This is a genomic window from Halocynthiibacter styelae (assembly GCF_016123485.1).
Lineage (GTDB): Bacteria > Pseudomonadota > Alphaproteobacteria > Rhodobacterales > Rhodobacteraceae > Halocynthiibacter > Halocynthiibacter styelae.
In genome coordinates, this window is record NZ_JADCKQ010000001.1 from 284969 (window position 1) to 342639 (window position 57671).

At 54.4% G+C, this 57671-nt stretch carries 55 protein-coding genes (2 of these 55 running past the window's edge); 21 read left to right on the forward strand and 34 right to left on the reverse strand.

What is annotated here, in order from left to right; translation table 11 throughout:
* Positions 1-388 carry the 3' end of a hypothetical protein gene (locus H1D41_RS01405; protein ID WP_228847227.1) on the forward strand. It extends 554 nt beyond the left edge of the window, so the window shows 388 of its 942 coding nt (coding positions 555-942); its start codon lies beyond the left edge, outside the window; it ends in the stop codon at positions 386-388.
* 102 nt (positions 389-490) lie between these two features.
* Positions 491-1138, forward strand: coding sequence for a YitT family protein (locus tag H1D41_RS01410; RefSeq protein WP_228847228.1), 648 nt, complete (start codon positions 491-493; stop codon positions 1136-1138).
* On the opposite strand, the gene H1D41_RS01415 is transcribed toward H1D41_RS01410, so the two are convergent.
* Both H1D41_RS01415 and H1D41_RS01420 read right to left on the reverse strand, forming a co-directional pair.
* A complete protein-coding gene (locus H1D41_RS01415) occupies positions 1139-1912 on the reverse strand; it encodes a class II glutamine amidotransferase (RefSeq protein WP_228847229.1) in 774 nt (257 codons plus the stop codon).
* Between the two features lie 99 nt (positions 1913-2011).
* Positions 2012-2218, reverse strand: a complete 207-nt coding sequence (locus H1D41_RS01420) for a DUF6356 family protein (RefSeq protein WP_228847230.1) — start codon at positions 2216-2218, stop codon at positions 2012-2014.
* Between the two features lie 122 nt (positions 2219-2340).
* Here H1D41_RS01420 and H1D41_RS01425 point away from each other — a divergent pair, with 122 nt between their 5' ends.
* From H1D41_RS01425 to typA, 4 genes are all read left to right on the forward strand, one after another.
* A complete protein-coding gene (locus tag H1D41_RS01425; protein ID WP_228847231.1) occupies positions 2341-2799 on the forward strand; it encodes an Lrp/AsnC family transcriptional regulator in 459 nt (152 codons plus the stop codon).
* A 30-nt stretch (positions 2800-2829) separates the two neighbouring features.
* Positions 2830-3165 (forward strand): DMT family transporter, encoded by a 336-nt coding sequence (locus H1D41_RS01430; RefSeq protein ID WP_324250248.1) that lies wholly within the window; start codon positions 2830-2832, stop codon positions 3163-3165.
* Positions 3166-3244: 79 nt separating this feature from the next.
* A complete protein-coding gene (locus tag H1D41_RS01435; protein ID WP_228847232.1) occupies positions 3245-4087 on the forward strand; it encodes a LytTR family DNA-binding domain-containing protein in 843 nt (280 codons plus the stop codon).
* Positions 4088-4197: 110 nt separating this feature from the next.
* Positions 4198-6021 (forward strand): translational GTPase TypA, encoded by a 1824-nt coding sequence (gene typA, locus H1D41_RS01440; protein WP_228847233.1) that lies wholly within the window; start codon positions 4198-4200, stop codon positions 6019-6021.
* Positions 6022-6077: 56 nt separating this feature from the next.
* On the opposite strand, the gene H1D41_RS01445 is transcribed toward typA, so the two are convergent.
* The 4 genes from H1D41_RS01445 to recA form a co-directional block, all read right to left on the reverse strand.
* A complete protein-coding gene (locus H1D41_RS01445; protein ID WP_228847377.1) occupies positions 6078-6527 on the reverse strand; it encodes an MOSC domain-containing protein in 450 nt (149 codons plus the stop codon).
* A gap of 22 nt (positions 6528-6549) precedes the next feature.
* Positions 6550-6837 carry a DUF1330 domain-containing protein gene (locus H1D41_RS01450; RefSeq protein WP_107496067.1) on the reverse strand — a complete coding sequence of 96 codons (288 nt, stop codon included), beginning with the start codon at positions 6835-6837 and terminating at the stop codon, positions 6550-6552.
* Between the two features lie 2 nt (positions 6838-6839).
* On the reverse strand, positions 6840-9497 hold the full coding sequence (gene alaS / locus H1D41_RS01455; protein ID WP_228847234.1) for an alanine--tRNA ligase: 2658 nt from the start codon (positions 9495-9497) through the stop codon (positions 6840-6842).
* 200 nt (positions 9498-9697) lie between these two features.
* Positions 9698-10774, reverse strand: a complete 1077-nt coding sequence (recA, locus tag H1D41_RS01460; RefSeq protein WP_324250249.1) for a recombinase RecA — start codon at positions 10772-10774, stop codon at positions 9698-9700.
* 200 nt (positions 10775-10974) lie between these two features.
* On the opposite strand from recA, the gene H1D41_RS01465 reads away from it, so the two are divergent.
* Positions 10975-11616, forward strand: a complete 642-nt coding sequence (locus tag H1D41_RS01465) for a gamma-glutamyl kinase (RefSeq protein ID WP_228847236.1) — start codon at positions 10975-10977, stop codon at positions 11614-11616.
* Here the strand turns inward: H1D41_RS01465 and H1D41_RS01470 are convergent.
* Both H1D41_RS01470 and H1D41_RS01475 read right to left on the reverse strand, forming a co-directional pair.
* Complete coding sequence (locus H1D41_RS01470) at positions 11594-13975, reverse strand: hybrid sensor histidine kinase/response regulator (RefSeq protein WP_228847237.1); 2382 nt, start codon at positions 13973-13975, stop codon at positions 11594-11596. The two genes, H1D41_RS01465 and H1D41_RS01470, sit on opposite strands and share 23 nt — an antisense overlap.
* A gap of 122 nt (positions 13976-14097) precedes the next feature.
* The gene (locus H1D41_RS01475) at positions 14098-15243 is read right to left on the reverse strand and encodes an RsmB/NOP family class I SAM-dependent RNA methyltransferase (RefSeq protein ID WP_228847238.1); all 1146 of its coding nucleotides are present in this window, start codon (positions 15241-15243) and stop codon (positions 14098-14100) included.
* A gap of 157 nt (positions 15244-15400) precedes the next feature.
* Here H1D41_RS01475 and H1D41_RS01480 point away from each other — a divergent pair, with 157 nt between their 5' ends.
* Complete coding sequence (locus H1D41_RS01480; protein WP_228847239.1) at positions 15401-15979, forward strand: YqaA family protein; 579 nt, start codon at positions 15401-15403, stop codon at positions 15977-15979.
* On the forward strand, positions 15976-16431 hold the full coding sequence (locus H1D41_RS01485; RefSeq protein WP_228847240.1) for a disulfide bond formation protein B: 456 nt from the start codon (positions 15976-15978) through the stop codon (positions 16429-16431). The genes H1D41_RS01480 and H1D41_RS01485 overlap by 4 nt, the downstream gene beginning before the upstream one ends.
* On the opposite strand, the gene H1D41_RS01490 is transcribed toward H1D41_RS01485, so the two are convergent.
* Positions 16428-16862: an Lrp/AsnC family transcriptional regulator gene (locus H1D41_RS01490; protein ID WP_107496215.1), complete on the reverse strand. Its 435-nt coding sequence runs from the start codon at positions 16860-16862 to the stop codon at positions 16428-16430. The genes H1D41_RS01485 and H1D41_RS01490 overlap by 4 nt on opposite strands.
* A 125-nt stretch (positions 16863-16987) precedes the next feature.
* Between H1D41_RS01490 and rocF the strand changes: the two genes are divergently transcribed.
* From rocF to gluQRS, 4 genes are all read left to right on the forward strand, one after another.
* Positions 16988-17914, forward strand: a complete 927-nt coding sequence (gene rocF, locus H1D41_RS01495) for an arginase (protein WP_228847241.1) — start codon at positions 16988-16990, stop codon at positions 17912-17914.
* Between the two features lie 129 nt (positions 17915-18043).
* Complete coding sequence (gene gyrA, locus H1D41_RS01500; RefSeq protein WP_228847242.1) at positions 18044-20800, forward strand: DNA gyrase subunit A; 2757 nt, start codon at positions 18044-18046, stop codon at positions 20798-20800.
* A 79-nt stretch (positions 20801-20879) separates the two neighbouring features.
* A complete protein-coding gene (gene trmFO, locus H1D41_RS01505; protein WP_228847243.1) occupies positions 20880-22220 on the forward strand; it encodes a methylenetetrahydrofolate--tRNA-(uracil(54)-C(5))-methyltransferase (FADH(2)-oxidizing) TrmFO in 1341 nt (446 codons plus the stop codon).
* A complete protein-coding gene (gluQRS, locus tag H1D41_RS01510; RefSeq protein ID WP_228847244.1) occupies positions 22220-23053 on the forward strand; it encodes a tRNA glutamyl-Q(34) synthetase GluQRS in 834 nt (277 codons plus the stop codon). The genes trmFO and gluQRS overlap by 1 nt, the downstream gene beginning before the upstream one ends.
* A 3-nt stretch (positions 23054-23056) precedes the next feature.
* On the opposite strand, the gene hisI is transcribed toward gluQRS, so the two are convergent.
* Positions 23057-23416 (reverse strand): phosphoribosyl-AMP cyclohydrolase, encoded by a 360-nt coding sequence (gene hisI, locus H1D41_RS01515; protein ID WP_228847245.1) that lies wholly within the window; start codon positions 23414-23416, stop codon positions 23057-23059.
* An 84-nt stretch (positions 23417-23500) separates the two neighbouring features.
* Between hisI and H1D41_RS01520 the strand changes: the two genes are divergently transcribed.
* Positions 23501-23938, forward strand: coding sequence for an iron-sulfur cluster assembly scaffold protein (locus H1D41_RS01520; RefSeq protein WP_228847246.1), 438 nt, complete (start codon positions 23501-23503; stop codon positions 23936-23938).
* A gap of 160 nt (positions 23939-24098) precedes the next feature.
* On the opposite strand, the gene H1D41_RS18265 is transcribed toward H1D41_RS01520, so the two are convergent.
* The 5 genes from H1D41_RS18265 to sciP all read right to left on the reverse strand — a co-directional run bounded on the left by H1D41_RS18265 (position 24099) and on the right by sciP (position 29932).
* The gene (locus H1D41_RS18265) at positions 24099-24221 is read right to left on the reverse strand and encodes a hypothetical protein (protein WP_267473560.1); all 123 of its coding nucleotides are present in this window, start codon (positions 24219-24221) and stop codon (positions 24099-24101) included.
* Positions 24222-24348: 127 nt separating this feature from the next.
* Positions 24349-26439, reverse strand: a complete 2091-nt coding sequence (recG, locus tag H1D41_RS01525; protein ID WP_228847247.1) for an ATP-dependent DNA helicase RecG — start codon at positions 26437-26439, stop codon at positions 24349-24351.
* Positions 26436-28679 (reverse strand): NAD-dependent DNA ligase LigA, encoded by a 2244-nt coding sequence (gene ligA / locus H1D41_RS01530; protein ID WP_394355373.1) that lies wholly within the window; start codon positions 28677-28679, stop codon positions 26436-26438. The genes recG and ligA overlap by 4 nt, the downstream gene beginning before the upstream one ends.
* 161 nt (positions 28680-28840) lie before the next feature.
* A complete protein-coding gene (gene ctrA, locus H1D41_RS01535) occupies positions 28841-29557 on the reverse strand; it encodes a response regulator transcription factor CtrA (protein ID WP_107496082.1) in 717 nt (238 codons plus the stop codon).
* Between the two features lie 96 nt (positions 29558-29653).
* Positions 29654-29932: a CtrA inhibitor SciP gene (gene sciP, locus H1D41_RS01540; RefSeq protein WP_107496083.1), complete on the reverse strand. Its 279-nt coding sequence runs from the start codon at positions 29930-29932 to the stop codon at positions 29654-29656.
* Between the two features lie 121 nt (positions 29933-30053).
* Here sciP and mnmA point away from each other — a divergent pair, with 121 nt between their 5' ends.
* Complete coding sequence (mnmA, locus tag H1D41_RS01545; RefSeq protein WP_228847248.1) at positions 30054-31190, forward strand: tRNA 2-thiouridine(34) synthase MnmA; 1137 nt, start codon at positions 30054-30056, stop codon at positions 31188-31190.
* 766 nt (positions 31191-31956) lie between these two features.
* Here mnmA and H1D41_RS01550 read toward each other — a convergent pair.
* From H1D41_RS01550 to pyrH, 14 genes are all read right to left on the reverse strand, one after another.
* Positions 31957-32505 (reverse strand): YaeQ family protein, encoded by a 549-nt coding sequence (locus H1D41_RS01550; RefSeq protein WP_228847249.1) that lies wholly within the window; start codon positions 32503-32505, stop codon positions 31957-31959.
* Positions 32506-32985: 480 nt separating this feature from the next.
* Entirely contained in the window at positions 32986-33531 is a 546-nt protein-coding gene (locus tag H1D41_RS01555) for a carboxymuconolactone decarboxylase family protein (RefSeq protein ID WP_228847250.1), read from the reverse strand.
* A 76-nt stretch (positions 33532-33607) separates the two neighbouring features.
* Positions 33608-34753 carry a lipid-A-disaccharide synthase gene (gene lpxB / locus H1D41_RS01560; RefSeq protein WP_228847251.1) on the reverse strand — a complete coding sequence of 382 codons (1146 nt, stop codon included), beginning with the start codon at positions 34751-34753 and terminating at the stop codon, positions 33608-33610.
* A complete protein-coding gene (locus H1D41_RS01565; protein WP_228847252.1) occupies positions 34750-35559 on the reverse strand; it encodes an LpxI family protein in 810 nt (269 codons plus the stop codon). Before H1D41_RS01565 ends, lpxB begins: the two co-directional genes overlap by 4 nt.
* 3 nt (positions 35560-35562) lie before the next feature.
* Entirely contained in the window at positions 35563-36360 is a 798-nt protein-coding gene (gene lpxA / locus H1D41_RS01570; RefSeq protein WP_228847253.1) for an acyl-ACP--UDP-N-acetylglucosamine O-acyltransferase, read from the reverse strand.
* The gene (fabZ, locus tag H1D41_RS01575) at positions 36357-36821 is read right to left on the reverse strand and encodes a 3-hydroxyacyl-ACP dehydratase FabZ (protein ID WP_107496092.1); all 465 of its coding nucleotides are present in this window, start codon (positions 36819-36821) and stop codon (positions 36357-36359) included. Before fabZ ends, lpxA begins: the two co-directional genes overlap by 4 nt.
* A gap of 104 nt (positions 36822-36925) precedes the next feature.
* A complete protein-coding gene (locus H1D41_RS01580; protein ID WP_228847254.1) occupies positions 36926-37594 on the reverse strand; it encodes an OmpH family outer membrane protein in 669 nt (222 codons plus the stop codon).
* Positions 37595-37598: 4 nt separating this feature from the next.
* The gene (gene bamA / locus H1D41_RS01585; RefSeq protein ID WP_228847255.1) at positions 37599-39935 is read right to left on the reverse strand and encodes an outer membrane protein assembly factor BamA; all 2337 of its coding nucleotides are present in this window, start codon (positions 39933-39935) and stop codon (positions 37599-37601) included.
* Between the two features lie 119 nt (positions 39936-40054).
* Complete coding sequence (gene rseP, locus H1D41_RS01590; RefSeq protein WP_228847379.1) at positions 40055-41389, reverse strand: RIP metalloprotease RseP; 1335 nt, start codon at positions 41387-41389, stop codon at positions 40055-40057.
* Between the two features lie 24 nt (positions 41390-41413).
* The gene (dxr, locus tag H1D41_RS01595) at positions 41414-42586 is read right to left on the reverse strand and encodes a 1-deoxy-D-xylulose-5-phosphate reductoisomerase (protein ID WP_228847256.1); all 1173 of its coding nucleotides are present in this window, start codon (positions 42584-42586) and stop codon (positions 41414-41416) included.
* Positions 42587-42591: 5 nt separating this feature from the next.
* Positions 42592-43239, reverse strand: coding sequence for a phosphatidate cytidylyltransferase (locus H1D41_RS01600; protein ID WP_228847257.1), 648 nt, complete (start codon positions 43237-43239; stop codon positions 42592-42594).
* On the reverse strand, positions 43236-43910 hold the full coding sequence (gene uppS / locus H1D41_RS01605) for a polyprenyl diphosphate synthase (RefSeq protein ID WP_107496217.1): 675 nt from the start codon (positions 43908-43910) through the stop codon (positions 43236-43238). The genes H1D41_RS01600 and uppS overlap by 4 nt, the downstream gene beginning before the upstream one ends.
* Before the next feature lie 173 nt (positions 43911-44083).
* Positions 44084-44647, reverse strand: a complete 564-nt coding sequence (gene frr / locus H1D41_RS01610; RefSeq protein ID WP_228847258.1) for a ribosome recycling factor — start codon at positions 44645-44647, stop codon at positions 44084-44086.
* Between the two features lie 72 nt (positions 44648-44719).
* Positions 44720-45466: a UMP kinase gene (pyrH, locus tag H1D41_RS01615; protein WP_228847259.1), complete on the reverse strand. Its 747-nt coding sequence runs from the start codon at positions 45464-45466 to the stop codon at positions 44720-44722.
* Between the two features lie 171 nt (positions 45467-45637).
* Here pyrH and miaA point away from each other — a divergent pair, with 171 nt between their 5' ends.
* The 5 genes from miaA to H1D41_RS01640 all read left to right on the forward strand — a co-directional run bounded on the left by miaA (position 45638) and on the right by H1D41_RS01640 (position 53156).
* Complete coding sequence (gene miaA / locus H1D41_RS01620) at positions 45638-46522, forward strand: tRNA (adenosine(37)-N6)-dimethylallyltransferase MiaA (RefSeq protein ID WP_228847260.1); 885 nt, start codon at positions 45638-45640, stop codon at positions 46520-46522.
* Between the two features lie 400 nt (positions 46523-46922).
* Positions 46923-48593: an ABC transporter substrate-binding protein gene (locus H1D41_RS01625; RefSeq protein WP_228847261.1), complete on the forward strand. Its 1671-nt coding sequence runs from the start codon at positions 46923-46925 to the stop codon at positions 48591-48593.
* A gap of 169 nt (positions 48594-48762) precedes the next feature.
* Positions 48763-49806, forward strand: a complete 1044-nt coding sequence (locus H1D41_RS01630; RefSeq protein WP_228847262.1) for an ABC transporter permease — start codon at positions 48763-48765, stop codon at positions 49804-49806.
* A gap of 13 nt (positions 49807-49819) precedes the next feature.
* The gene (locus H1D41_RS01635) at positions 49820-51010 is read left to right on the forward strand and encodes an ABC transporter permease (protein ID WP_107496102.1); all 1191 of its coding nucleotides are present in this window, start codon (positions 49820-49822) and stop codon (positions 51008-51010) included.
* 58 nt (positions 51011-51068) lie between these two features.
* Positions 51069-53156, forward strand: coding sequence for a dipeptide ABC transporter ATP-binding protein (locus H1D41_RS01640; RefSeq protein WP_228847263.1), 2088 nt, complete (start codon positions 51069-51071; stop codon positions 53154-53156).
* A 56-nt stretch (positions 53157-53212) separates the two neighbouring features.
* On the opposite strand, the gene H1D41_RS01645 is transcribed toward H1D41_RS01640, so the two are convergent.
* The 4 genes from H1D41_RS01645 to H1D41_RS01660 form a co-directional block, all read right to left on the reverse strand.
* On the reverse strand, positions 53213-53578 hold the full coding sequence (locus tag H1D41_RS01645; protein WP_228847264.1) for a hypothetical protein: 366 nt from the start codon (positions 53576-53578) through the stop codon (positions 53213-53215).
* 75 nt (positions 53579-53653) lie between these two features.
* Positions 53654-53983, reverse strand: a complete 330-nt coding sequence (locus H1D41_RS01650; protein ID WP_228847265.1) for a hypothetical protein — start codon at positions 53981-53983, stop codon at positions 53654-53656.
* Between the two features lie 57 nt (positions 53984-54040).
* Positions 54041-55210 (reverse strand): threonine/serine exporter family protein, encoded by a 1170-nt coding sequence (locus H1D41_RS01655; RefSeq protein WP_228847266.1) that lies wholly within the window; start codon positions 55208-55210, stop codon positions 54041-54043.
* A gap of 245 nt (positions 55211-55455) precedes the next feature.
* Complete coding sequence (locus tag H1D41_RS01660; protein WP_228847267.1) at positions 55456-56043, reverse strand: lytic transglycosylase domain-containing protein; 588 nt, start codon at positions 56041-56043, stop codon at positions 55456-55458.
* 240 nt (positions 56044-56283) lie between these two features.
* On the opposite strand from H1D41_RS01660, the gene ssb reads away from it, so the two are divergent.
* Positions 56284-56826, forward strand: coding sequence for a single-stranded DNA-binding protein (ssb, locus tag H1D41_RS01665; RefSeq protein WP_228847268.1), 543 nt, complete (start codon positions 56284-56286; stop codon positions 56824-56826).
* Between the two features lie 44 nt (positions 56827-56870).
* Here ssb and H1D41_RS01670 read toward each other — a convergent pair whose 3' ends face one another.
* Positions 56871-57671: the 3' portion of a hypothetical protein gene (locus tag H1D41_RS01670; RefSeq protein ID WP_228847269.1), read on the reverse strand. 417 nt of this gene lie beyond the right edge of the window; 801 of the gene's 1218 nt are visible here — the last part of the coding sequence; its start codon lies off the right edge, out of view — the gene reads right to left on this strand; the stop codon is at positions 56871-56873.

Consider the following 57671-nt stretch of genomic DNA (forward strand, 5'->3'; position numbering starts at 1 on the left):
CCATGCCGCAGACCGGTTCACGATCAGCGCCCATTATGTTCATGCAACTGATGCACAACGGATTTTCAATGCCCGGGTCGATATGCCCCTGAATGAAAAACTGGATCTGCAGGGCTATCTGTCCCATTACAGCCAGCCGGATGAAGATCTTTACACATCCATCGGTGCCGGACTGCGCTATCAATTTGCCGAACGCGCTGCTGTGTATGGTGCTGTGGAACACATTATGCCAGATGATGATATTGATAATTTTGCCTCCATTGGCATCGGTATTGATTTTGCTCTGAGAGATCGCCCTGCCCGCCGGATGAATTTTGCTGAACAGGTCGGCAAGCCTGTCTTCCTGAACGGTCAGCTGCCCGGGAACCGTCTGCGGGTGATCAACTGATATACGCCAACCACCCAGTGAGACGCCCGCAGTTGCGACACTGCGGGCGTTTGACATTTGTCATGCAGCGTGATCAGTGATTTAGAAAAAACGGTCCCTGTCATGAAAAACCACATAAAATCCCAGCCGCCCGAAGGCCACAAAGAACCCCATCGCCAGGCTGCGCATGCCTGGTATGAGGATGCGATTGCGATTGGCATCGGCACTTTGATGTGCAGCTTTTCCGTGGCTTTGCTGACAAAACTGGGCCTGATCACCGGGCAGACCGCAGGGCTTGGGGTTCTTTTGTCTTATGTTACGGACTGGGAATTCGGGACGATCTTTTTCATTCTGAACATCCCCTTCTATCTGCTGGCATGGTTTCGTCTGGGCCTGATCTTTACCCTGAAAACCTTTCTGGCCGTGGCTGTTGTCACCGCCCAGATGCATTTCATGCCGGCAATGGTACAGTTTGAAACGCTGAACCCCTGGTTTGGTGCCATTCTGTCCGGGTCGCTTGCGGGTGCGGGCCTGCTGATCCTGTTTCGCCATGGGACAAGCCTTGGTGGCATTGGTGTGCTGGGACTTTACATTCAGGAACGCACGGGGTTTCAGGCCGGGTGGTTCCAGCTGTCTGTTGATGCGGTGATCTTTACGATTGCCCTGTTTGTGCTGAATCTGCCCCTGGTGGCGTTTTCCCTGCTGGGTGCCCTGATCACCAATATGGCGATTGGCATGAACCACCGCAAAGACCGCTATATCGCGCGCTGATCAGCCCATGAAATCACAAAGGCGGACGTGATCCTTTGTGAAAACAGCCAGCTTGCCCGCAGGCAATTCGATCCAGTCGTCGCTGCTGGTTTCCAATGGTTCAGACACCACCATCCAGCCTTCAGACTGCGTGCAGCGTTTGTAATACACTGTGGGTGCAATATGGTCAGAACTGGCGCGGGCGGCATAGAGGTTTTCACCGTCTGACATGGCCACGGACAGACGCAGATGCGGGGTTTCGCCTTTCTCGCGCGACAGATTTTCCAGATCGCGGGCGGCTTTCACCAGGGCATTCACCGGATCCTGATCCAGCCCGTGATGAAGCGCACGCAGGAACAGAACCTCACTGTCGGTTGCGCCTTTGCGTTCGTGGTAAAGTTCGTCCGGGATCAGCATATCGGCACTGCGACGGAAATGTTCAAAGCCCCCGACCTGACCATTGTGCATGAAGCTCCAGCGGCCGGATGTGAACGGGTGACAGTTGTTGCGGCTAGTGGCCGATCCGGTAGAGGCACGCACATGGGCCAGAAACAGGCCGGATTTGATCTGCGCCGCGACAGAGGCAAGATTGGGATCAGACCAGGCGGGCAGCACGTCACGAAACAAGCCGGGTTCAGGCCGGTGCGCATACCAGGCAATCCCAAACCCATCGGCATTGATTGCGGTTTTCGCCTCTGAGGCGGCCTGACTTTGCACAAGCAGGGAATGGGCCGGTGCGGAAATCACCTGCTCAAGGAAAATCGGCTGGCCAATAAAGGCGGCCCATCGGCACATAGGGAATACTTTCGTTGTTTGGGGCTGCTTACAGCAAAACAAAAGCCCTGCCCACCGCTCTCTCCTTCGGTGGCAGGGCTTTGCGAAACGTCGGGCGACTTATTTCCCGCGGTTCTTTGTCTTATCGTACATCTGGGCGATCATCTTGCTGGCGGTCTTTTCAAACAGACAGGGGATCACCGCATGGATCAGCGCGGCAAAAGCGGCCAGAAACAGTTTGAACGAAAACTTTCCGGCAAATGCCGCATGTTCCAGATAGCTTTCCTCGACGGCGCGCGGATGCTCAAGAAATACTTTGCTGATCATTTTTCTGTCCTGTTCTGACCTGTTTGCGTTCACCCATATTATCTGGGGCCGCGCGTGAAGTGTTCCCAATCTCTGGTAGATTTCGCTTGATACGGTGACATTTTCACCTGTATTGATATCTTATGGTGACAATTGATGATACAGACCGCAAAATCCTGAAACACCTGCAACGGGATGCCTCCCTGAGTCTGGAAGCCCTGGGCGAGGCTGTGAACCTGTCGCGCAATGGCTGCTGGCGGCGGGTGCGCGCGATGGAAGAATCCGGCGTAATCCGTAAACGTGTTACCCTGCTTGATCCGGATAAGCTGGATCTTGGGTTGATTGTTTTCATCCAGATCCGCACGCGATCGCATGATGCGGACTGGCTGACAAAATTTGCCCGCGCCACCCGCGAGATGCCGGAAATTCTGGGTGCCTATCGTATGACTGGCGATCTGGATTATCTGATCCGCGCAAGAGTGCGCGATGTGAAGGATTATGACGATCTTTATCAGCGGCTCATTTCCAGGGTGGACATGTCGGATGTTTCCGCGTCTTTTGTCATGGAAGAACTGAAAGAAACCACCGAGCTGCCGCTTTAGGCGCGCAGGCCCCTTTCCCGGATTTGCCCCATGCCAATGCACTATATCTACCTGATCTGCGCCGTGATTGCGGAAACCATAGGCACGGCGTCTATGCAGGCCAGTCAACAGTTCACAAAACCCCTGCCCTCGCTTGTGGTTGTGGTCAGCTATGCTGTGTCCTTCTACCTGCTTAGTCTGACCCTGAAATTCATGCCCGTTGGCGTGGTCTATGCCCTTTGGTCCGGGCTTGGTATTGTTCTGATTGCCCTGATCGGCCTGGCGGTGTTCGGGCAGAAACTGGATCTGCCTGCGGTGATTGGCCTTGGTCTGATCATTGCCGGGGTTCTGGTGATTAACCTGTTTTCACACAGCGCAACCCACTGATACGAATTGCCGGGCAGGTTGCTGGTTGCAACAACACCCTATTCCCTTTGATGCCTTAGCGACAGCACACGGAGCAGACATGGCAGGTTATCAGGCATTTCAGCGCGGCTTTCGGCGGGCACTGAAAGGACAGGAACTTCCAGAGGAGTTCACGTGGCGGGATGCACTGCCCAATGTGTTGTTCTTTGGCGGTCTGGCCAGCCTGCTGATCACTCTGATGGAACCCGAAAGCTCTGAACAGCTGAATTTCCTTGAGTCGCTTATACATTGGTTTCTGCATTTTGCCCTGTCTGCGGTCCTGTGGCTTTCTGCTTTTATGTGGCTTGTGCGACGTCAGCTATCACCGCGGCTACTGCCCTTTGTGGGCGTGTTGATCACACCTCTGATTTTTGCTGCGATTTCTCTGACGGTGGATATTGGTTCAGGAACAGAAGAAAACCCGCAAGATAGCCTGGCGTTGCTGCCCTGGTGGTATTTCACGGAACTTACCGGGGTTGGCTGGAACGCCCTGATCCTGGGAACAGTTCTGACCCTTGTGATCTACGCTGTGGATGCTGCGGGTGATCCTGCCCCCGTACCTGCCGTTCCGGCACGTGAACCGCCTGCCCTCCACAGACTTTTTAGCGCAATTCCCCCACAACGGGATATCAGGCTGATCCGTGCGGAAGCGCAGGACCACTATGTTGCGTTTGTTACTGATCAGGGCACGCATCTGGTTCTGATGCCTTTCTCAGACGCAATTGAGAAACTGGCGGTTTATAATGGGCTGCAATGTCACCGGTCTCACTGGATTATCCGCGATCAGGTTCACAATCTGCGCAAGGCCGGTTCAGCCTGGGAATGTGAGATGGTAAACGGCGATATCGTCCCTGTCAGCCGTCGTCGTGCGCCAGAAGTACGCAAAGCCCTGAAACCGGCATAAATACCGCGCCACGGATGGATTTTTTGATTTAAGGCTGGCTTTTTCTGCGCCTGCACGATAGGGCCGCAGCAAACCCCTGAAACGCATGACATGGCAGGACGACCCAACCGATGGATCTTCGCAATATCGCTATCATCGCTCACGTTGACCACGGCAAAACGACCCTGGTAGATGAGCTTCTGAAACAATCCGGTGTATTCCGGGACAACCAGGCCGTTGCAGAACGCGCCATGGACAGCAACGATCTGGAACGCGAACGCGGTATCACGATCTTTGCGAAACCCACATCTGTGGAATGGAAAGACACGCGTATCAACATCGTTGACACCCCGGGCCACGCTGACTTTGGTGGCGAAGTAGAACGTATTCTGTCCATGGTTGACGGTGTTGTTCTGTTGGTTGACGCCGCAGAAGGCCCGATGCCACAAACTAAATTTGTGACCTCCAAGGCGCTTGCCCTGGGTCTGCGACCGATTGTTGTTGTGAACAAAGTCGACAAACCAGACGGTGAACCTGACCGGGCGCTGGACGAATGTTTTGACCTGTTCGCAAGCCTTGACGCCACGGACGAGCAGCTTGATTTCCCAACCATGTACGCATCCGGCCGTAATGGCTGGGCTGACATGGAACTGGACGGCCCACGCAAAGATCTGTCCGCGATGTTCGATCTGATCCTGGATCACGTCCCGGCCCCTGCGCAGATTTCACGCAAAGACGAACCATTCCAGATGCTTGCGACCACTTTGGGTTCCGACCCATTCCTGGGCCGTATGCTGACGGGTCGCGTTGAAGCAGGCACACTGAAAGCTGGCGAAAGCATCAAAGCGATGTCCCGCGATGGTGATCTGATCGAGAACTTCCGCGCAACCAAGATCATGGCGTTCCGTGGTCTGGCACAACAGGAAATCGACGTGGCCGAAGCTGGCGATATCGTTTCAGTGGCCGGCATGACCAAATCCACTGTTGCGGATTCCCTGCTCGCCCCATCTGTCAGCGAACCTCTGCCTGCGCAGCCAATCGATCCACCCACCATCACAGTGACCTTCGGCATCAACGATAGCCCGCTGGCGGGTCGTGACGGCAAGAAAGTTCAGTCTCGTGTGATCCGTGACCGCCTGATGAAAGAAGCAGAAGGCAACGTTGCGATTAAAATCACCGACACTCCAGGTGGTGAAGCTTTTGAGGTTGCCGGTCGTGGTGAACTTCAGATGGGTGTTCTGATTGAGAACATGCGTCGCGAAGGCTTTGAGCTGTCCATCTCTCGCCCACAGGTGCTGTTCCAGGACATCGACGGTGTTCGCCACGAGCCAATCGAAGAAGTCACCATTGATGTGGATGACGAATATTCCGGCGCTGTGATCGAAAAACTGACAGGCACCCGCAAAGGTGAGCTGACAGAAATGCGCCCCGCTGGTGCGGGTAAAACACGGATCATCGCGAATGTTCCGTCTCGTGGCCTGATCGGTTATCACGGTGAATTCCTGACCGACACGCGCGGCACCGGCGTTCTGAACCGTGTGTTCCACGACTGGGCCCCACACAAAGGCGCAATCCCGGGTCGTCGTGCTGGCGTTCTGATTTCCATGGAAAACGGCACATCCGTTGCTTACGCTCTGTGGAACCTGGAAGATCGCGGCAAGATGATGATCGGCTCACAGGCTGAGGTGTATCAGGGCATGATCATCGGTGAACATTCCCGTGAAAACGATCTGGAAGTGAACCCGCTGAAAGGCAAAAAACTGACCAACGTGCGTGCATCTGGCACCGACGAAGCAGTGCGCCTGACCACACCGATCACCCTGTCTCTGGAAGAAGCGATTGCTTACATCGACAATGATGAACTGGTGGAAGTGACACCAAACAACATCCGTCTGCGCAAACGCTACCTTGACCCGCATGAGCGCAAGCGCTTTGCTAAATCACTGGCTGGATAAGCGCCAGTTGATTGAGTGTTAAAGAAAGATGAAAGGCGGTCTCTTGAGGCCGCCTTTTACTTTGAAGTCACAGGATCACCGATGCGAATGTGACCGGGTGTAATTACCTCAGCGCACCAGCCACCGTGGCCACGCATGGCGTTGTAACCGCCAGGGCCCAGGATCACCTCCATCCGGGAACATGGGGCGCAGGGCGATGTGATTTTCAGGGTGACGTCGCCGATCTTCAGAATCTGATTGCGCAAAGCGGACAGATTGATGCCTGACACCATCAGATTGCGGCGCAGCAGTTCCGGCGTGATATCAGGTTTCCCGCAAAGCGCTGTAATCACGGGCAGATGTTCCGCCTGGATCAAAGTAACAGCACGTTTGCCGGGGCTGGGATGGCGATCACCGACAAGCCCGGCCTCAGTCACATCGGTCCTGTCAGGGGTGATCAGATCAGCCTTACGCGCGGGGCGCAGGCCGATCCAGTCAAGTCGCCCTGCCCGCGCGTGATTTTGCATCAGCGCGCGCAGAGGCGATGTCTCATTCACTGGTTTCAACAACCATCAGTTCGCGCTCAGATGCGCCGCGCGCGTGGTTCAGGGCTTCCTGATATTCTGGTGAATGGTAACAGGCCACCGCCGTATCCACGTCAGGGAATTTCGCCACAACATTGCGCGGACGTTCCTTGCCCTCAAGTTGCACAAAGCGGCCACCACGGGCGATGAATTCACCGCCGTGTTTTGCCACGGCAGGCCCGGCCAGTTTTGCGTATTTTCCGTAAGCTTCTTCGTCAGTTACGGTTACATGTGCGATCCAGAGTGCGCCCATAATTATCCCTCCAGGACAGATTTAGCTGCGGCAATCGCCGCGTCAGCATTTTCAACAGATTTACCGCCGCCCTGCGCCATATCCGGACGACCACCGCCACCTTTGCCACCCAGTTCGGGCACAGCCGCGCGCACAAGATCAACCGCAGAAAGATCACCTTTCAGATCATCGGTCACACCTGCGGCAACCGCCGCTTTACCGCCGGCATCGGCGATCAGAAGAACAGCACCACTTCCAAGTCGGGACTTATGTTCATCAATCAGTGACGGCAGATCACGTGGTGAAACACCTTCAACAACCTGCGCGAAGAATTTGATACCATTGATGCTTTCAGCTTCGGGCGCAGAATCACCGCTGCCTGCCATCGCAAGCTGTTTGCGCAGATCAGCGACCTCAGATGTCAGTGATTTGCGTTCTGCCATCAGGGCTTTGACACGGTCGGACAGTTCTTCAGGGCGGGCCTTCAGATTGCCGGCAATGTCTTTGATCCGCGCATCCTGGGCAGCAAGGTAATCAAATGCCGCCTGACTTGTCAGGGCCTCGATCCGGCGTACACCGGACGAACTGGCGCTGTCGCCAAGGCAGACAAACATGCCGATGTCGCCGGTCTGGTGCACATGTGTGCCACCGCAAAGTTCCAGTGAATAAGTGTCGCCATCATTGCCTTTGCCAGAACCGCTTTCACGCCCCATGGACACAACGCGCACTTCGTCGCCGTATTTTTCACCAAACAGCGCCTGCGCCCCCAGGGCACGGGCATCATCCGGTGTCATGATCCGGGTTTCAACCGGGGTGTTCTGTCGGATGAAAGCGTTAACATCCTGTTCAACTTGCTTAATTTCAGCATCGGACATCGCCGCATTATGTGAGAAATCAAACCGCAGACGATCATCCGCATTCAGAGAGCCACGCTGTGCCACGTGATCACCAAGATGCACCCGCAGCGCTTCGTGCAGCAGGTGTGTTGCGGAATGGTTCGCGCGAATTTGGGTGCGGCGTGTGTGATCAACCTTCAGCTCAGCACCCTGCCCGGTCTCAATCGAACCTTCGGTCACTTTGGCTGAATGCACAAACACACCCGCTGTTTTGCGCGTATCTGTGATTTCGACTTTGCTGGTTTCGGTTTGCAGCACACCGCTATCGCCAACCTGACCACCACTTTCCGCATAGAAAGGCGTTTGGTTCAGAGCGATCTGAATTTCGTCACCTTTGGCCGCCTTATCCTGGGCCTTACCACCGGATACCAGCGCCAGAACCTGCCCTTCGGCGATCTCTGTGTCATAGCCCAGGAATTCGGTCACACCGTGCTTGTCAGCGATGTCGAACCAGACCGTTGAATCCGCCGCATCACCAGAACCGGACCAGGCCGCACGCGCCTTGGCTTTCTGTTCTTCCATCGCGGCGTTAAAACCATCCACATCCGCACCACGACCCTGTTCGCGCAATGCATCCTGTGTCAGATCCAGCGGGAAACCAAAGGTGTCATACAGTTTAAATGCCGCTTCACCAGGCAGATCTGCACCTTCCGGCAGCTTGGAAACTTCGGCATCAAGCAGAGTCAGCCCCCGGTCAAGTGTCTGACGGAAACGGGTTTCCTCGTTCAAAAGCGTTTCTTCAATCATGGTCTGGCCATGGGACAGTTCTGGGAAAGCCTGGCCCATTTGCGCCACAAGTTCCGGCACCAGACGGTGCATCACAGGATCTTTCGCCCCAAGAATATGCGCATGACGCATGGCACGACGCATAATACGGCGCAGCACATAACCGCGGCCTTCATTGGACGGCATCACGCCATCAGCAATCAGGAAAGACGTGGAACGCAGGTGATCCGCGATCACGCGGTGATGCACGTTTTTATCGCCATACGGATCAACGCTAGTCGCATGCGCGGAAGCTTCGATCAGCGCTTTGAACAGATCGGTGTCATAGTTGTCATGGCTGCCCTGCATCAACGCGCCGATACGTTCCAGCCCCATGCCGGTATCAATGGACGGCTTTGGCAGGTTTTCACGACGGCCATCTTCGAACTGTTCGTATTGCATGAATACGAGGTTCCAGATCTCGATGAAGCGGTCACCATCTTCGTCCGGAGAACCGGGAGGGCCGCCCCAGATATGTTCGCCGTGATCATAAAAAATCTCGGTACACGGGCCACAGGGACCAGTCGGCCCCATGGACCAGAAGTTGTCAGATGTTGCGATGCGAATGATGCGATCATCCGACAGACCCGCGTACTTTTTCCAGATATTCGCCGCTTCGTCATCGTCGTGATAAACGGTTACCAGAAGTTTATCTTTGTTAATGCCGAACTCTTTGGTGATCAGATCCCATGCGAAAGGGATGGCGTCTTCTTTAAAGTAATCGCCAAAGCTGAAGTTGCCCAGCATTTCAAAGAATGTGTGGTGGCGGGCCGTGTAGCCCACGTTATCCAGGTCGTTGTGCTTGCCTCCGGCCCGTACACATTTCTGGCTGGTCGTGGCGCGCTGATAATCGCGGGTTTCAACGCCGGTAAACAGGTTTTTAAACTGTACCATGCCCGCGTTTGTGAACATCAAAGTCGGGTCATTGCGCGGAACAAGCGGTGAGCTGTCCACAACCTCGTGACCATTTTTGTCGAAGTAGTTCAGAAACGTCGATCGGATATCGTTAAGTCCGGGCATTTTGGTCGCACTTTCGCATTGATAATCTGGCTTTTGAGACATTTAGCGACCACAGGCACAACTGTCCACAGGCAGGCCAGGGCGATGCCGGGTATTTAAGTGAATTTGTAAATAAAAACCCCGGCGACGTTCTGTCACCGGGGTATTTTCTGATCCTTCTGGATCTCTGATCTTAAAGCTTACGCATTTATGATCGGGGATTATCCATCCAGCACGTCATCATCATCGCCCATACCCGGAGGCATGTCGAAATCCAGGCCATGGGCCGCACGGATTTTATCTTCGATCTCAAACGCTGTGCGGTTGTTTTCGCGCAGGTAATTTTTCGCGTTCTCACGCCCCTGCCCGATGCGTTCATCCCCATAAGAGAACCAGGAACCGGACTTATCGACCACACCGGCTTTGACACCAAGATCAAGCAATTCGCCCATCTTGGAAATGCCTTCACCATACATGATGTCGAATTCCACCTGTTTGAACGGTGGCGCAACTTTGTTTTTAACCACTTTCACCCGAGTCTGGTTGCCAACGATTTCATCGCGATCTTTAATCGCACCAATGCGGCGGATATCCAGGCGTACAGAGCTGTAGAACTTCAGCGCATTGCCACCAGTTGTGGTTTCAGGTGAGCCAAACATCACACCAATTTTCATCCGGATCTGGTTAATGAAAACAACCATGCACTTGGAACGCGAAATGGAACCTGTCAGTTTGCGCATCGCCTGACTCATCAGGCGGGCGTGCACGCCAACGGAGCTATCGCCCATATCCCCTTCAAGTTCAGATTTCGGCGTCAGGGCGGCAACGGAATCGACCACAACCATGCTGACTGCACCGGAACGCACCAGGGTATCAACGATTTCCAGGGATTGTTCCCCGGTGTCAGGCTGAGAAATCAGCAATTCATCAAGGTCGACGCCAAGCTTCTTTGCGTATTGTGGATCAAGCGCGTGTTCTGCATCAACAAATGCGCAAACCCCGCCCTTTTTCTGTTCTTCTGCAATGCAATGCAGGGTCAGCGTCGTTTTACCGGAACTCTCTGGACCGTAAATTTCAACGATCCTGCCCTTCGGCAGACCACCAATACCCAAAGCAATATCAAGACCCAGCGAGCCGGTTGATGTTGCTTCGATTTCCTGGACGGCATTCGCATCGCCCAGTTTCATAATTGAACCTTTACCAAATTGACGTTCAATCTGGGCCAGTGCGGAATCGAGCGCCTTCTGACGGTCGGTGTTTTTCTTATCAGTCATACTCAAAAGATCTGCCGTTGCCATTTGTTATGCGTCCTTATCCCATACCGGGGAGCGCCCGGCAATTTATGTTTTGTTCTACACTTGTTCCCTTTATGGAAACAAAATGAGAACATTTCAATGAAAATTTTCATTTTGACTTTGAGACTAATCCTTTAACAACAGGTTTACGGTGATATGTTTTGCCGCTGGCACATTATAGTTTTCATAAAGGGTCAATCGTAATGATGATATTTGAAGCAAAGCGACTGATCTATCTGGCGATGCCAAAAACCGGAAGTACTGCCATCGAATCAGTGCTTCAGCCCCATGCGGATATCGCGTTTCGCAGCCCTCCGCGGCTGAAACATGCAACACCACGCACCATCCGGAACTTTAACAGGCTGTTTAAACCTATTGATCCCTATGAATTTGAACTTGTGGTCATGATGCGCGAACCTCTGAGCTGGCTGGAGAGCTGGTATCGGTATCGCACAAGATCCGATCTTGATAATCATCCCCACAGCACAAAACACGTCAGCTTCGAAGATTTTCTGATTGCGACCTGCGAAAAGGAACCACCGGCCTTTGCGGCGATCGGTTCCCAACATAAGTTCTTATGTGACACAGGCACGACACCACTTGCTGAAACGATTTTCCCATATGAACAGCTTTCTTCCGCGATGACCTATCTGAACAAGCGGCTTGGTACGCATCACAAAGTATCTGACGTCAACAAATCACCAGCTATCTGTGTCGATGTTTCCGACGATGTTCTCGAACTTATTGGTCAGAAACGGCGGCAGGAAATTGAACTGTATGAAGAGGTTGCAGCAGGTAAATACCTGCCATCGGATCCATCATTCAATGCAGCTGTTTCTGAATAGTCCGGGTAAGGTCTTTCAGCGAAAATGGTTTTGGCAGGAAGACCGAATTCGGGATTTCATCGTCATTCTCGCCGAAAGCGTCTTCCGCATAACCAGAAACAAAGACAACTTTTACATCTGGTCGCTGCCTGAGCGCCTGTCGCACCCAGCTTGGACCATCCATCCCCGGCATAATGACATCACTTAGAAACAGGTCAACGTTGAGTGTGTCATCCTCTAGTGTTTCCAGGGCCGTTTCTGCGCAATCTGCTTCAATCACAGTATATCCCCGCATCCGAAGGGCCCGCGATGCGAAGGCACGGACAGGGGCTTCATCTTCAACCAGCAACACGACACCTTCGCCCTGGCGGGTCTGGTCACTGTCAGAAGGCAGATCTTCCTGCACGGGCGCCTGAAGCTGGGGCACATCTGAAGCTTCGAACATCGGGAAATACAGCGTAAAAACAGATCCCTCCCCGGGGGTGGAATCGACAAAAATGTAACCACCGGTCTGCTTGACGATCCCATATGCCATCGACAAACCCAGACCGGTTCCCTCACCGGTGCGCTTGGTTGAATAAAACGGTTCAAATATTTTGCCGATTTTGCCCGCCGGAATGCCAGTGCCCTGATCCCTGACGCGGACAACAACATAATTTCCCTGAGGCACGATGACACGATCACGGGAAAGTGGTTCTGAAAGGGTTACATTGTTGGTTTCAATCCGAATTTCACCGCCATAAGGCATTGCATCACGTGCATTTACAACAAGGTTCATCAGAACCTGTTCCAGCTGACGCTTGTCCGCCCGGATCGTATTCAGTTCCGGATCATGTGACATCACAAGCGATACTTTCTCACCGACAAGACGGTTGAGAAGATGGGCAAGATCCGCAACGGCGCCTCGCAGATCCAGGACTTCCGGCTGCAGGTTCTGTTTGCGTGAAAATGCCAGCAGCTGGCCAACAAGGCAGGCCGCACGGTTGGCATTTTCATTTATCTGTACGAGATCACCATAATCAGGATCCCCCTGATCATGACGTAACATCAGTAAATCGCAATGACCTGTGATGGCCGTAAGAAGATTATTGAAATCATGCGCGACACCGCCTGCCAGCTGGCCAATCGCCTGCATCTTCTGGCTTTGAACAAACTGCGCTTCCAGAGTTTTAAGTTCCGTTGCATCCGTCAGCACCGCAATCAGCACATGGCCTTCTTTTTCCGCACGGCGTGTCAGAGTAATCTGAAGGAAACGTTCCTGTTCAGGCAGACGGGCGCGAATGATCTCAGAGCGGCTTAAGCCCCTGCCATCCAAGGCTTCATCAAGCCAGTCGCGTACAGATCGTCCCAGACCTTCCACCAGATCTGACACAGCAAATTCACCTTCGCGCGGAATGGAAAGCATCTTCCGGGCCAGTCGATTGGCGGTATCAATGTGCCCGCCTGGCAGGATTTTCAAAAGCGGAACAGGAAGTTCATCAAACAAATCCGGTTGCTCTGTTGCAAGCGATCCCGGGGGCAAATTGCCATCAGAAACTGCGCCTTCATCAGTTGCGCCCCCACCAGTTCCACCTGGGATCAGATAGATTTCCTGACGTCCTGCGGCGCTTTCAATGCCTGCAATCATCGACGGAACCGGCCCGTCAGCTGTTGAAACAATATTCACCTCGCCCGGACGTGGTGGCAGTTCGGTAAAAATACGATCCAATGTCTTAACCCGCCCCCCCAGGACGCGGCGCATTGCTTCATTCATAAAGAGAACCGTACCGGATTTTGAAGCCGTTAACATCGGCAGGCTCATACCTTCGGATCCGCGGGTCCCGGCCGTACGTTCCCCAAAATCTTCAACCCGCCAGAAAAACACCTCTGTTGCGATCCTGTGGACGGCCAGACGTGTCTGACCACGTCGTGTTGACAGATCTTCACGTGCAGATCCGGTAGCCTGAGCGCGGTTCTGCAACCGAAACAGAACCGCAGACGGGTTTGCAAAAAGATCCCGGAAAGCCTGTGCCAGGGTTTCTGCCTTTCCCTGCCCCAGGCGTTCTGATGCAACCGTATTTTTCCAAATAATTTCCCCGTCTTTATCGGTCGCAAAACAGGAGGATGTATCTGCTTCCGACATCTGGTTCAGATCCCGCAAAAGCTTTGTGTGACCGGGGTGTCGGTGGTTCTGAAGGAATGTCCACAGAACACCGAAAGTCAAAAGCACACTGCCGACAGTTAACATCCCCAGGCGCGTATATCCCTGAGGCAGGAAAAAACCTGCCCCGCAAAGAAGGATCGCGACGAAAGACAGGGCAAATGACGGGCTGCGCAGGATGCGCCTGACAGCGGGTTCCTGCGAAGATGATGAAACGGATATTGTTGCTGATTGCGACACGAGACTCTCTGACCTGCGATTCGTAATGCTCCCAGTGTCGCGCCAAAACCCTTAACTGCTGTTTAATGCGCACTGCACCAGAAACAACTATAGGGCGAGTATCTTGCTAAATCCCGTTCAGGTCAAGGTTTTCGCAATACCGCCAGAAAAAACCCGTCTCCGCCCTGTAACGGCGTGAAGTGGTGACGTGACACTTCTGACCAGCCCGGGTGATCGGCCAGAAAACCGCTGGATTGCGCGTCATTCTCGGCCTCAAGCAGTGAACAGGTGGCATAGGCAAGAATGCCACCGGGCATAACAAGACCAGCTGCCGTGCGCATGACCTCTGCCTGAGTTGTCAGCGTTTTTTGCAACTGTTCTTCCGTTAAACGCCATTTTCCTTCGGGATCACGCCGCCAGGATCCGGCCCCTGAACAGGGCGCATCCGCGAAAACCGTGGCAAACTTCGGGGCTTTTTTCAGGGCTGGCAGGGATTTGATGTCAACCCGCACCCCTGCCCGACGTGCGCGTTCCGGGATATCGCGCATGCGGGCTTCTGAGATATCATGCGCGGTTACTTTTGCCCCACGTGCCGCAAGTGCCAGAGATTTCCCACCACCCCCGGCGCAGAAATCAAGCACGGGCCCTTCGATCGGAATAAGGTCGGATACAGCCTGGGACGCAGCATCCTGAATTTCAGCCAGCCCGTCGCGATAAACGGCTGAGGCTGCGAACCTTCTGGGGTTTTCAGTGACTTCCAGGGCCGTTTCTGAAAGGTCATGCGCGATAGCCGTGATATCTTCGCGCGCCAGAGCGGCAATGACTTTGTCACGGGTGGTCCGCGCCTGATTGACCCTTAGGAACAAGGGCGCGCGCTGGCGCATGGCCTGTTCAATCGCGCTAAAATCTTCGCCCAGAGATCCCTGCATCTGCGGCAGGATCCAGGCCGGCAAGTCAACGACATGTTCTGCGATTCCCGCAGTTTGTTCTGCTTCTGTCAGCGGGGTTGGCGCATGGCCTTCCCCGGTGAAATAGTCATCGACATCCTGGCCCTGGTTGCGCAGAGCGCCGATCATAATCGCACGCCCGCTTTCGCCACCCCCAAGTGCGGCAAAACTGTTCAGGTTGCGCAGAGCTTCAAACACATGATCACGCACCGCAGCGCGATCTTTGGATCCCGCAAAGCGAGACCGCCGCGCCCAGTTTGTCAGAACCTTTTCAACAGGCGTGCCTTCACGCCAGGCATCCAAAATCTCAATCGCGGCGGCAATGCGGGCAGCGGGTGTCATGACGGCTTATTTCCTTATGTGCTTTCCCTCCCTTTACTGCAGCACATGCAGGAAAGGAACCGCAGTGGCACAGAATTGCCGCAACAGGCGTTTTCGCAATGCCCCCTTGACCCTGCCCGCGAACTGCCGGAGACACAGACGAAACAAAGAGGCAGACATGATCAGAGCACTTTACGACTGGGTTATCGGGTTGGCAGCACATCCACGTGCCCTGTGGATTCTCGCGCTGGTCAGCTTTGTTGAAAGCTCTGTTTTTCCGATCCCGCCGGATGTGCTGATGATCCCGATGATCCTGGCCGCCCCGTCACGCGCATTTGTGATCGCAGGCGTTGCGCTGGTGTCTTCGGTTCTGGGCGGCATGTTTGGCTATTATATCGGCTGGGGCCTGTTCGAAACGGTCGGACGCCCGGTGCTGGAATTCTACGGAAAAGACGCCTATTTCGAAGAGTTTTCAGAACGTTACAATGCCTGGGGCGCCTGGGCGGTTCTGGTCGCCGGGGTCACGCCCTTTCCTTATAAAGTCATCACCATTCTGTCGGGCGCAACCGGGCTGAACTTTGTGGTCTTTATGATCGCAAGCATTATTGCCCGCGGCCTGCGTTTCTTCATCGTTGCCTGGCTTTTGTGGAAGTTTGGCGCACCGATCCGCGACTTTATTGAAAAACGCCTTGGCCTGATGTTTATATTGTTTGTGATCATCCTGGGCGCAGGCTTCTATCTGGTGAAATTCCTATGAACAGAACATTCCTTTCCCTCGCCACCGCTGGTTCTGCCGCCATGCTGTTGGGCGCATTTGGCTTTGAATATATCGGTGAACTTGCGCCCTGTAAGATGTGCATCTGGCAGCGCTGGCCCCATGGGATTGCTATTGTCGCAGGCGTATTGGCGCTTGCGCTGAAACAACGTCTGTCTGCGATGATCGGTGCGTTGGCAGCACTCGTGACGTCGATGATCGGGTTTTACCACGCAGGCGTTGAAAAAGGCATCTTTGAAGGACCGGACAGCTGCACCTCCGGGCCGATTGGCGGCATGTCTACGGATGATCTGTTCAACCAGATTATGAGTGCCCCGCTTGTGCGCTGTGACGACATCCCCTGGGAGATGTTCGGTATCTCCATGGCAGGCTGGAACGGTCTGATTTCACTGGCACTGTTCGGAATGTGGCTGCTGGTCCTGCGCCGCGCTTAACGCATCCCGGTGGTCTTGCGCGTCGCCAGCAACAGATTGGTTTCACTGTTCTGAACGCCGTCAATTTTGCGGATCTGACCAAGCACTGCATCCAGATCTTCCAACGAGGATGCGCCAAGTTCCAGGATCAGATCCCATTTGCCATTGGTCGTGTGAATTGCCTGAACCTCGGGCATTCCGGACAGGCGATGCACAATCCGATCGGTCCCGTGGCCTTCAATCCCCAGCATCATATGCCCGCGCACCGGGGCCTGCTGCGTGTCTTCCTTCAGCACCACGGTAAATCCCAGGATATCGCCCCGTGCAATCAGGCGTTCCATGCGCGTACGGATTGTTGTGCGCGACATGTTCAGGCGATCCGCCAGCTCAGACAGCCCCATCCGTGAATCACGGCGCAGGGCTGCAATGATATCTTTATCGCGATCATCCATCATATTATCCAAATTGACCATTTCACCCATCAAATTGAACACATGTCTTCCATATCAGTCAATCTGATTGCTGAAAGCTGTTCCTAATGTTGAAATAATGGGAAGCAGACTGAACAGGACATAAGATGAAACAACAGAATTGCATTCTTGTCGGCGTGCCGATGGACAGTGGTAAAGCAACCAAAGGCTGCCTGATGGGGCCGGATGCTTACCGGACCGCCGGCATAAGCGAAATGATCCGGGAACTTGGGCATGAAGTACAGGATGCTGGCAACCTGGCCCCCGCCCCAGTGAACCTTCCCGCACAAGTTCTGGAAGGCAGTCATGCCGCGGCGGAAACTGTGGGCTGGACCGAAACACTGATAAAGACCGCATCTGAGGTGTCTGCGGCGGGCTTTCCAATCTTCCTGGGCGGCGATCATGCGCTTTCGCTGGGCAGTGTAGCTGGTGTCGCGAAATACGCGAAAAGCGTTGATAAGCCTTTGTTTGTGCTCTGGCTGGATGCGCACACCGATTATCACACACCGGAAACCAGTACCTCTGGCAATCTGCATGGCACGCCGCTGGGCTATGTCACCGGGCGCGATGGGTTTGACGGCTTCCCTGCCCTTGACGCAACTGTGCCAGAAGAAAACATCTGCCTGATCGGGTTGCGATCCGTGGACAGCGCCGAGGCCGCCGCACTTGGTAAAAGCAAGATGCAGCCGGTGGATATGCGCCGAATTGACGAAGTTGGCATCGCCGCCCCGCTGAAAGCATTCCTGGAACAGGTTAAAGCCGCCGGTGGATTGCTGCATGTGTCCCTGGATGTTGATTTTCTGGAACCGGCCATTGCACCGGCTGTCGGCACAACCGTGCCAGGTGGCGCAACCTTCCGCGAGGCCCATCTGGTGATGGAAATGCTGCATGACGCGGGCTGCGTGACATCCCTGGACCTTGTTGAGCTGAACCCGTTTCTGGACGAACGCGGCCGCACGGCCAGCCTGATGGTCGATCTGACCGCATCACTTCTGGGCAAACGCGTCTTTGACCGGCCAACCGGAAGATTCTGAAGCGAAATTCAGGGGCGGAATATCACTGTTCTGCCCCTTATTTACACCTGCACCATTGCGCCCCACATCCTGGCTATTGTATAAGAACTGTAACAAGATACAGATAAACAGTACCAGAGCGGAAACAGCGTGAACGATACCCCGGAACCCCCTGAAAATACTGACGTAACTGCAATCGAGAAACCCGCATACGACGGGCCTCAGATTTCCATTACAGACGAGATGCGCACATCTTATCTCGATTACGCCATGAGCGTGATCGTTTCGCGTGCGATTCCGGACCTTCGCGATGGTCTGAAACCGGTGCACCGCCGCATTCTTTATGCGATGCATGAGACCAACAACACCCACGATAAATCTTACCGCAAATCTGCCCGCCCGGTGGGCGATGTGATGGGTAAATACCACCCGCATGGCGATGGCGCGATCTATGACGCGCTGGTGCGGATGGCGCAGGATTTCTCTATGTCGCTGCCCCTGCTGGATGGCCAGGGTAACTTTGGTTCCATGGACGGCGATAACCCGGCGGCCATGCGTTATACCGAAGTCCGCATGGACAAGCCTGCCGCTTTTGTGCTGGCTGATATCGACAAAGACACCGTTGATTTTCAGGACAACTATGACGGCAAAGACCGGGAGCCAACCGTTCTTCCTGCCCGTTTCCCGAATATGTTGGTCAATGGTGCCGGCGGTATCGCGGTTGGTATGGCGACCAACATCCCGCCCCACAACCTGGGTGAAGTGGTGGATGCAACGCTGGCGCTGATCGAAGAACCTGATCTGTCGTCAGAACAGCTGATTGAATATGTGCCCGGCCCGGATTTCCCGACCGGTGGCATTATGCTGGGCCGCACAGGCGCGCGCAAAGCGTACTTGGAAGGCCGTGGTTCCGTTGTCGTGCGTGCGAAAACCCGCGTGGAAGAAATCCGCAAGGACCGTTACGCGATTGTCCTGGATGAGATCCCCTATCAGGTGAACAAAGCCGCGATGATCATGAAGATCGCGGAACAGGTGCGCGATAAAAAGGTCGAAGGCGTCGCCCATGTGCAGGATGAATCTGACCGGAACGGCGTGCGTGTTGTTGTTGAACTGAAACGTGATGCAACACCCGAAGTCGTGCTGAACCAGCTGTTCCGCTTCACACCAATGCAAACCTATTTCGGCTGTAACATGCTGGCCCTGAATGGGGGCCGTCCGGAACAGCTGACATTGCGTAAGTTCCTGACATCTTTCATTGATTTCCGTGAAGAAGTGGTTGCCCGCCGCACTGCTTATGAGCTGCGCAAAGCACGTGAACGGTCCCATATTCTCTGTGGTCTGGCGGTTGCTGTTTCTAACGTTGATGAAATCGTTGCCACCATCCGTACCTCTGCCGATCCTGCCGAAGCACGTGCGAAACTGATGGAACGTCGCTGGCCCGCTGGTGATATTCTTGAATATATCGCGCTGATCGACGATCCGACCCATAAGGCAAATGACGACGGCACCTATAACCTGTCCGAAACCCAGGCCCGTGCAATCCTTGAACTGCGCCTGCAGCGTCTGACCGCCATGGGTGTCAAAGAAGTCACTGATGAGCTGCAGCAACTGGCTGCCGCCATTCGTGAATATCTTGATATCCTGCGTTCCCGCGAACGGATCATGGAAATCATCGCGAACGAACTGACCGAAGTACGTGAAAAATTCGCCGTCCCACGCCGCACCACCATTGTGGACTGGTCCGGTGACATGGAAGACGAAGATCTTATTGAGCGTGAAGACATGGTTGTGACCGTGACCTCCGGCGGTTGGATCAAACGCACCCCTCTGGCTGATTTTCGCGCGCAAAAACGTGGTGGCAAGGGCCTGTCCGGGATGCAGACCAAAGAAGAAGACGTGGTCACCACCCTCTTTGTGGCCAATACGCACACCCAACTGCTGTTCTTCACAACCGACGGTATGGTTTACAAACTAAAGACCTGGCGTCTGCCGCAAGGTGGCCGGACCGCCAAAGGCAAAGCCATTGTAAACATTCTGCCCATCCCAACCGGGGTTTCCATCGCTGCAATCATGCCGGTCGATGTTCCGGATGATGAATGGGATGATCTGCAGGTAATCTTCGCGACCTCCGCAGGCACCGTACGTCGTAACAAATTGTCTGATTTCACCAATGTCATGCGCAATGGTAAAATCGCGATGAAGTTTGAAGGTGACCATGAGAACACCCGCCTGATCAACGCCCGCATCTGTTCTGACGATGATGATGTGATGCTGGTCACTAAATCCGGCCGTGCAATTCGCTTCCCAAGCACCGATGTCCGTGTGTTTAACTCGCGCGCGTCTGTTGGTGTGCGTGGCGTGAAGCTGAAGGATAATGATGAAGTTGTCTCCATGTCCGTTGTCAGCCATTTCGACGCGACGCCAGATGAACGCACCGCCTTTATCAAACGCTTCCGTGGCGAGTTAGGCAGTGATGTTTCTGAAGATGAAGCCGTGGAAGAGGTCGAAGGCAGCCTGTCTGAGGAACGTTATCAGGAAATGCTGACGGCCAATAACCTGTTGGTTACAATCAATGAAACCGGTGCGGGTAACCTGTCCTCCAGCCATGATTACCGTGTCTCCGGCCGTGGCGGCCAGGGTGTGGCAGCCATGAAGGGCGGCGATATCGTGGCCTGTTTCCCGGTTGAACTGGCAGATCAGATCATGATGGCGACCTCTAAAGGCCAATCCATCCGCTGCCCCGTTGACGGCATTTCCTTCCGCTCACGGTCTTCTGGTGGTGTGAAAGTCTTCAACACCGGCAAAGGTGAAACCGTGGTATCCGTCGCCTGGATCGCTGAACGCGATGAAGACGAAGATGACGCGGTCGAAGCAACCACAGAAACGGTGGAAAACACCGAAAGCTGATCTGCATAACATCAGAAAATAAAAGGCCACCCTTCGGGGTGGCTTTTCTTTTAGCCCCAACCCGGATAAATCCCCCCCTATGGAAAACACATTGCATATCATTGGTGGCGGGCTTGCGGGCTCTGAGGCGGCATTTCAGGCAGCGGAGGCTGGCGTGCAGGTTGTCCTGCATGAGATGCGCCCGAAAGTAGAAACATTTGCGCATCAGGGCGGCGATTTCGCTGAAATGGTGTGTTCCAATTCATTCCGCTCTGACGATCATGAACAAAACGCCGTGGGCCTGCTGCATTGGGAAATGCGCGAAGCCAACGGGTTGATCATGCGCATGGCTACCGAACATCGTCTGCCCGCAGGTGGTGCGCTTGCGGTGGATCGCGATGCTTTTTCCGCCTCTGTGAGCGAGGTGATCCGCAATCACCCGAATATTCGCATTGAGGAAGGCGAGATCACGGAACTGCCGACTGAAGGCAACTGGATCATCGCAACAGGCCCCCTGACCTCAGGCGCCCTGGGGGAAAGCATTGCGTGTGAAACCGGTGCTGACAGCCTTGCGTTTTTTGATGCTATCGCCCCGATTGTGTATTTCGACAGCGTCAATATGGACGTGGCCTGGATGCAATCGCGCTATGACAAAGGCGAGACCGAGGAAGAACAAAAAGCCTACCTCAACTGCCCGATGACCAAAGACCAGTATGAAGCCTTTATTGATGCCCTGCTGGCAGCTGATAAAACCGAATTCCATGAAGGCGAAACCGCGAAATATTTCGACGGATGCCTGCCGATCGAAGTCATGGCGGAACGTGGTCGGGAAACCCTGCGTTTTGGCCCGATGAAACCCGTGGGCCTGACCAACGAACATGACCCGGAAAACAAAGCCTATGCCGTGGTGCAGCTGCGCCGCGACAATACATTAGGAACGCTCTATAACATCGTGGGGTTTCAGACAAAAATGAAATACGGCGCGCAACAGGACGTGTTCCGTATGATTCCTGGCCTTGAAGATGCTTCCTTCGCGCGCCTCGGTGGTATCCATCGCAATACCTTCCTGAATTCCCCTACTTTGCTGGATGATCAAATGCGCCTGAAATCCCGCCCGAACCTACGGTTTGCCGGGCAGATCACCGGTGTCGAAGGCTATGTGGAAAGTGCCGCTATGGGGTTGTTGGCTGGTCGTCTTGCGGCCGCGGAAATTCAGGGAAAAACTCTTGAAACACCCCCGTTAAACAGTGCAATGGGCGCATTAATCCATCACATCACAGGTGGTGCCGATGCAAAAACGTTCCAGCCGATGAATGTGAACTTCGGCCTGTTTCAACCTGTAGACGGATTGAAAGGCGGGCGTCGTGGCCGCAAGGACCGCTACAAAGCTTACACAGATCGCGCCAAAGCCGCCTGGATAGACTGGCTGTCACAGGGCTGATGCGCACACGCTTTGCCCCATCGCCCACCGGCCCGCTGCACCTGGGGCACGCATATTCTGCGATTGCCGCCCATGACATGGCGCGCGCTGCTGGTGGACAGTTCCTGCTGCGCATGGAGGACACCGATCTTCAGCGCAGCAAGCCGGAATGGGACGCGCAGATCATTGATGATCTGACATGGCTGGGCCTGACATGGGATGGCCCGGTGTTGAGGCAATCGCAACAGTTGCGATCCTATGATGTCGAGCTGAACAAGCTGGACGATCTGGGTCTGCTTTACCCCTGTTCCTGTTCCCGCGCCGACATTCGCGCGGCCTTGGCCGCACCGCAGGAAGGCGTCGCGCATGAACTTTACCCCGGAACCTGCAAGCATCGCGAAATGACCAGCCGTCAACCCGGTGATGCACTGCGCCTGCATCTGGATCGCGCATTGGATCTTTTTCAGGGGCCGCTACCGCAGTTTGTGGAAACAGGTGCGGCCTTTGCAGGCACATATAAGATCACGCGCGACCAGGGCTTTTCCCAGATCGGGGACGTGGTGCTGTCGCGCAAAGGCGAAGATATTATCGCCTATTTCCTGGCCTCTGCCATTGATGACATCCGCCAGGGCATCAGTCATGTGGTACGTGGCGAAGATCTTTTTGATTTCACACAGATACAGGTGATTTTGCTCACGCTTCTGCGGATGGAAATCCCTATTTACCATCATCATGCCCTGATACGGGATGAAAATGGAAAACGTCTTGCCAAACGGGACGATGCACGGGCGATTTCAAAATATCGCGAAGATGGCGCGACGCCGCAAGACATCCGCGCCTTGGTTGGCCTTTAAGGCCTAGTGTTCGGGCTTCATCAGCTCGATTTCTTCCCCATCACGCACAGCCGTGTAGAAACAGCTGCGTCGCATGGTGTGACACGCCGCGCCGATCTGTTCGACCAGCACCAGGATGCAGTCCTGATCGCAGTCGTACCGCAGATCAATCAGCTTTTGTGTATGGCCAGACGTTTCGCCCTTGATCCAGAAACTCTGACGCGACCGGGACCAGTAAGTCACTTTGCCAGTCTCCAGCGTGCGTTCCACCGCCTCTGCATTCATCCAGGCCAGCATCAGGACTTCAAGGCTGTCATGATCCTGCGCAATCACCGGCAGCAGCCCCTGATCGTTATAGCGCAGTTTTTTTGCATCAAATGTCATCTTTGCCCCATTGCCTTTGCGAAACTGCCCCTTATGTAGGGGAGAAGACCAACGGGGAAAACCCGTTTTTGCAGGGAAGACGATATGTCCGCAGACAGTGACCTCATTAACCTTTATTCCGGACGTATTCTGGCGCTTGCGGCGGATATTCCTGCACTGGGTAAGCTGGAAGACGCGGATATCGAGGTTAAGAAACGCTCGCCCCTTTGCGGATCGACCGTGACGGTCGGTGTTAACTTTGATGGGGATGTGATCTCTGAATTTCGTCAGGATGTAAAAGCCTGCGCGCTTGGCCAGGCCGCGGCTTCTGTGATTGGTGGCAGTGTGGTTGGGCGCAACCAGGATGAAATCCGGATATTGCGCGATCAATTGTCTGCCATGCTGAAATCTGATGGCCCCGCGCCATCTGCCCCTTTTGACGGGTTGGAATCCCTGCGTCCGGCAAAAGATTTCAAGAACCGCCATGCGTCTATTCTGCTTGTGGCAGACGCCCTGAACGAAGCTTTCGACACCCGCCCATAAAAAACCGCCGCAACCCGGGGACACGGGTGCGGCGGCGAGTTGCATCGTGATGAAACCTGAGGGGGAAGAGGGATCCCGCAGGCAAACAGGCAGTGTCTGACTTAAGCGCATCAAATTGGGGACGAGATGCGGGTTTCACACGATACGGGCAAAAACTGGGTTACATCACCCCCGGCAGAACCAGAGCCGTTCCAAGCATCACACAAAGCGCAGCGCCACCGATCAGATCCTGCAACAAAGTTGGTGCGGAATTGCGGGCGGCTGTTTTGATATCTCTGATCATGATCGTCTCCTGCTCTGTGTTCATCGTGGTTAATTTGTTCTTAATTTGTTCTCATTTTTAGAACTGAAAGTAAAGAACAATATAAGAACATTGACGATAAATGTTCTCACCCTGTTCTAAATCTTATTTAACCCACTGAAATTAAACGAATTGCCTGATCGCGACGCAAAAGCCAAAGAAGAACACGGGCGGCTTGCCCACGTTCTGATTTCAACGTGGGATCATCTGACAACAGCTTTCTGGCATCTGTCTGGGCGATTCTCATTAAACCGGCCTGCCCTTCAAGGTCCGCAACGCGGAAGCGCGGCAGACCGGATTGCGCAGTGCCCAGAACATCCCCGGCCCCGCGCATTTTCAGGTCAACTTCGGAAAGATAAAACCCGTCATTGCTTTCGCGCAGTGCCTTCAGGCGTTCTTCACCGGTTTTGGATAGCGGAGGCTGGAACATCAGAAGACAGGTCGATTCCACCTCCCCACGTCCCACACGTCCGCGCAACTGGTGCAGCTGTGCCAAGCCAAAGCTTTCGGCGCGTTCAATCACCATGATGGACGCATTCGGCACATCAACACCGACTTCGATCACCGTGGTTGCCACCAGAATACGGGTGTTGCCCGCTGCGAAATCATCCATCGCGCAGTCTTTGTCATCCGGCGGCATCTGGCCATGGACAAGCCCGACCACCCCGTCGCCAAAAGCCGCACGCAATAGCTTAAACCGTTCTTCCGCCGCCGTCAGATCAAGGCTTTCGCTTTCCTCAACCAACGGACAAACCCAATAGGCCTGCCGCCCCTCATCCACGGCTTTTTTCAGATGACCAATGACTTCTTCCATACGTCCCTGGCTGACCAACACTGTCTTAATCGGCTTACGCCCGGGCGGTTTTTCATCAAGAATTGAAACATCCATATCGCCATATTGGGCAAGCGACAAAGATCGTGGGATCGGCGTCGCTGTCATCACCAGGACATCAGCCCCCACACCTTTTTTACCCAGCTCTAGCCGCTGATTGACGCCAAAACGATGTTGTTCGTCGACGACCGCAAAGCGCAGATTTTTAAACACAACATCTTTCTGAAACACCGCGTGGGTGCCGGTCAGAATATCAATGTCACCACTGGCAAGGGCCGCAAGTTTTTCACGTCGCGCCGCCCCTTTGTCACGTCCGGTCAGGATTTCCAGCCGCACGCCGGCAAGGGCTGCCAGATCGCGCAGGCCTTCGTAATGCTGCTGCGCCAGAATACCGGTCGGCGCCATCAACACGCCCTGCCCGCCCGCCTCAACAGCGACCAGGAGCGACATGAAAGCAACCAGAGTTTTGCCCGCGCCAACATCCCCCTGCAACAGCCGGTTCATGCGCAGTGGAGTGGCCATATCTGCAGAGATTTCGGCGATTGCCCGCGTCTGGGCACCGGTTGGATCATAGGGCAAGCCTGCCATAACCCTGGATTGAAGTGCACCATTCCCTTTGTTTACAATGCCTTGCTTGCCTCGACTGTTCTCGCGCGCAAGCGCAAGGGTAAGCTGGTGTGCAAAAAGTTCATCATAAGCCAGGCGCAAACGTGCAGGTGCAGTTGGCGCAAAATCTTCGGCCCCTTCCGGTGCATGGGCTGCAGCAATCGCATCCGCCCAGGCTGGCCAGCTTTCTTTGGCAAGTTGGTTCGGGTCAATCCATTCCCCGACGTCGGGCAAACGTGCAAGCGCTGCCGTGGCCGCCTTTGCCATCAGTTTCTGGTTCACGCCATCTGTCCGCGGATATAAGGGTTCAAAAGGTCTGATTATTCCGGCTTCATCTGGTGCCACCACATAATCCGGGTGCACAATCTGCACCATTCCGTCAAAAAATTCACCTTTGCCAGAGATCACCCGGCGTGCCCCTTCAGGCAAGATTTTTTGGATGTAATCACTGCGCGCGTGAAAAAACACGAGCTGAAAGCTTTCGTCCCCATCCGTGACCGTCACCCTGTAAGGCCGGCCACGGGATCTGGGTGCATGATGTTCTTCAACCGTGATTTCAACCGTCACAACGCCTGGAAATTCAGCATCACGCAGGTTGGATTTAAGACGCCTGTCCACCACGGAATGCGGCAGAGTGAATAGCAGGTCCACCGGGGCTTCCACCCCCATACGGGCAAAGTTTGCAACCGATTTCGGCCCGACACCCGGCAGGCTTTCCAGATCTGCAAACAGCGGAAACAGGATTTCAGGCCGGGTGCTCATTTGGCGCTGCTCAGGGTGATCCAGGTGTCTTCATCAATGGTTTCCACCCCCAGGTCCGCCGCTTTTTTCGCCTTGCTGCCCGCACCAGGCCCGGCAATCAGAAGGTCTGTCTTCGCGGAAACCGATCCGGACACTTTCGCACCCAAAGCTTCGGCGCGTGCTTTCGCTTCATCGCGGGTCATCTTTTCAAGCTTACCCGTGAACACAAGGGTCTTACCGGCAACCGGACTTTCGCTGGCCACGGTAGCTGGTGCCTCGATGGTCAGTTGAGCGATAAGTGCGTCAATGGCCAGGCGTTCATCTTCATTTGCCAAGGCTTCAGACAAAGACAGACCAACCGTCGCGCCAATGCCATCGATACCGATCAGGTCATTCCAGGCAGCAGTCGCTGTGATCAGAACATTCAACGCAGAAATCGCCTGGTCGCGACTTTCCTTAATTTTCGCGCGTCGTCCATCCCGTTTGGCCTGCTGCCGTTCGGCTTCTTCCGCAAGATCCGCCGCTCGCCAGGCCATCGCCGCCGGACGCGCAGTATCAACGGCACGCACCAGACTTTCCCAGCTGCCGAAATGCGCGGCCAGATCCTTTGCGGCGACTTCGCCCACATGACGAATACCAAGTGCAAAAATCACCCGGCCAAGCGGAATGTGACGTTTTTCCTCAATAGCCGCAAAAAGGTTCGCTGCGCTTTGCTCACCCCAGCCCATGCGATTTTTCAGCTTTTTGATCGGATGCGCCGTATCCCGCGCCGCCAGCGTAAAAATTTCCGCCGGCGTGCGAATAGGCAGTTCCGCGTCCTCATAGAACATCTCAACCTGTTTCGCGCCAAGACCTTCAATGTCAAACGCCTTGCGAGAAACGAAATGTTTCAGCTTTTCCGTGGCCTGGGCCGGGCAGATCAGACCGCCGGTGCAGCGACGCACCGCATCCTCATCTTCCCGCACCGCCGGACTGCCACATTCCGGGCAGACTGCAGGGAAAGCAAAAGATTCGGTATCTTCAGGCCGTTTGGACAGGTCCACATCCGCCAGCTTCGGGATCACATCGCCAGCCCGGTACACCTGTACAAAATCCCCGATCCGGATGTCTTTCCCGTCGCGGATTTCGCCACCTTTATTGTCGAACCCGCGAATATAATCTTCGTTGTGAAGGGTCGCGTTTGACACAACGACCCCGCCGACCGTCACAGGGGTCAAGCGTGCAACCGGCGACAAGGCGCCAGTTCGGCCGACCTGAATGTCGATGGCTTCCAACCGCGTCCACGCCAGTTCTGCGGCAAACTTATGGGCGATTGCCCAACGCGGCGTCGTGGACCGAAACCCCAGACGTTCCTGCAGGGAAAGGTCATTAACCTTGTAAACCACCCCATCAATATCATAGCCAAGCCCAGATCGCTGTTCTTCAATCAGGCGGTAATGTGCGATCAGATCTGCCGGTGTGTCACAGATTTCTGTCAGGTCATTGGTCTGGAAACCAAGTGATTTCAACCGCTCGATCGCACCCATTTGGGTATCAGACAACGGTTCAGACAAAGCCCCCCAGGCATAGGCAAAAAACTTTAACGGCCGGGATCGTGTCACGGATGAATCCAGCTGCCGCAAAGATCCCGCGGCCGCATTTCGTGGGTTGGCAAAGGGTTTTTCACCCTGCTCTTCCTGACGCGCATTCAACGCGGCAAAATCCGCATGGGACATATAGACTTCCCCCCGGACCTCAAGAAGATCGGGGGCGTTTGCCAGACGATGCGGCACATCCTGAATGGTTTTTGCATTGGCTGTTACATCTTCACCAACAGCCCCATCCCCACGTGTCGCCGCCTGCACGAGAACACCTTTTTCATAGCGCAGTGACAAAGACAGGCCATCAATTTTTGGCTCTGCTGTGTATGTAATTGCCTCTGGCCCGACATTCAGGAACTTGCGGCTGCGCGCATCAAAATCACTTACATCGTCGTCTTCAAACGCATTGCCAAGTGAAAGCATCGCAACCGCGTGTGTCACCTTCCCGAATTTCTCACTTACTGCTGCACCAACCTGTAAAGAAGGGCTGTCCGGACGCTGCAAATGCGGAAATTCGTCTTCCAGCAGCGCATTCCTGCGCTTCAGTGCATCGTATTCTGCATCTGTGATCTCTGGGTCATCCGCCTGGTGATAGGCAACATTTGCCTGATTCAACTGAACCGCAAGCGTTTCCAGTTCTTTTTTCACTGCTTCTTCTGTCAGTTTTTCATTCATTGCCATCAGCCGGGTCTCCGCAGGTCTATCTTAGTGATAAATCGACGGAACCACTTCGTCCAGAGGCTGATTTTCACGAAATGTTCCTGATAAAATCCGGGCCCGGCAAGGCTGCCAGTCCCGGATTCCGCCGTGTATACGTCAGGTCGCCCTGGCTAAATCAATACTCAGGCCCCGACGGCCACCGGATCTGCAGGCATATCAACCGGCTCTGGATCGCGCAAAACATAGCCCCGGCCCCAGACAGTTTCGATATAGTTTTCACCATCCGTTGCCTCTGTAAGTTTCTTGCGCAACTTACAGATGAACACATCAATAATCTTCAATTCTGGTTCATCCATGCCGCCGTACAGGTGATTGAGGAACATTTCTTTCGTCAAAGTTGTACCTTTGCGCAGACTCAGAAGTTCCAGCATCTGATATTCTTTGCCTGTCAGGTGAACGGTTTTCCCACCGACATCGACAGTTTTTGCATCCAGGTTCACCGAAATTCGACCCGTTTTAATGACGGATTGACTGTGTCCTTTTGAACGCCGGATGATGGCGTGAATTCGGGCAACCAGTTCTTCGCGGTGAAACGGTTTTGTCAGATAGTCATCTGCGCCGAAACCAAACCCTTTAATCTTATTTTCCGTATCATCTGCACCGGAAAGAATAAGAATTGGCGTTTCTACACGCGCCAGGCGCAGTTGCCGCAAAACTTCATGCCCGTTCATATCCGGCAGGTTCAGATCCAGAAGGATCAGGTCGTAATCGTAAAGTTTTGCAAGATCGATGCCTTCTTCCCCAAGGTCCGTACAATAGACGTTCAGATTGGCATGTGTCAGCATCAGTTCGATGCTTTTAGAAGTCGTTGGGTCGTCTTCTACAAGTAATACCCGCATTAAGTAATCTCCGCTAACTTTCCCCTTCGCTGAACAGAGGTTGGTTCATAATGGTTAACCGCACGTTACCATTACAGAGATTTTAAGCAATTCTACTTATGGTTGTCTATATTGCTGTAACATCGTGGCTTTTAATGCGCCTTCGCCGTGCTTTTTAATCGCATTTTCCCAGGATTTATATTCCTCCTCTGATAATCCATATCGTTCCAGGGCCTCCTTTTGGGGAATCAACCCGAAGAGGACTGATTTAACAACAATGGCTTTCCGGCTTGCGACCCAGCGTGTGGTATCAACAGGCGGCAGGTCCGCACGCGATAATATGGACCCGTCCGGTAAAGTAATCGCACCCGGCCCGTCTACTTTTTTCAGGAACATAACAGCACCCCTCGTTTGATGTTTCGCCACGATCCCCCTATTCTCTTAAGACAAGATGAAATCCGCCCCTTGTTAGTCGTTCGAATTTTCATATATTCCGCAAGGATCTCCGGAGCACAGCATGACCAGCACAGAACTCAATTCCCTTGGCTTTCCAAAGCCACCATCCGAAACCCGCGTTGTCGTGGCCATGTCAGGCGGCGTGGACAGTTCCGTGGTGGCGGCGCAGCTGGCTGAGGAAGGCTATGATGTGGTCGGTGTGACGCTGCAGTTGTATGATCACGGTGCGGCCCTGGCCAAGAAAGGCGCCTGCTGTGCCGGCATTGACATTCATGATGCGCGCCGCGTTTCAGAAGAAATGGGCTTTCCACATTATGTGCTGGATTATGAAAACATCTTTCAGGAAGCGGTGATTGATGAATTCGCCGACAGCTATCTGGCCGGCGCAACCCCTGTGCCCTGCATCCGCTGCAACGAACGTGTGAAATTCAAAGACCTGCTGGAAACCGCAAAGGACCTGAACGCCGATTGTATGGCGACCGGTCACTATATTCAGCGTTTCAGCGGTGATCATGGGCCAGAGCTGCACTCTGCCACTGACGCAAACCGCGACCAAGGTTATTTTCTGTTTTCCACCACGCCAGAACAACTGGATTTCCTGCGCTTCCCATTGGGTCATCTGGCCAGTAAGGCCGAAACCCGTGCGCTGGCGGCGAGATATGATCTCGCCGTGGCGGATAAACCCGACAGCCAGGACATCTGCTTTGTGCCCGATGGCAACTATGCCGGGGTGATCGAAAAACTGCGCCCCGGTGCGGCGGAACCTGGCGACATCGTTGATACCGAAGGCAATGTGCTGGGCCAACACCGTGGCGTGCTGCATTACACCGTGGGACAGCGTCGTGGCCTTGGCATTGGCGGCCTGGATACGCCGCTTTATGTGGTCAGGCTGGATGTGGACAAGCGCCAGGTGATTGTTGGCCCGAAAGAACTGCTGGCAACGCGCATCATTCCCGTGCGTGAAATCAACTGGCTGGGCGATGAATCGTTTGAGGCGCAGAAAGAATATCACATCAGCGTCAAAGTTCGCTCCACCCGCCCCCCACGCGAAGCCATCGTGCGCCCCCTGTCGGCCACCACAGCCGAGGTCGAACTGCTGACCCCGGAAGAAGGTGTGTCACCCGGCCAGGCCTGTGTGTTCTACGATCCCGACAGTTCACGTATCTTTGGCGGCGGCTGGATCTGGCGCGGGGCGTGACAGGTAGCTCTGCGGACGATGCATCACTTCGCTGCGCTTGCACCGATGGCGGCTTTGGGTGAAGCGTTCTTTTAATTCAGGTATTTCCCCACATCCGCACCTGAGACACAAAGGAGGCGGGATTCTTCAACCAGTATGAACATCATCTCCCCACAGTGGATGCTAGGCCGTCCGAACCACGTACTCCGAATTCTGCCTTCACCCCATCTGTACATTTCACCTGCGCGCCCCGTTCCTCCGCCGTGATCGTAGAATGCCAAGCCGCATCCCCAAGTTGGGAGCTTGAGAGAGCCATAGCCTTGCTTCCAAGCGCTCACACTTACAGGAATTTCAAGGCTGTTTGCCAGTCTGATCCTGCTAACCAAAGTTAAACGGTATGCAGTTGCGGAACATGAAGGCTCAATGAAACCGTAAGCAGTCTGCCTTTGTGTTGTCAGCCAAGAGTATCGCAGTTTCGTATCAGGTATACCTGAGGTGAAAACCACCTGGTCAAGCAACGATAGCATACCAAAAAGAAAAAGGCAGAACACAAATTTGTCACGCATAAAAACCTCTGGACAACCATTACCAACAGGTGCGGCTTGTGACAAGCCATCGTTCATGCACTGCGCGGCATTGGTCAAAGTGGGCTCGAAGCTGCCATACGCGCCATCAGGCCCCAATACTGATCGCGTCGCCACACCCGAACGCCCGCTCCGCACAACGTTTATCCCCTAGCAGCGCGCGTACCTTTGGTGGAATCTGGGTTAGACGGAAACGAGGCCGATCAAACGGCAGTTTCTTTCCATTTCACCGGAGTGATATAAACCATGCGGTCATCCGCACTGACCATAACTTCGCCGTCCTGAATGTTGACCTGCAGCTTCATCGTGCGGCTTGCCAGTTCCCCCAGCTCACGGGTGTTGTCTTCTGACAGGTTCATGACCTGCAGATTGTCAAACCGTGTCGTACTGTTCTTGATCTTATCCCACCACATTTCAGCGGGTCTGCCACCGTAGCTGTAGATAATGACATCATCGGATTTCCCACAGGATTGCCGCACAACCTTTTCGCTGGGCAATCCAAGGGCCACCCATAGTTCAAGTTCGCCACTTAGACTTTTCTGCCAGATGTCGGGTTCATCATCTGTGGAAATACCCTTGGTCATTTCCAGGTTTTCATGGGCGTTCAACGCAAAAGCCAGAAGCCGCACCATCATCCGTTCATCGGTTTCCGACGGGTGCCTGGCGATGGTTAATTTATGGGTCTCATAATAGTGACGATCCATATCGGATACGGAAAGTTCAACTTTATAGATGGTAGCTTTTTGCGCCATGATATGTCCCAGGATTTCTTTGATAGACCTACCTACTGCCTCCGCCCCTATTGTGAAAGGAGATAAAAGACTGAATGCATCTGGAAGAAGGGCGCCGCCGGGCAAGGCCGGTGTGTTCTACGATCTAAGTAGCACCCGTATCTTCGGTGGCAGCTGGATCTGGCCAGGCGAGCAACCTCCAGAAATGCAACCCTACATTGCATTTATGAACTTCACCTTTAAACCCTTATTAGAATTTACTTTTTGATGAGAGAGTTTTCATGAACGGATTTAAAGGCGAATGTTCAAATTGTGGTTGGACCACCAGACGACATCTGAAAAACATGACGCGCCCTTGCCCTAAATGCGGGGGAAATGTCTATATACATGAAGAAGACCAAGGTTCCGCAGCATGGGTGGTTGCGATCACAGTTGCATTTATTGCGCTGTTAGCCATTTTACAGAATTACCACAGCTAGACCTAAACTTAGTTCAACCCTCCTAAGCAGAACCACCGTCAAGCGGTTCTTCCGCTTCGATCTGCAGGGCATCATTGAAGCGATTGAAGGCGCCGATCAGGGTGATGCGCCAGGTCAGTTCAACAATCTGGCCGTCATCAAACCACGCCCGCAGATCGGAAACCTCAGCATCACGCATCCGGCCGGACCGTTCTGTCACGGACCGCGCGTAGCGCACGATGGCTTTGTCACAGGCATCAAGTTCGGGGTGATCCTCGACCTCCAGCAACCGTGCGCTGCCTTCAGGACTGACCCCTGTAACCGTCAGGGAAGGCACGTGATGGGACAGACAATAATCGCAGGCGTTTAATTGCGACACCGTGACCATGGCCAATTCAATCACCCGGCGCGACAGCCTGGTTTCTGCTCGCATATTCACCAGCATGTCTGTCACCTGATGCAACACCACCGGACTGTGCGCCGCGATACCGGCCCAGTTCCCGAAGGGTCCATAGGCCTCCAGCGCCGCACAGTCATCCTGTGTGGCCGGGCTCATATCGGTGACGGGTAGCGGGGGAATACGACTCATGGCGACCTCAGGTTATATTGGCCTGCCGAACCTAGCCCGGTGCTGAGATGGGCGAAATACACGCTTTCGTGTCAAATCATATACGGTTCAGAACAGATCGCGCGGCCCGCAGGCCAGGGGCTTCTGACCCGCGACCAAGACGTTCCATCGTCACGGACATCGCTTGTTTCTGGGCGCTTGGGTCACTCAGCAGTGCTTCAACAGCCGGGATGATTTGCCCAGACGTGCAGCTTTCGCCAAGAAATTCTGGCACAGTGCGGGTTTCAGACACGAGGTTCACCAGTGTCACTGTGTCGATCTTCAACATGCGTTTGATCAGCTTGCGCGACAGCCAGTTCATGTCATAGGCGATGACCATGGGCGTATCATTAGCAGCCAGTTCCAGCGAAACCGTGCCAGACGCCGCAAGCGCCAGATCCGCACGTGCAAAGGCGGCGCGTTTGGCAGTTTTATCAGTTGGGTCAATCACCAGGGGCGCGGCACCAGACGGCCAGTCCTCGGTGTCGGTATAAATCAGATCACTGACCGGGCCAGGGGCTGCGGGCAGGATAAAGCGCATGTCGGGGTGATCGGCTGAAAGCGCCTCAGCCACCTCACGCAGGACAGGCAGCATGCGCGTGACCTCGCCCATGCGGGATCCGGGCAAAAGCAGCATGATCTTCTGATCTGGCGTGATGTGGTAAGTGTCGGCGAAGGCGGTGATTTCATCCGCAGTTGCCAGAGGTTCCGCCACCACAGGATGCCCGACAAATTCGCATGTCATGCCAGCGGCCTGCATATAGGGCGGTTCAAACGGCAACAGCGCCAGCACGTGATCGATATGTTTCGCCATTTTCGCCGCGCGTCCTTCGCGCCAGGCCCAGACAGACGGCGCAACATAATGCACGGTTGGGATGTCTCTGGCGGCTTTCACGATCTTCGCCACGCGCAGGCAAAAATCCGGGCTGTCGATACTGACAATCGCATCGGGTTGCCAGGCCAGCGCAGCTTCGGCCACTTCACGGATGCGGCGTTTCAGGTGGAAATACTTCGGGGCGACTTCTGCGATGCCCATGACGGACAGCTCATGCATGGGGAACTGGCTGACCAGCCCCTGCCCGCCCATCAGATCGCCGCCGACACCCCGAAATTCAATATCCGGCACAAGCGAGATCAGCCCTTCCATCAGCGCCGCGCCCAGCTTATCGCCCGAGGCTTCGCCTGCGATCAGGAAGACCTTCACTGATCCGTCTCCCGCAGCCAGAGGAACAGCCCGGCCTCATCACAGGCCCGGACCACAGTTTCAAAACCTGGCACCATGACGCAACCGGCCTCAAGGACCAGGCCGTTCAGCCCGGCAGCAGCAGCGTTTTCAACCGTGTTCAGGCCAATCACCGGCAGATCAATGCGACGGTCCTGGTTGGGTTTTGGCGCTTTATACAGGATACCACCAGGCACGACCCGTTCCTGATCAGATGCAAGTGAGCGCAACATCCAGTCTGTCCCTGGTTGGGCCTCGATCGCCTGGGCCTGACCACGCGCAACCACACAGCTTTGCCCGACATCTGCCACGCCCATAGCCGCAACAATCGCCTGACCGCGTGCCGCGTCCTTTTTGTGATGCTCTGTCGGCTGGGTTTTCGTGGCAATCCCCGCAGGTGGCAGCAGATCCGGCAGGATTTCATGTGCACCCTGCATCTTAAACCCGGTCTTCTCGAAGATATCCAGAACCGCGCGCAAAGCCCCGTCATCGCCAGCCTGCATCGCCTGCATAATCACCGGCACAAGCGGCATGGTGTTGGCGTCAATCTTACCTGGGTCAAGCGCGGGACGCGCGACAGAGCCGACAAAACAAACGTCTGTTACGCCCGCTTTGCCCAGTTCAATCAGGAATGTGCCAAGGGTTTCGACCCGAAAGGTCAGATCCACATCCAACCCATCGGGCGCGAAACCTTCCAAAGCTGCGATCAGAGGCTTGCGTCCCTGATCGTCAAGATGTTTCGCCAGCAATCCGGGCAGATCGCCCTGCCCTGCAATCAGTGCAAACATGCCTTACTCCGGTGTCAGGAAAGAACGATCCGAACTGCCCGTAACAAAGGCCACGATATCCTGCACATATTCACTGTCGCTTTCTTCGCCCAGACGGCGGGTGCGATCCTGAAAGGTGCCTTCGCCCTGTGCCATCATCTGATATGCCGCGCGTAGCGCCGTGATATCCGCACGTGATACGCCTTTGCGTTTCAAACCGACAAGGTTCAGCCCGTGCAGATGCCCGCGTGGCGCCTGGACCAGACCATAGGGAATGACATCATTTGTCACCATGGACACGGCGCCAATGATCGCGCCTTTGCCGATGCGCACAAACTGATGCACGCCAGACAGACCACCCACAATCACATTGTCATCAATGATGCAGTGACCAGCCACAGAGGCATTGTTCACAAGGATCACACGATTGCCGATATGCACATCATGGGCCACGTGACAATTGGCCATAAACAGCCCGTCATCACCGATCTTGGTCACACCACCGCCACCTTCGGTGCCGGTGTTCATCGTCACACCTTCACGAATACGGTTGCGATCCCCGATCTGCAGCGTGCTGTCTTCGCCGCCGAACTTCAGGTCCTGTGGAATTTCACCGATCGAGGCAAAAGGAAAGATTTCACAATCCTCGCCAATCGTTGTCCGGCCTGTCACCACCACATGCGAACGCAGTTCCGTCCGGGCCCCAATTTTCACATTGGGGCCGACAGTGCAGAAAGGTCCGATCTTTGCACCTTCACCGATCTCCGCGCCCTCTTCCACAAGGGCCATCGGATGGATCACAGCGCTTTGCGCAATGCTCATTTAGGTTCATCCAGCAGATCAATCATCGCCGCGAATTCAGCAGAACAGACAACTTTGCCCTCTACCTTACCATCGGCGCGGAATTTCCAGATTTTTGTGCCGGCGCGGATCACTTCCACGTGCAGTTCAAGCACATCACCCGGCACAACTTTACCGCGGAACTTACATTTGTCCACGGACATGAAATACACCAGCAGATCACGGTCAATCAGGTCCAGCGTCACGCCAACCATCACAGCGGCAGTCTGGGCCATAGATTCAATAATCGTAACACCAGGCATGATGGGTGCACCTGGGAAGTGACCCTGGAAGTGCGGCTCATTATATGTCACGTTTTTGATGCCTACAGCGCTTTCACTGGGCACAATGTCGCGTACTTTGTCGATCAGAAGAAACGGGTAACGATGCGGAATGATCCGCTGAATGATGTCGAGATCGGCTTCGGTAATCTTATCGGACATTGTTTTTCCTTCTTTGTCTCAGCCCCGGCGCAGCCGGATTAACTGTGAATAGCGTTTCAGATCCTGGCAAACAAGTTCCCATAAGGAAGGCCGTGATAAAAACCTCAGTTTTCGGTGGTTTCCAGAGGAATAACCTGCAGGAACATATTCGGAATATTACCCCCGGAGTAGACCTGATCAATCAGAGCAATAGCATCGGTTGTGATATCAATATCCTGCACAACCAGGAACACCTGACTGCGTTCAATGACAGCAAGCCCACCGCGATCTCGCGCGACCTGCGCCACCAGCGGCAGGGAAATCGTCACAAATCGGTTCAGGATTTCTTCGCGCCGACGCACAAGTGTACGAAGCTTCAGGTCCTGTTCTTGCCGGATCCGCTGAACTTTCTCGTCAAAAGCAGATGCCAGAACAGAGAAGGACTCAGCTTCCGTTTGCCCCCGCAGCGTCACAAGCTCATTTTCTTCAGCCGTCAGCGCGTCAAAGATCTGTTGATTTTCTGTCTGCAGCGCATCGCGCTCACCCGTCAGCATTGCTTCAAGGGCAATGCCCAGCTGGCTGCGCCGATAAAGCTGATCGCGCTCGATGGTGAGAAGCGTTGAGAACGCTTGAAACTCTTCTACGCTGACTTCCGGAGGCACGTCCGTTTCACCGTTTTGCTGCGCCCGCAGAGCAGTCGGCATCGCTGAAAACAAAGACAGACAGATCAGGGCTTTCAGCCCCACAGGCAGAAGTGCAAAGCCCCTGCCCATGGTATTTTGCGCAGCCGTCATCCGATCAGAACTGGGTTGAGATCGTCAGATCGAAGCTGCGGGTATCATCGTTCGCTTCTTCTTTCAGAGGCTGCGAGAAGTTAAACCGCAGCGGGCCAAGCGGCGTATCCCAGAAGATCGAGAAACCAACGGTCGCGCGCAGTTCGAAATCATCGGAAATCGTGCCGCCAAGGTTATCATCCAAACCCCAGACAGACCCCGCATCCAGGAACAATCCACCGGAAATGCCATATTCTTCTGGCAGGCCCAGAGGGAAATCAGCTTCAAGACGGGCGTAAGCGTAATAATTACCCCCCAGGTGGTCGCCGCTATCATAAGGACCGATACCATTGGAAGAGAACCCGCGCAGCTGACTGCTGCTATGGCGGAAACGATCCAGAACGGTGCTGTTCGTATCTCCAAGAGAATGATGGATACCGCCTTCCAGAATACCACGCAGCGTGACATCGCCATTCCAGGCTTTTGTCTCAGCCCCCAGCAACGCAGTCGTGCGAATGTATTCCGCATCGCCGCCCAGACCTGCAAACTCCTGCCCAAAGCGCAGAACAACACCAGCATCTGGATTCAGACCTGTGCGGCGGGTATCAAAACTGTAGTTATAGCCAAGAGCAGATGTTGTAAGAGTACCTGCAGCCTCGTCAGCGATAAGCAACGCGCTTGCAGTCGCATTATCTACATCAAAGATCTTATTCTGTTCAAGCGTATAATAAACCCGCAGACGACCATTCTGACTGACCGGGAAAGTCAAAGACGGTGTGAAGTTAATGCGGCGGGTATCGAACGTTGCGTTATCGCTGTCTGTTGTGACATAGCCAAGATCCAGACCAAAGGCCAGGTCGCGGCCCAACAGGTTTGGTTCAACAAAACGGAAGGTGCCGGACTGACTGCTGGAAGCTGTGTTCAGATCAACGGAAATAGATTGACCACGCCCAAGGAAGTTGCGTTCAGAGAAACCAATTGTGAAAGCCGCACCACTGTCCGCAGAATAGCTTGCACCAAACGACAGCGAACCTGTGGGTTGTTCTTCAACATCCACATCAATCACAACCTGATCAGGTGTCGACCCTTCGCGCGCATTCACATCCGCATTAGAGAAATACCCAAGCGCGCGCACACGTTCCGCAGATTCACGGATTTCACGCGGGTTAAACGGATCCCCTTCCACAACACGGAAACGGTTGCGCACGACGCGATCAAGTGTGGTGTTGTTGCCTTCAATATCAATGCGTTCCACAAACACGCGTGGGCCACGTGTCAGCACGTATTCCACATCCAGTGTCAGATCAGCATCATTGCGGGTGACACGCGGTTCAACCCGGACAAAATCAATCTCTTCACGGATCGCCAGACGTTCCAGACGCGCGATGTTTTCTTCAATCAACGATGGCGAATAAATCGCACCACTGCGCATCCGTACTTCATCCATGAACAGATCGGGGTCGGCTTCTTCCAGATCAGAAACCACGGTTACTTCGCCCACGCGGAACTGCTGACCTTCGCGGATGTTGAAAGTCACAAGGAAACCATCACGCGCACGCACAAGTTCAGAGTTCACAGACAGTGTTTCAAAGTCCACATAGCCACGGGACAGGTAGAAATCGCGCAGCACCTGCTTATCGAATTCAACCCGGTCCGCAATGAAACTGTCGGAACGGATCAGCTCGCGGAAGATACCGGCCTGTTTGGTTTCCAGAACACGACGCAGACGTCGTTCAGAAAACGCACGGTTGCCAACAAAGCTGAGACGTTCAACCTCAACCACCCGGCCCTCTGTGATTTCAAACACCAGATCAACGCGGTTGTTAGACCGGCGAATGATCTTTGGCTCAACTGTCGCCGCCAGACGTCCGGCTGCGCTGTAAACTTCGGTAATGGTCTGCGCATCCGCTTCCGCAACCGCCGGGCTGAACACGCGGCGTGGCTGGCTTTGCAATGCGGCCATCAAATCTTCATCTTTCAGGCGGCGGTTGCCTTCAATGCTAATCCGGTTGACTGTCGGGAATTCCACGACGCGAATAACCAGCTGATTGCCTTGTGGAATGATTTCAACACTTTCAAACAGCCCGCTGGCCAGAATGCGCTGATAGGCATCGTTCAGTTCAGCCGCAGAAACACGTTCGCCCCGGCCGATTCCGGCGTAGGTCAGAATGGTGCCGCTTTCAATGCGCTGGTTCCCGGTAATTTCAACCGTGGAAAAACGATACTGCTGGGCATACGCCACATCAGGAACCACCACAGAAGCAGTTGATGCCAAAAGGAAAAAGCCAATCGTTGCAGGCAGGATACGGCCCGAAACAATGGATTTCCGGCCAGAAGCAGAAGTATTGGAAAAGCAGCTCATCGGGTCCCCGTCCGTGAAAAATTCTTAACCCTGAGTAACGGCTGCACCCGGGCTTGTCAAAAGCCAGTCACCCCGCTTTGCAAGATTCCGCAGGGTGCTGGATTTTGATGTTACTCTGATCAGTTACAGAAGAAATCACCGCTGGTCGCAAAAAGCATCAGCGACAACATGATTGTCAGGCCAAGCGTCATCAGAATGCGCAGGGCTTTCTCACCCGGAGGCTTGCCAGTGACGGCTTCATAAGCGAAGAAAACAAGGTGTCCGCCATCAAGGATTGGGATCGGGAAGAGGTTCAACAACCCGACCGCGGTGGACAAAAGCGCAATGATACGAATGAAATCCGCAAGGCCACCTTCCGCAAAGGCAGACACATTCTGCGCCATGCCGACGGGGCCATTCAGATTACAGGTGCTGATCGTCCCCACAAAGATATGGTAAATCCCTTCAACACTGCCACTGATAATCCCCCAGGTCTGGATCACAGCACCGCTTGCACTGTTCCACAAACCGGCCCCTTCAGTTGCCGGGGTAAACAGCGTCCCGCCGCTCATGCCAATCTGCCAGCGTTTCTCAAAATTGCCATCTTCCAGCTGATGATCACGCTCGCGTGGCGTCATTTCCAATTTCAGGGTTTCCCCGGCCCGCCAGACATCCAGAACCAGTGGCTTACCTTCAGACGCAAGGATGATCTGTAGCAGCTGATCAAAGCTTGCAACAGGCTGACCATCCACCGCTGTCACAACATCATCAATCTGCATGCCCGCATCACGCGCCGCAGAACGCGCAGCAACTATAGAAACAGCGGGCGGCGACAGATGTGGCGCCTGAACGATCATGCGTTCGCCATCGCGGCTGACGGTGTAATCCAGAAGATTGTCACCTGGCAGTGCATCAACAAAATCACGATAGGCTTTGGCGTCCTGCGGCAACAGCTGACCGTTGATTTCCAGGATCTGATCCCCCACCTGCAGCGCACTTTCTGTCTGCGGATAGTCGCGGATATTGCCCACGGTCAGCGGATCAACGGCCTTCCCCATAAAGAGGAAAAACAAAAAGAACACCAGCATGGACAGGATAAAGTTAAAGACCGGCCCCGCAACAACCGTCGCGGCGCGTGCCCAAAGCGGCGCGCCATGCATGGTCCTGCGCAGTTCTTCCGGGGACAGCTCAGCCATCACCTCATCATCTTTTCCGGCAGAGGCCGCGTCCGCATCACCTGCGAATTTCACATAGCCCCCCAGTGGCAGCGCTGCGATTTGCCATTGGGTGCCGTGTTTGTCGGTCCGCGCATAAATCACTGGACCAAAGCCCAGCGAAAACACATCCGCATGAATACCGGACCAACGTCCGACAATATAGTGGCCGTATTCATGCACGGCCACGATCACAGAAAGCGCGATGATGAAAATCACGGCAGTCCAGACACCACCCCCAAGGGCGTTAAACAGGGACATAAATTCCAAGGAGCAGGCCTTTCGTCAGCTGGCACGCGCCGTCAGAGTGTCTGCGGCGTATTTCTGTGCAAGATGGTCTGTAAGTCGGATATTCTCAAGGGTCATCGGCGCATTGTGATCACTAGTTCGGGTAATACGGGTCAAAACGTCTTCGACCATGCCCGCCATATCCATAAACCCGCAGCGCCCGGCGATAAACGCATCAAGGACCGCATCTTTTGCCGCGGTGAAAGCAGCGCCGGACAATCCGCCGGTGTTCATCACCTCACGGGCAAGACGCAAAGCAGGATAACGTGTGTCGCAGGGCGCACGGAATTCAAACGCACCTATACGGGCGAAATCCAGACGTTCCACGGGCAGATGTTTCCGGTCGGGCCAGTGCAGCGCAAACCCAATGGCATGGCGCATATCCGCCGGGCCAACATGGGCCATCAGCCCGCCGTCATTGTACCCAATCATCGCATGGATCAGGCTTTGCGGGTGGATCAGCACTTCGATTTGCGCGGGTTTGAATTTGAAAAATTCTTTCGCCTCAATCACTTCCATCGCCTTGTTAAACATAGATGCGCTATCAATCGTAATGCGCTGCCCCATATCCCAGTTCGGATGGCTGGAGGCCTGGGCCAGCGTGGCATATTTCAGTTCGTCCAGCGGCCAGTCGCGGAACGCCCCGCCAGAGGCCGTGATAATCACCCGTTCCACCGCATCGCGTGGCTCGCCTGTCAGGGCCTGGAAGATTGCCGAATGTTCACTGTCCACCGGCAGGATGGTCGCGCCGTATTTCGCGGCCTCCGCCATGATCATTGGCCCGGCAGACACAAGACTTTCTTTATTCGCCAGCGCCAGAACGCCGCCATGACGCAGAGCGCGCATCCCCGGTGCAAGTCCTGCAAGACCAACAATCGCGCTCATGCACCAATCCGTTGGGCGATCCGCCGCCTCTAGCAAAGCTACCTCGCCCGCAGCGGCTACAACGCCACTGCCCTTCAGTGCCGCACGCAGATCCGGCAGCAGTTCTTCAAAGGCGGTCACCGCGATTTCAGCCTTCAGGTCAATCGCATCCTGCGCCAGTTGCGCGATATTGCGCCCGCCAGACAAAGCGATCACATCATAAGTATCCTGATCACGTTTGATCAGATCCACCGTACTTTGCCCGATGGAACCGGTCACGCCAAATATAGAAATGCGTCGTGTCATGTGGTTCAACCCTGGGTCAGCAAAATCTGAACGGCAACCACAAAACCAACACCAATCATCGCGTCAAACCGATCCAGAATACCACCATGGCCCGGGATCAGATCCGCACTGTCTTTCACACCACAACGCCGTTTGATCGCACTTTCAATGATGTCCCCCATCTGCCCGGCAAAGGCCAGAAGCGCAGCCACCAGCGGAAAAAGGATCTCGCCGGTCTGAACCATGCCAATCACGCCAAACAGTGCGGCACCAATCCAGCCAGCAACGGTACCGGACCAGGTTTTCTTCGGGCTGACACGGGGCCAGAACTTTGGGCCGCCAAAGATGCGCCCTGCAAAATACCCGGCAATATCAGAAACGACGACAATCCCGGCCAGGAAAAACACGGCCCCTGGCCCTGCCAGATTACGTATAATCGCAAAGGCCAGACAGCCTGCGATGATCATAAAACCATAGGCAAAGAGGATCATAATATCGACCGGGCTGCCCAGACGTTTGCGGATCATCATCCAGAGTTCCCGCAGGCCAATTACCGCGATCATCAGCATCAGGATGTCGAAAGGAATCCCCCCGACAATCGTGACGATAACGCCAACTGCCACCATAACCAGCGCAGAGATCACGCGTGGTTTCAGGTCATCCCATTTACTCATTTTTTTACAGCTCCAAAGCGGCGGTCACGGCCGTTAAACCGGTCAAGAACCTCTGAAAAAATATCCCGGGTGAAATCCGGCCAGAGCGTGTCGATAAATTCATATTCCGCATAGGCCGACTGCCAAAGCAGAAAGTTAGAAATCCGCGCTTCACCGGACGTCCGAATAACAAGGTCCGGATCGGGTAAAACCATTGTATCTAAATAGCTTGAAAGCGTACCTTCATTCACACCTTCCGCATCCAGCTTGCCATCCCGCACATCCCGCGCAATATCTTTGATCGCACGTGCCACCTCATCCCGGCCACCATAGTTAATGGCAATCGTCAGGTTCACGGATGTATTGTCTTTGGTCAGTTCTTCCAGCTCATCCATCAGGGTCTGCAGCTTTTTATCAAGCCGCACCCGGTCGCCAATGAAACGCACCCGCACGTTCTTTTCATTCAGTGCCTGGGTTTCTTTGGTGATGTAACGACGAAACAGCATCATCAGGCCAGCAACTTCGGCCTGGGTCCGTTTCCAGTTTTCTGTCGAGAAGGCAAAAATCGTCAGATATTTCACGCCCAGATCCGGGCAGCTTTCTACGATTTCGCGAACACGTTTTGCCCCGGCGCGATGCCCGAACAGGCGCGGTTTACCCTGCTGTGTGGCCCAGCGACCATTGCCATCCATGATGATCGCCACATGATCTGCCCCGCCTGGAACCGACTGCACAGCGCTTTTTTCTGCATTTTGCAAAACTTCAGGCACTTCTGCCCCTTTTCAGATAATAATCCGTCCGGTCAGCGAAGCAAAAACCGGTTAACAAAATGCCAGGCGCACCAGAATGCGCCCGGCAAAACAGGTTAAACCTGCATGATTTCTTCCTGCTTGGTGGTCAGAGCAGCATCAATCGCAGCGATGGCTTTATCCGTCATGTCCTGAACTTCGTCAGACCAGATCTTATGTTCATCTTCAGAAAGCCCATCGTTTTTGGCTTTCTTCAGCGTTTCCATCCCGTCACGACGAATGTTGCGCACAGAAACCCGGGCGCTTTCGGCGTATTGGCCGGCCACTTTGCCCAGCTCACGACGACGTTCCTCATTGAGTTCCGGGATCGGCAGCATAATGATTGTGCCGTTCAGCTGTGGGTTAATCCCAAGACCACTTTCACGGATCGCCTTTTCAGCAGGCCCCACAAGCGCCTTATCCCAGACATTCAGGGTCACCATACGGGGTTCAGGCACGTTCACAGTACCAATCTGGTTTACAGGTGTGCGTGAACCATAGGCATCCACCATCACAGGTTCCAGCATCGAAGCCGAAGCACGGCCTGTACGCAGGGATGCAAATTCAGTTTTCAGAGCGCCCATAGCACCATCCATACGGCGCTGAAGGTCATCTGTGTCGAGCATGAAATCGTCGGACATATCCAGTCTCTCTTTGTTCTTTGGCCCTTCCCGGTTGCCCGGGCCTGTTCGGGGTATCTCTAAGCTATAACCTTAAGTGTGTACCCGTGTATAGGTGCCTTCCCCGGCCAGAATGCCACGGAAGCCACCGGGTTCATCCAGTGAAAACACAATAATCGGCAGATCATTGTCACGTGCCAGTGCAATCGCAGAAGCATCCATCACACCCAGGTGCTTTTGCAACACTTCATCATAGGTGATGTCATCATAGCGAACAGCATCATCATGTTTCGCCGGGTCTTTGTCGTAGACACCGTCAACTTTGGTACCTTTAAAGATCGCCTCACAGCGCATTTCATTGGCCCGCAGAGTCGCCGCAGTGTCAGTGGTGAAATACGGGTTGCCTGTGCCGGCCGCAAAGATACAGACCCGTTTCTTTTCAAGGTGACGCACAGCACGGCGGCGGATGTAAGGCTCGCAAACCTGATCCATAGGAATCGCTGAAATCACACGGGAATGGATCCCAAGGCTTTCCAACGCGCCCTGCATTGCCAGCGCGTTCATCACAGTTGCCAGCATGCCCATATAGTCAGCAGTGGTGCGTTCCATCCCCTGGGCAGACCCCTGCAGACCACGGAAAATATTGCCGCCACCAATCACCATACAGACTTCGACGCCCATGGCCTGTACCGTCTGCACTTCGCGCGCAATCCGTTCTACTGTCGGCGGGTGCAGGCCAAAACCCTGATCGCCCATCAGGGCCTCACCAGAGATTTTCAACATAACCCGTTTAAAAGTGGTTTTTTCCGGATTTTCCGCGTGATTTGCATCGCCTGGCATGTGACGTCCCCTGATCCTGGTATTTTATTCTGAAGCTGAGCTAAAATGTCAGACCTGCGCCCCGGTGACAACCAGAGAAAGCGGCAGGTCGACGTGTTTTGCGCCTTTTTCTGCCTGGTCATCCCAAACACCAGATTTGACCTCACAACACGCACGTCCTAAACCGCCCCCATGACTGACCTGCCTTTTGATATTCCGGATGATATGCCCGTACTGATTGCAGGGCCGACTGCGTCTGGAAAATCCGCGCTGGCCTTGGAGATTGTCGCACGCGGTGGCGGGGTGATCGTCAATGCAGATGCGCTGCAGGTCTATTCCGGCTGGCGTATTCTGACAGCACGTCCCTCACCTGAAGAAGAAGCGCAAGCCCCGCACCATCTTTATGGCAACGTTTCTTACACAGAGGATTATTCTGTCGGGGCCTGGCTGCGCGATCTCACCCCATTTCTGTCCCCCGGTCAGCCGCGCCCTGTCATTGTTGGCGGCACGGGCCTTTATTTTCGTGCCCTTTGCGAAGGCCTGGCAGAAATTCCCGCCACTGCACCCGAAGTCAGGTCAGAAGCCGATGCCTTTCTCGCAACACATGGCTTTGAGGCGATGATCGCGGACCTTGATGAGGTCACGGCCGCGCGCATTGATCTGATGAACCCGGCCCGCGTTCAACGCGCATGGGAGGTTCAGCGCACCACGGGGCGTGGTATTGCTGCCTGGCAGGATGAAACACCCCCTCCTTTATTACCTCCGTCTAATGCATTTCCTATCGTCATGAATACGGACGTAGACTGGCTCAACACCCGGATTGAAAAACGGTTCGATCTGATGCTGGAAGGCGGTGCGATTGAAGAAACCCGGGCGATGCTGTCTGACTGGGATCCTGCACGCCTGTCGTCCAAAGCCATCGGCGCACCCGAACTGATCGCATATCTGCAGGGCGAAATGACACTGACCGCCGCCCGCGAGGCCGCTATTATATCGTCTCGTCAATATGCCAAACGCCAGCGCACCTGGTTCCGGAAACGTATGTCTGACTGGAACAGTTTCACGCTTCCACGCTGATTCTCTCAGCGTTTCTGTCGTGGCTCAATGCACCTTACATAAACACCGCAATTCGATGCCGATCCCGTTTGGTGACTAAGCACTTGCCTGAAATACAACCAGAAAGCGTCCTGACGCCATAACCTGAATTATTTGCACCCGGGTGCTGAAAATAATGCACGCAAGTCGTTTTACATCAAATGAAATGTCGCAAATAAACCCTTAAGTGCCGAAGGTAAACATTGACCCCGTGGATTTTCTGGTGCCGAATGGCGAGGTAATTATAGTCTGCTTGCTGCCGCATTCAAAAAGAGCCCGCGTATCAGGGCCCGCCGGACCTGTCACCAGTTCCGGCCGATCTGTTCAACATCAGATCATCGGCGAGGCAACTTAGAATAAAACGTGTCACAGGGAGAAAACGATGACGCTTAAGACCACAACTTCAAACAAGGTGCATCCGGCAGCGGATATGTATGCGAAGGAATTTTCCGAGGGCAAACTCAGCCGCCGTGAATTCCTGACCCGCTCCACTGCGCTGGGCGTAAGCGCGACTGCGGCCTACGGCCTGATCGGCGCGGTTGCACCATCTGAAGCACTTGCGGATGGCCACATCAAACCTGGCGGCACATTGCGTGTTCAGATGGAAGTACGTGCGCCAAAAGATACACGGACTTCCGACTGGTCCGAAATCGGCAACATGACCCGCGGTACTCTGGAATATCTCATCGAATACAACAACGATGGTTCCTTCCGCGGCATGCTGCTGGAAAGCTGGGAAGCAAACGACGACGCAACCGTTTACACCCTGAAAGTCCGTGAGGGCGTGAAATGGTCTGATGGTTCTGACTTCACTGCAGATGATGTTGTGAACAACATTCAGCGCTGGTGTGACAAAACCGTTGATGCGAACTCTATGGCGGGCCGCCTTGCGACCCTCGTAGACGCTGACACCGGTAAGATGATTGAAGGCGCGGCCGTTGCAACCGACAGCCACACTGTTGTCGTCACCATGCCACAGCCGGATATTTCCATCATTCCTGGCCTGTCTGACTACCCTGCTGCGGTTGTGCACAAAGACTACAACCCGGAAGCTTCTGTTCACGATCTTATCGGCACTGGTCCATATAAGGTCACAGAGCTGGAAGTTGGCGTAAAAGGCAAGCTTGAGCGCAACGACATGGAATGGTGGGGCACCGATGTTTATGGTGGTCCATACCTCGATGCGATCGAATATATCGACTATGGTACAGATCCTGCGGCTTATCTTTCTGCGCTGGAAGGCGAAGAAGTTGACATGCTGCACCGGACCGAAGGTGAGTTCATCGAGATCCTTGACGATCTGGGCTTCCCGAAATCCGAAGTTACCACAGCAGCGACCGTTGTTGTGCGTCCGAACCAGGTTGCTGAAGTTGATGGCAAGCGTCCTTACGAAGACGTGCGCGTGCGTAAAGCCATCCAGATGGCTGTTGATAACGCTGTCTGCCTTGAGCTTGGTCTGTCTTCCAAAGGTTCCCTTGCGGAAAACCACCACGTATCCCCGGTTCACCCGGAATATGCGGAACTGCCTCCACAGCCGTTTGATCCTGCCGCTGCAAAAGCGCTTATGGAAGAAGCCGGCATGGGCGACTATGAGCACGAGCTGATTTCCATCGACGGTGGCTATCGTTCCGATACCTGTGATGCAGTTTCTGCAATGCTGAATGACGCAGGCATCCCATGTAAGCGTACCATTCTGCCAGGTTCTACCTTCTGGAATGACTGGACAAAGTACCCGTTCTCTCTGACCAACTGGAACCACCGTCCTCTGGGCGTGCAGATCCACGCGCTGGCATATCGTTCCGGTGAGGCATGGAACGAATTTGGCTGGGCCAATGAAGAGTTCGACGCACTTCTGAGCGAAGCTCTGTCTCTGGCAGATGCAGACCAGCGCCGCGAAGTGATGGCGAAAATGGAAGCCCTGATCCAGGAACAGGCCGTGACCATTCAGCCATACTGGCGCAGCCTCTACCGTCACACTGTTGAAGGTCTGCACGGCGTGGAACAGCACATCGGCTTTGAACACCACCACTACAAGTGGGGCTTCTCTGCCTGATCCACGGATCATCTGAACAATGGCGGGGCTGCATCAGGCGGCCCCGTTCGCCCCGGCAGTGAAAAACTGACCCATCCAGATCGCGCCAGGGCACGCTTAAGCCAGCGACAGACGCCGGAAAACGGCGCAGTAAATTCCCTGACGACAGTCAGCTGACAGCGGAGAAATCATGGGACTCTTTATATTACGTCGCCTGGGGATCATGTTCCTCACGGCGCTTTGCCTGACATTTGTTGTGTTCTGGCTGACCAATCTTTATCCTAACCTTGAAAAGCTCGCCAAAAGTGAAGGCAACCAGCGTATGGCTGACGAAGAAGTCGTCAGCTGGCTGGCCGAACGCGGTTATGCGCAGCCTCTTTTTGTGAAATATGGCGAATGGATCGGGGTTGTACCCGGCTTCACCTTCACCGATGAAGAAGGCAATGTCAGCGGACGTTGCATTGACGCAGGCGTCGCACCTGAAGATGCACCGACCTACTGCGGTATCCTTCAGAACGACTGGGGCCGTTCCACAGCACTTGATAATGAAGTGTCTTCTGTGATCAGCGACAAGCTTGGCCTGACAGGTTACCTGATGATGTGGGTGCTGATCGTGATGGTCCCCTCTGCCCTGATCATCGGTGTTCTGGCCGGTATGCGCGAAGGATCCCGCACAGACCGCTCGCTGTCGACGCTGTCGATCATCACCACCGCGACCCCGGAATATGTATCCGGTGTTCTGCTGATCACGTTCTTTGCCTCTGGTGTGGGCTGGAAGATCTTCAAAGGCAGTGCCACCAAAGCGATGGAAGAGCCAAGCCTTGAAAACTTCACCCTGCCGGTGATCACCATTTCCCTTTATGGCATGGGCTATATTGCCCGGATGACACGCGCCTCTATGACCGAAGTCATGACCGCGCAATACATCCGCACGGCCCGCCTGAAAGGCCTGTCTTTCCGCACAATCGTGATGAAACACGCCCTGCGCAACGCGCTGATCGCGCCATTCACCGTGATCATGCTGCAGATCCCATGGCTGCTGAACGGCGTTGTGATCGTTGAGACTTTGTTCAACTACAAAGGCTTTGGCTGGGCGCTTGTTCAGGCTGCCGGGAACAATGACATTGAATTGTTGCTTGGCGTTTCAGTGGTCTCTGTTGTGGTCGTGCTGCTGACGCAGCTGATCAGTGACATTGGCTATGTTTTCCTCAACCCGCGTATCCGCATTTCATAAGGAGGTCTGAACGATGGAAGAACTTTCCTGGGGTGGCGTAATCACCCGTATCATCATGCAACTGACCCCCGTATGGATTGCGCTTATCGCAACATTCTGGGTGTCCATTGCTTACAAACGCAAACTGGGCCTCTACGGCAAACTGTTTGATTCAACAGTCGGCATGATCGGCTATGGCATTGTGATGTTCTGGGTCTTTACCGCCCTCTTCACCAATGTCTTTGGCTGGATCATGACCTATGATCCGCAGTTTTTCGAAACCTCAATGAAACACGCACTCCCTGGCGAAGCACTGGGCGATGGCACAGGTCACTACCTTCTGGGCGGCGACAAACAGGCGCGTGACGTGTTCTCACGGGTGCTTTACGGGTCTGGTATTGTGATCATGATTGCACCGCTGGCCACGCTGATGGCCTTTATGGTTGGCATCACCCTGGGCCTGCCTGCGGGTTACTTCGGTGGCAAGCTTGACACAATCCTGTCCTTCCTTGCCAACCTGATCCTGGCCTTCCCTGTGATCCTGCTGTTCTACCTTTTGGTAACAAAGGAAATTGTAGCAACCGGCCTGCCCCAGTATATGGCAGCTGTCTTGTTCCTGTTCCCGCTGGTCTTCCTGACGGTTCTGATCAATTCCCGCTTTTACACAGATCCGGGCAAGCGCAATCCGATGCTGATTGCCCTTTGGGTGATTGGTGGCTGGATTTATCTGTCTTTCGTCAGCCAGAATGGTGGGGACAGTGCCATTCGCATTCTGCCGGCTGCACTGGATGCCTTTAACCCGGACCCCAACATTCTTGTTGTGTTCGTATCGGTTGTCTTCGTGAACTCACCCACTGTGTTCCGGATCGTGCGTGGCCTGACACTGGATATCAAATCCCGTGATTATGTCGCCGCAGGTCAGACCCGTGGTGAAGGCCCCTGGTATATCATGCTGTGGGAAATCCTGCCCAACGTGCGTGGCCCGCTGATCGTGGATTTCTGTCTGCGCATCGGGTACGCCACCATCCTGCTGGGAACCCTGGGTTTCTTTGGCCTGGGTCTGGAAACAAACAGCCCGGACTGGGGAACAACCATTAACCTTGGTCGTGGCCTTCTGCGCGCCTATGCCCATCCTGTTCTTGTCCCTGCATTTGCGCTTCTCAGCCTTGTGCTTGGCCTGAACCTGCTGGCGGATGGCCTGCGCGAAGAAGCCCTGAAAGATTAACCGAGCTATGGGCGGGCCGTTCACGCGGCCTGCCTTCATTGACTGAGGAGTTACCTGAATGAGTAAACTTGCAGATTACGACGGCCCGGTTCTTGAAATCGAAAAACTGTCGATCAGCTTCTTCACCCGCCTGCATGAAATCCCTGCGGTGATGGATTTTTCTGTCTCCGTGGCGCCAGGCGAGGCCGTGGGCCTTGTGGGCGAATCCGGTTGCGGTAAATCCACCGTGGCGCTGGGCGTCATGCGGGATCTTGGCAAAAACGGATCAATCGTTGGCGGTTCAGTAAAATTCAAAGGCCGCGACATGGCCGAAATGGATGATGCAGAACTGCGCCACATTCGCGGCAATGAGATCGCCATGATCTATCAGGAACCTATGGCGTCCCTGAACCCCGCGATGAAAATCGGCCCGCAGCTGATGGAAGTGCCGATGTTGCATGATGGCGCAACCAAGGAAGAAGCCTACGCCCGCGCCCTTGAAGTGGTGACCGATGTGAAGCTGCCGGATCCCAAGCGCATGCTTGAAAGCTATCCGCACCAGCTGTCCGGTGGTCAGCAGCAACGGATCGTCATCGCCATGGCGCTGATGTCCAAACCTGCCCTTCTGATCCTGGACGAACCCACAACCGCGCTTGACGTGACGGTCGAGGCTGCCGTTGTGGAACTGGTGAAAGACCTGGGTAAGAAATACGGCACCTCTATGCTGTTTATTTCGCACAACCTTGGTCTGGTGCTGGAAACCTGTGACCGTCTTTGCGTCATGTATTCCGGTGAGGCCGTTGAACGCGGCTCCATCGCCGAGGTCTTCGACGAAATGCAGCACCCTTACACACAGGCGCTGTTCCGTTCGATCCCTCTGCCCGGTGCTGACAAAAACGCCCGTCCACTGGTCGCGATCCCCGGCAACTTCCCCCTGCCCCATGAACGCCCCAACGGCTGTAACTTTGGCCCGCGCTGTGACTATTTTGAGGAAGGGCGCTGTGATCAGGGCTACATCACCATGGATCCGGCGAATGAAGCCGGCAGTCATGAAAGCCGCTGTCTGAAGTTCAAAGAAATCGATTGGAACGCCCCGATCCAGGCAGGCAATCAGACAGAAAAAGCCGAACCTGGCAAAGTCGTTCTGAAAATGGACAACCTCAAGAAATATTATGAGGTGGCCGCGAACGCGCTGTTCAGCGGTGGCGAGAAGAAAGTCGTCAAAGCCAATGAAACCCTCAGCTTTGAGGCCCGCGAAAGCGAAACCCTGGCGATTGTGGGCGAATCCGGCTGTGGTAAATCGACCTTTGCCAAGGTTCTGATGGGGCTGGAAACCGCGACAGACGGCAAGATCACCCTGAATGGCAATGACATCCAGGACACTCCGATTGAAGACCGCGACACGGAAACGGTTTCTTCCGTTCAGATGGTCTTCCAGAACCCGTTTGACACGCTGAACCCGTCCATGACCGTCGGGCGTCAGATCATCCGGGCGCTGGAAATCTTCGACATCGGCGAAAGCGATCATGATCGCCGTGACCGGATGCTCAAGCTGCTGGATCTGGTGAAACTGCCCCGCGCCTTCGCAGATCGTATGCCGCGCCAGCTGTCTGGTGGCCAGAAGCAACGTGTTGGTATTGCACGCGCTTTTGCCGGTGATGCGCAAATCGTTGTGGCGGATGAACCTGTCTCGGCACTTGACGTATCTGTACAGGCCGCGGTGACCGATCTTCTGATGGAAATTCAGCGTGAAAACAAAACCACGCTGCTGTTCATCAGCCACGATCTGTCGATTGTGCGGTATTTGTCGGATCGCGTCATGGTGATGTATCTGGGCCATGTGGTGGAACTGGGCACGACCGATCAGGTCTTCCAGCCGCCCTACCACCCTTATACCGAAGCCCTGCTGTCAGCGGTTCCAATCGCGGATACCTCGATTGAAAAGGAACACATCGTTCTTGAAGGCGACATCCCATCGGCCATGAACCCGCCAAGCGGTTGCCCCTTCCAGACACGTTGTCGCTGGAAGTCAGAGGTGCCGGGTGGTCTTTGCGAGAAAGAGGTGCCACCGGTGCGCAAGCTGGAAGGCAAGCATCAGATCAAATGCCACCTTGCCGACGATGTTCTTGCCCGTATGGGCCCGGTCATCAAGATCGCGGCGGAATAAGCGCCTCACACCACCACAGAAAAGCCCGGGACACACGCCCGGGCTTTTTTTATTTATCACACTCCGGTTGCCCAATTTGCGGAATAACCCAGAGCACACAATATCATTACCGCCAAAATAGATAAAAGGATTCCGATCTTCCTGTTCACGGCTTCAAGCTCAATTACCAACACACACAAAAACACTATTGCCCAGAGAACCCAAATATAGACAGGGACAAACACTAAAACCGGAAACAGAAGAGCAGAGATAGCACCAATCGCTCCGGAAAAAGCGAATGCTCTCAGACCAACACGCCAGGCCATATGTCTTGGCCGATCTTCTGTTCCGTAAAAAAGATAAAGGAACAAACACGTGATTGCCCCAAATATGAGTTCAAATATTGCTTCCACACGATTTCTCCAAAATGAAAATCTAAACATAATCCGCCCCATTTACTTCATCTGTTCAGGGCAGAGATTAATTGAAAAAAGGCAAACCGATCCAGTTGCAGCGCATCAAGACAAAGCGAGTGCCGCTAACACCAGGCCAGAAACGAGGCCTGAAATCCACAAAGCGAACGATCCACGTGTTTTTTCATAGTAAAGAAAAATCGCGAAACACAGGAACCAGGGGATCCCGATCAGGAAAGCCCAATTACCTGTCGGCAAGAGCCCCAGGCAACCTCCCCCCAGGAATGCGGCACCAAAAAATATAAACAGGCGAAGTCCCAGACGAACCATTGCAAACCCTGATTGGTTTTCGTCCCCATAGATGTAGCGCCCCACACCTCCGACAAATCCATAAATCAGGGCATCAAATATAATCTGAAAAACAACTTCAAGCATATCTCACCTCAGCTCAATTCACTTAAGGTGGGTAACGCCAGGCATTAAAACAAGACGTCAGCTGACCAAATTCCGGTTCTTCTGGGAATACAGCGACAGCGCTGTGATCTGCCCGGCAACAATCGCCGCAAACATCAGAAACGCTGACAATCCAACGCCTTGCACGGGCATCAGGCTTTCGTTGAACAGGCTTTGGGTCGCGCCAAACAACACACGGCTTCCCGGCACCAAAAGCAAAATACCGGGCATAATATAGATCGCGCCGGTCAGATTCATCTTCTTTGCAAGCCAGGTCCCGTACAGGGTGATACAAGCCGCCGTCACCCAGGTCCCGGTGATCCAGCCGGCACCAAAGCCAAGCCAAACAGGCCCCCAAAGACCCAGCGCGGTCACAGGCAGGGCCAGGGCAATATCAACGGGACGTGCGTTAAAAATAATACCCAGGGCAAAGCTGAAAACAGGCAGAGCCACCACGGGCCACCACCAGATGACTTCATTCACATTCGGGGCATGCAGACCCGCGCCAAAGATCGTCTCACCAATGTTAAGGCCAATGAAAATGCCGATAAACAGTTTGGTGAAAACAAACATCGCCTGGGTAAACAGGCTTGTGCCGGAAATCAGGTCGTTAAAGGCCAGGCATTCCAGGGAATTGGCGATCGAAAGCCCGGGGACAAACAGCACAATCGCCGCAATGCACAGCCCCCAGACCGGCACCTCGGCCCCGCCCGCACTGATCGCAGCAACTGTAATTCCGACGATCAGCGCGCTGAGGAACTCAACAAAATTCGCCCTCTCGCCCTGACAGATCTGCTGACAGATCCAGACCAGAACACCCAGAATCGCCGCAAACCCGATCGCCTGAAGACTGCTGCCCACAAGGACCAGAAAAATCGGAGGGATGGAAATATGCGCCAGCGCCGTCAGCCAGGTCGGATAAGGAACATAGCCGATATGCGTGTCATCATCGCGATGAATGCGAATGATCGTGCGCGCCAGCAGGCCCAGATCAATGCCAGCCGGATCCATGCGGCGCATCAGGATCTGATTGTCTTCTTCGGGAAACTGAAAACTGACCGAGGTCGGCGTCGCCTGCACAACAACAGTCACGCCCAGTTTACGGGCGTAATGCTGCACGTATTTTTCAATCTTATAGGGCGCACAGCCACTGCGATGCAGCGCTTCGCCGATTTCCGCAATCTTCTGCGCCCGGCCCGGGTTCACCATATGACAGCTTTCCTGACTTATCTCGCGCCCCTTTCTCATGATTTTCAGTCCGGGGCAAGCCAATGCTGACACATTACTTTCCATCCGGTTAACTGCGTCAAGTGACCCTTGCGTCCCTATCCGGGCACGGACTGAATGGGGTCTAAAATACCCAAAATGACCAACGTAAAGAGTTTAAACTTCGTTCCTGGATGGCTTTAAAGATTGTAACGTTCGCTACTTCAGAGGTTTAAACTCTTTAAACTTCAGCTGCTGCCCAGGATACGACGCACATAGTTCCGGGTTTCGCGATAAGGCGGCACACCACCATGACGTTCAACCGCGCCAGGTCCTGCATTATAAGCCGCAAGCGCCAGCCGCCAGGACCGGAACTTGTCGTATTGTTCCTTCAGGTAACGCGCACCACCGTCCAGATTTTGCCTTGGATCACGGGGGTTTACCCCCAGAATACGCGCAGTTCCCGGCATAAGCTGCGCCAGACCAATCGCCCCGGCACTGCTGCGTGCATTGGGGTTCCAGTTGCTTTCCTGCTGCACAAGCCGCAGAAACAGATCTTCGGGAATGCTATAGCGCCGCGCGGCCGCCCGCGCCATCTGCGTATATTCCCCCCGGTACTGGCCGGTATAAGCCGGGACATCATCCCGACGCCCCAGGTTAGTCACCGTAGGAGGTTGTAATCTAACGGAATTATTGTACTGTTCAGCAGCGCGACCATCCAGAACGCTTAGCTGTTGCAGCAACCGGTTATGCGGCGCGCTTTGCGCATCAGCCGCATGGGACAGCAGCAAAAGAGAGATAACAAACGCCGTCTGGCTTTTCAGTCTGCTTATCATTCTGTTCTGTCTCCGGATTACAAAACCAATACCACGCAACAACATAAGCTGCTTTTATCATTTCACCAGTTGCAACGCAATTCTGAGTCTACCCCAGGCAATCCACCGCCAGTTTACACAAATTTTAGTTTTCAACAGCAAACTGCTTCCTGTCCCCCCCGACCATCTGTATGGTTGCCGGAAAATACATAGCGGGTGCAGATCACGCACCGCGAAACAGTCAAACAGAGGATGTGCTTCATGGCCGGTTCACTCAATAAAGTTATGCTGATTGGCAATCTCGGGGCGGACCCGGAAGTGCGCAGCTTTAACAATGGCGGCAAAGTCTGCAATCTGCGTATTGCGACGTCTGAGGCCTGGAAAGATCGCAACACCGGCGAACGTCGTGAGAAAACCGAATGGCACACTGTGTCCGTTTTCAGCGAAGGCCTGGTACGCGTCTGCGAACAATATCTGCGCAAAGGGTCCAAAGTGTTTGTCGAAGGTCAGCTTCAGACCCGCAAATGGCAGGATCAGTCCGGCAATGATCGTTATTCAACCGAAGTTGTCCTGCAAGGCTTCGGCGGCACGCTGACCATGCTGGATGGCCGTGGCGAAGGCGGTGGCCAGGGCGGCGGCAGCCGTGGTGGTTACGGTGGCGGCCAGGGCGGTGGTCAAGACGGCGGCTATGGTGGCGATAACTATGGCGGTGGTCAGGGTGGCTACGGCGGTGGTGGCAACCAGGGCGGCGGACGCCCAGCCCCTGCTCCGGCATCTGATCTGGACGATGAGATCCCGTTCTGATCCCTGAAGTTTCACTGAAAAACGCCGCAAATCAGCGGCGTTTTTTATTTGAATGACGCTGGGCGACCGTACCGCCACCAGCCGGCCAAAGGCAAAAGAAACGGCCCGGCCAGAACCGATCCCCCCAGCATAACAGCTGCAATGCTAAGATCGTGTCCCCGGTTGTCGATCAGATCGGCTGCAAGCTGCCCCAACCCTGTCAGACTTGCAGCCCCCATGATCAGCGCGATCCCCGTGTAAGCCAGCACGATCCATATTGCATGGAACATCGCGCGTATTACGGCGTCATACACGGCACGTGGAAACCACTTCAACCCTTGTACGAAGTGCACCCTACCGCACAAAATATCAAAGAAAACCTGAAGCAAGATTACACTGGCCACAGAAAAGATCGCGTAAAAGACAGACCGAACCGGTGAATAACCGTGGTGAACGGTAAAGAAAGCCTTCACACCCAATGCCGTCGCAATCAACAGCACAGCCAGAACAAACTCCCGCAATGCAATATCGCGCCGGAGCAGCGCAAAAATCTGATGTGCCAACAAAAGAACGGCAATCGTCAGTGTTACGACGATATCATCCAGACCGAGTGGCAGGAAAAACAAGCGCGTTACAACGCTTTCCAGATAAGGCCCCAGCGCCAGCAGTAGCAGGATCCCGGAAAATGGCAGGCGCGTTTCCCCGACAAATCCCCGAACAACCAAAGACCAAAGCAACAGTTCGATGAGCAGGAACTTTGCGACGTAACCCATCATACCCCCGAAGACGCCTTCACCTGTTGTCCAGAAATGACTCATCAGTTTTGAAAGAGATGCCCCGCGCCAGCGCAGATCGTCTGATATGAA

Excerpts from the sequence above, each read along its gene's own strand:
- H1D41_RS01420 (WP_228847230.1), bottom strand. The coding sequence starts at position 2,218 with ATGATCAGCAAAGTATTTCTTGAGCATCCGCGCGCCGTCGAGGAAAGC.
- H1D41_RS01655 (WP_228847266.1), bottom strand. The coding sequence starts at position 55,210 with ATGGTGAACCCGGGCCGGGCGCAGAAGATTGCGGAAATCGGCGAAGCG.
- rocF (WP_228847241.1), top strand. The coding sequence starts at position 16,988 with ATGAAACAACAGAATTGCATTCTTGTCGGCGTGCCGATGGACAGTGGT.
- ssb (WP_228847268.1), top strand. The coding sequence starts at position 56,284 with ATGGCCGGTTCACTCAATAAAGTTATGCTGATTGGCAATCTCGGGGCG.
- H1D41_RS01625 (WP_228847261.1), top strand. The coding sequence starts at position 46,923 with ATGACGCTTAAGACCACAACTTCAAACAAGGTGCATCCGGCAGCGGAT.
- H1D41_RS01445 (WP_228847377.1), bottom strand. The coding sequence starts at position 6,527 with ATGCAAAATCACGCGCGGGCAGGGCGACTTGACTGGATCGGCCTGCGC.
- H1D41_RS01555 (WP_228847250.1), bottom strand. The coding sequence starts at position 33,531 with ATGAGTCGTATTCCCCCGCTACCCGTCACCGATATGAGCCCGGCCACA.
- H1D41_RS01415 (WP_228847229.1), bottom strand. The coding sequence starts at position 1,912 with ATGTGCCGATGGGCCGCCTTTATTGGCCAGCCGATTTTCCTTGAGCAG.
- hisI (WP_228847245.1), bottom strand. The coding sequence starts at position 23,416 with ATGACATTTGATGCAAAAAAACTGCGCTATAACGATCAGGGGCTGCTG.
- alaS (WP_228847234.1), bottom strand. The coding sequence starts at position 9,497 with ATGCCCGGACTTAACGATATCCGATCGACGTTTCTGAACTACTTCGAC.
- ctrA (WP_107496082.1), bottom strand. The coding sequence starts at position 29,557 with ATGCGGGTATTACTTGTAGAAGACGACCCAACGACTTCTAAAAGCATC.
- dxr (WP_228847256.1), bottom strand. The coding sequence starts at position 42,586 with ATGACACGACGCATTTCTATATTTGGCGTGACCGGTTCCATCGGGCAA.
- H1D41_RS01645 (WP_228847264.1), bottom strand. The coding sequence starts at position 53,578 with ATGTTTAGATTTTCATTTTGGAGAAATCGTGTGGAAGCAATATTTGAA.
- mnmA (WP_228847248.1), top strand. The coding sequence starts at position 30,054 with ATGACCAGCACAGAACTCAATTCCCTTGGCTTTCCAAAGCCACCATCC.
- H1D41_RS01580 (WP_228847254.1), bottom strand. The coding sequence starts at position 37,594 with ATGACGGCTGCGCAAAATACCATGGGCAGGGGCTTTGCACTTCTGCCT.
- H1D41_RS01640 (WP_228847263.1), top strand. The coding sequence starts at position 51,069 with ATGAGTAAACTTGCAGATTACGACGGCCCGGTTCTTGAAATCGAAAAA.
- H1D41_RS01435 (WP_228847232.1), top strand. The coding sequence starts at position 3,245 with ATGGCAGGTTATCAGGCATTTCAGCGCGGCTTTCGGCGGGCACTGAAA.
- H1D41_RS01630 (WP_228847262.1), top strand. The coding sequence starts at position 48,763 with ATGGGACTCTTTATATTACGTCGCCTGGGGATCATGTTCCTCACGGCG.
- pyrH (WP_228847259.1), bottom strand. The coding sequence starts at position 45,466 with ATGCCAGGCGATGCAAATCACGCGGAAAATCCGGAAAAAACCACTTTT.
- H1D41_RS01450 (WP_107496067.1), bottom strand. The coding sequence starts at position 6,837 with ATGGGCGCACTCTGGATCGCACATGTAACCGTAACTGACGAAGAAGCT.
- H1D41_RS01425 (WP_228847231.1), top strand. The coding sequence starts at position 2,341 with ATGGTGACAATTGATGATACAGACCGCAAAATCCTGAAACACCTGCAA.
- H1D41_RS01550 (WP_228847249.1), bottom strand. The coding sequence starts at position 32,505 with ATGGCGCAAAAAGCTACCATCTATAAAGTTGAACTTTCCGTATCCGAT.
- H1D41_RS01650 (WP_228847265.1), bottom strand. The coding sequence starts at position 53,983 with ATGCTTGAAGTTGTTTTTCAGATTATATTTGATGCCCTGATTTATGGA.
- recG (WP_228847247.1), bottom strand. The coding sequence starts at position 26,439 with ATGAGCACCCGGCCTGAAATCCTGTTTCCGCTGTTTGCAGATCTGGAA.
- ligA (WP_394355373.1), bottom strand. The coding sequence starts at position 28,679 with ATGGCAATGAATGAAAAACTGACAGAAGAAGCAGTGAAAAAAGAACTG.
- H1D41_RS01660 (WP_228847267.1), bottom strand. The coding sequence starts at position 56,043 with ATGATAAGCAGACTGAAAAGCCAGACGGCGTTTGTTATCTCTCTTTTG.
- bamA (WP_228847255.1), bottom strand. The coding sequence starts at position 39,935 with ATGAGCTGCTTTTCCAATACTTCTGCTTCTGGCCGGAAATCCATTGTT.
- H1D41_RS01430 (WP_324250248.1), top strand. The coding sequence starts at position 2,830 with ATGCCAATGCACTATATCTACCTGATCTGCGCCGTGATTGCGGAAACC.
- typA (WP_228847233.1), top strand. The coding sequence starts at position 4,198 with ATGGATCTTCGCAATATCGCTATCATCGCTCACGTTGACCACGGCAAA.
- trmFO (WP_228847243.1), top strand. The coding sequence starts at position 20,880 with ATGGAAAACACATTGCATATCATTGGTGGCGGGCTTGCGGGCTCTGAG.
- H1D41_RS18265 (WP_267473560.1), bottom strand. The coding sequence starts at position 24,221 with ATGATCAGAGATATCAAAACAGCCGCCCGCAATTCCGCACCAACTTTG.
- H1D41_RS01475 (WP_228847238.1), bottom strand. The coding sequence starts at position 15,243 with ATGACACCCGCTGCCCGCATTGCCGCCGCGATTGAGATTTTGGATGCC.
- H1D41_RS01635 (WP_107496102.1), top strand. The coding sequence starts at position 49,820 with ATGGAAGAACTTTCCTGGGGTGGCGTAATCACCCGTATCATCATGCAA.
- H1D41_RS01520 (WP_228847246.1), top strand. The coding sequence starts at position 23,501 with ATGTCCGCAGACAGTGACCTCATTAACCTTTATTCCGGACGTATTCTG.
- H1D41_RS01465 (WP_228847236.1), top strand. The coding sequence starts at position 10,975 with ATGATGATATTTGAAGCAAAGCGACTGATCTATCTGGCGATGCCAAAA.
- rseP (WP_228847379.1), bottom strand. The coding sequence starts at position 41,389 with ATGTCCCTGTTTAACGCCCTTGGGGGTGGTGTCTGGACTGCCGTGATT.
- uppS (WP_107496217.1), bottom strand. The coding sequence starts at position 43,910 with ATGGATGGCAATGGTCGCTGGGCCACACAGCAGGGTAAACCGCGCCTG.
- fabZ (WP_107496092.1), bottom strand. The coding sequence starts at position 36,821 with ATGTCCGATAAGATTACCGAAGCCGATCTCGACATCATTCAGCGGATC.
- gluQRS (WP_228847244.1), top strand. The coding sequence starts at position 22,220 with ATGCGCACACGCTTTGCCCCATCGCCCACCGGCCCGCTGCACCTGGGG.
- lpxA (WP_228847253.1), bottom strand. The coding sequence starts at position 36,360 with ATGAGCATTGCGCAAAGCGCTGTGATCCATCCGATGGCCCTTGTGGAA.
- miaA (WP_228847260.1), top strand. The coding sequence starts at position 45,638 with ATGACTGACCTGCCTTTTGATATTCCGGATGATATGCCCGTACTGATT.
- H1D41_RS01485 (WP_228847240.1), top strand. The coding sequence starts at position 15,976 with ATGAACAGAACATTCCTTTCCCTCGCCACCGCTGGTTCTGCCGCCATG.
- H1D41_RS01600 (WP_228847257.1), bottom strand. The coding sequence starts at position 43,239 with ATGAGTAAATGGGATGACCTGAAACCACGCGTGATCTCTGCGCTGGTT.
- frr (WP_228847258.1), bottom strand. The coding sequence starts at position 44,647 with ATGTCCGACGATTTCATGCTCGACACAGATGACCTTCAGCGCCGTATG.
- H1D41_RS01565 (WP_228847252.1), bottom strand. The coding sequence starts at position 35,559 with ATGTTTGCACTGATTGCAGGGCAGGGCGATCTGCCCGGATTGCTGGCG.
- H1D41_RS01490 (WP_107496215.1), bottom strand. The coding sequence starts at position 16,862 with ATGGATGATCGCGATAAAGATATCATTGCAGCCCTGCGCCGTGATTCA.
- H1D41_RS01410 (WP_228847228.1), top strand. The coding sequence starts at position 491 with ATGAAAAACCACATAAAATCCCAGCCGCCCGAAGGCCACAAAGAACCC.
- H1D41_RS01480 (WP_228847239.1), top strand. The coding sequence starts at position 15,401 with ATGATCAGAGCACTTTACGACTGGGTTATCGGGTTGGCAGCACATCCA.
- recA (WP_324250249.1), bottom strand. The coding sequence starts at position 10,774 with ATGGCAACGGCAGATCTTTTGAGTATGACTGATAAGAAAAACACCGAC.
- sciP (WP_107496083.1), bottom strand. The coding sequence starts at position 29,932 with ATGTTCCTGAAAAAAGTAGACGGGCCGGGTGCGATTACTTTACCGGAC.